Raw genomic sequence first — 41,521 nt, forward strand, 5'->3', positions numbered from 1 at the left:
CACTGGGGCCACCGACACAAGCGCACCCCTGCGATGGTGTTGGGATTCATCCAGCGGCCAGTTGAAATTGCTGAGATATTGGTGGTCAGAAGTTTTAGATGCGTCACTTCTTAGCTGGACAGTGCCCGGAAAACGATGGATGACGACGAGTCAACACTCGCATAAGCATAGGAGAACATACATCCCCTTATCGATAGAATATCCTTACCCGTTTAGGACTACCAATATCTGAATAACTTCGAAGGACCATCACTCAGACATTACTGGACGTTGGTCTGCGGTCAGCCTCGTTATGTATCGAACGCGAGAGTGAGCGCAGAAAGCTATGTCAAGGGTTAAAAAAGATAGCTACGGTGGTGGTTATCTAGGGGTGTAGATGAAATTTCAAGAATCGCAAGAGAAATCAGTAGAAGCATTGCAGGCAGAAGTATCAGCCATCAAAAGATATAGGTGCAGGTGCTTCCAGTGAAATAAAAGGTCAAAGCAGGAGTTGTCTCTGTACCTCGCGCAACTATGCACTTTCCAGGGCTTCATGAATGGCATGTGTTCCAATCAGGTCATCGAGCAAATCAGAAAGCTCCAGAGACTCAATATCACCCGCTAAGAAACGCTGATAGAGGCGAGAAATATTACGGTTGAGCTGACTTTGAAGAGAGGAAGCTGCGTTTGCGTTGATGTTTGCCATGGTCGAGAGATTCCTTTGAGAAACAAACTGAGAATTAAGCGTTAAAACGGTGAGGTCAATCAGGGACTTAGACTGTGCAAAGCTGAGACTCTTCTACACTGTCGATTAAAGAGTGAATACCAATCAGATCATCAACTAGCTCAGAGAACTCAAGCGTTCCGATATCGCCCGCTAGAAAATGCTGATAGAGGCAAGCGATTTCGTGGCTGAGCTGATCTTGAGCTGTCGTTTTTGTGTTTGCCATGATTGAGCGGTTCCTTTATTTGAAGTGTTGGGGCTGAAAGCCAGCGACGTTGTTTTTGTCGATACACTTACAATATCGAGATGCTCAAAGTAAGGGATCCGGAGAAGTACGGATTCTTACCAACTAGAAATCAAGACGAAGAGGGTGAAATTACTGATCCCCGCAAAAGTACTGAGAGAGACACGCAGATAGATGCCCAAGAGCCTCAGTAGATTTACGCAAAAATTCCGTGACTTTACGGTCTCTTGTCACTCAAAACCGTAGATGTTGCTCTTTGTCTACCGCTCTGTGACCTTGAACTATTCTCATTAAGAAAAGTTAAGGGCCGTCATTGCGGCCATTTATTTGATTAAAAACGGTAGCAGGGGTCTAAGCAGCTTCCGTATTCGGAGCAGGCTAAGCAGCGTTTGGAGGCGGGGGGCGACGCGTCCTGGAACATCTTCTGCGGCAATTCGGAGCTGGGCCTGCAGCTCAGCATATTCTGCTGCTGTTAACTGACGGCCATCAATGGGAGACCGTGCTTCTGTAATAATTTCAGTCTGTAACACCTCTTCTGGAATATCTTCCGACGGCGGTAGAGACTGGGCAAGCAGAGGCTCTTTGGGTAGGCCAGTGGTGATGGCAAACAACAGGACGAATATCTTGACCGGCCTCAACCCATCAAAAACACGACTATCGGAATGTTCACAACATCGATCCATTGTTTTGCCCAAGGGTGTTCTTGCCGTCATATTATCTAATGCTTTTGTCTGCGATGCGCTCAAGGTACTCTGGCTCTCTAGTGAGTCACATTTCTACTAGAGGATGGAATGCTTGACGGTGGGCCTTTCTCAGGACCGCTCGCCAATTTGAGCAAACTCGCGATCTCCAAAGATGGCAGACGAATGACGATACGACTTAAATTCCATCAGATTATGAAACGGATCTTCAAGGAAGAAAGTCTGATGTTCTAGCTTCTGACCTGAAAAACGAACCTTCGGCGGTAGATATATCTCTATTTGGTGCTGTTCAACTCGATGTAGAAAGGCTTCCCAATCTGTCTCAGCCTCGAATACGAGTCCAAAATGTCGTGGGTAGATCCCTTTTTGGGGCGGCAAAGGCTCATGGGTCATGTGGGCCACCAGCTGATTCCCATAAAGATTGAGAATGACAGCCTGATCACTTTCCCGACCAATGGTGCAGCCCAAACCGTCTCCGTAATAGGCTTTGGTTTGGGCAATGTCGGTGACAGGGAATGCCAAGTGAAATAGGATTGAACCTGTAGGCTGAGACATGGGGTGGCCCTTCTGATATGTCGTTTTTCTATGATATTGCGGGTTGGAATCCTTGGCTGGTGGCGGTGCTACTCAACCTCAGTTTAGGACTGGTGGGCTGGAAGCTGGTGAGTAAACTGCTAACGTCTGCGGGGCTAGTCCATGCGTTTATTTTGGGCGTTCTCGTCTGGGGAACGCTGGGTTGGGCTGGCTACACAGTTGTGCTGTTTTACTTTTTGGTGGGGTCTGGGGTGACTCGGATCGGCAAGGCAAAGAAAGAGGCAGAAGGCATTGCTGAAAAGCGTGGCGGCGCTAGGGGGCCTGAGAATGTCTGGGGGTCGGCTGCTGCTGGCACTGTCTGTGCGATCGCAACTCTCTTCACCTCTTCTGTTTATCACCCGCTGCTGCTGTTGGGATACGTCGCTAGTTTCAGCACCAAGCTCTCAGATACCACCGCCAGCGAAGTGGGCAAAGCCTACGGTCAACGGACATTTTTGATTACCACTTTTAGGTCCGTACCCCGAGGAACTGAAGGGGCGGTGAGCTTAGAAGGTACCCTAGCGGGAATTGTTGCTTCTATTGCCCTAGCGCTGCTGGGCTGGGCGGTGGGACTTGTGTCGCCATTGGGGATGGTGTGGTGTGCGATTGCTGCCTTCATTGCGACCAACATCGAAAGCCTGATTGGTGCCACCCTGCAATCACGTTTTGCGTGGCTGACCAACGAAGTTGTTAACGGCATCAATACAGCGATCGGAGCCGCTGCCGCCATTGGCATTGCGGTCCTCATTCAGGCACTTTTGTAGCGTTTAGAGCGTTTCATGAGTTTTACTGGCCGTCTGATAAATGTGAGACGGTAGCATTTCAGCGAACCGACGATACTCAGCCAGATACTGCTCTAGAACAACAAATTGAGGCAGATTGAGACTGTAATAAATCCAGCGGCCCTCGTGGCGATTGTGGACTAGCTCCGCATCTTTGAGGACTTTAAGATGGAAAGAGAGCTTCGATTGGCTTGTATTTAACGACTCACAGAGTTCGCCGACACATAGCTCCTGTTGGCGGAGCAGTTCGAGAACATGCACTCGTAAGGGGTCGGCAAGGGCACGAAAACCGTTAGAGATCAAAGTGGACGGCGGAGCGTAGGCTTGTGGCATCAGGGCGTTTCGAGTGGAGTGCTATGAATAAACTGCTTTAGATCAATGGTGGCCCGACTAGCCGTTTAACTGGTTCCGCCGGATCTTGATGCTGGGTAGCACTACCTCGCAAAATGTTTGATCAGGGTGACTAGTGATAATTACTCACCAAAGGTACCCACTCTGTTATACACCTTTATCCATCTGATCTAGCAACTGATTGATTAAAGATTTATCTTTTGATAATGGATATAGATCTAAATAGTCTGTAAAGTCCTGCCGTGCAGCGGCCCAATGGCCTAGCTGATAGTAGAGAAGACCGCGATCTCGCAGCTCTTCACTTTGAGGATTGATTAAGATAATTCGCTCAGAGACGGCCAAGCTTTTTTCCAGTTGTTTCAGATGGAGATAAATCTGCTTGAGATTCATAAGCATCCGGGTCAAAAACTGCTGTGGGGTAACTGTTTGGATAAACCTTGCCTCTAGCTCTAGTGGCTGACCATAAAGTTGCATGAGCCGGTTTTCACAATCTTGGGCAAAGAGGACATCACCGCGATTAAACGGATCGACATGGAAGTCAATATCATCCCGCTCAGGCCGAATCAAAAAATGTCCAGGGAAGTTAACTCCCACCATCGGGAAATCAATACGGCGGGCAATTTCAAGATAAACCAGCGATAGCGTTAGCGGGATGCCCATGCGCCGATTAATCACGTCATTTAAGAAGCTGTTGCGAGGGTCATAGTAATTTTTCTGATTGCCGACGTAGCCCAATTCGTCGAACAGATAGCTATTAATCGCCTGAATGACCCGCAGCGGATAGGCGACATCAGGTAAGCGCGTTCGAATCTCTGCCGCCATGCTATCGAGAGTCGTGAGGTAAGTCTCGATCTCTAGATCAGGATATTCCTCTTGAGCAATGCAGAGAGCCGCCTCTGCTAGATCAAAAGTAGAGCTTTGTATGAGTTGATGGAGCCGCTGACGAGCTTGAGGAAATTCCATAAGGGCAATATAGTGCCGATGATGTAATGATCTCAAGTGCTGGGATCGTTGAGAATTTATCGATGTCAGAAATAGATTCGACTCTGACCCCACTAATTGTAGGGGTGTCAACTGAATTGGACCTCAAGGTTTACCTTGAAAGAGAGATGATATTGCCACTTGAAGAACTTGATTAATAAAGGAGATTTCTCAAAAGAGATTGTTGTGTTTCGATAACCCCCACAGCAACTCATGCATCTTCTATATGAACGGACTTTTTGTGTGTCGATGTAACAATCCTGCATCAGTTTTGTAGGGTAAGAATATTTTATGCTTTTTTGATAAATATGATCTAAATAGTGCCTGAATCTATGTCGTCCTATTGGAAGTCCGGATTGAATATCTGTTCATTTATCATGATTTTATTCTCGTGATTTCTGCCAAGAGATTTGGTGGTAACTGCTAGCTTGATCAGCAGGTGGCAATTGGAAATAATGAGGAAAAACAGAATCTAACTATTGGTGATAATGTCTTTGTCAGAGCGGGTACTAAGGTGATCTGAGCTATGACGGTGGGCGATAGGTGACGGTCGGTGCAAATGCAGTTTTTGTAAAGAGGGTGCCTTTTAGCTGTGTTGTTCTAAGACGGCCAGCACATATCATCAAAAGGGATGGTGTTAGAGTCTCTGAAAAACTATAGGTGGTGTGTGAGACCTAATCGCTTCGATGCTTCTAAGCCTGGATGGACTCTCGATTTACGAGACCCCAAGACGATTCAAGCTCAATTGCCGGTATGGGAATGGTTTTACCGCTACTATTTCCGAGTTCAAACCAGCGGCTGGCAGCATGTTCCCAAGCAAGGTCCAACCTTGGTCGTTGGTTCCCATAACGGCGGGATGGCGGCTCCTGATCTGCATATGTTTCTGTATAGCTGGTTCCAGCATTTCGGCACTGAACGGTTGGCCTATGGTTTGCTGCATCCTGGCATGTGGAAAGGGTTCGCAGCTCTGAACCCAGAGATGAATCAACTGTTTGCGCGGATGGGAGCTGTGGTGGCTCATCCTAAAATGGCGATTGCGGCGCTGCGGGCTGAGGCGAGCGTCCTTGTGTTCCCTGGCGGCGCTCAGGATGTGTTTCGGCCCCATTGCGATCGCAACAAAATTCACTTTGCGGGACGGATGGGCTTCATCAAACTAGCGCTGCGAGAGCAGGTTCCCATCGTGCCGGTTATTTCCCACGGTGCCCACGATACTCTGTTTGTGCTGACTGATATCTATGACAGGGTTCGGCAACTCCATGATTGGGGGATGCCGTGGTTTTTGGGGATTGATCCTACCGTGTTCCCGATTTATCTGGGGCTACCGTGGGGGGTTGGCCTGGGACCGCTGATGAATATTCCACTCCCCGCTCAGATTCATATTCGGGTCTGTCCGCCTATTTATTTCGATCGGTATGGACCTGAAGCTGCTCGCGATCGCACCTATGTTGCAGCCTGTTATCAAACTGTACAGACAAAAATGCAGCAAGCCCTGGATGAATTGGTTGCTGAGTGTGAATGAATTTACGCTATTGAGAGCGGAAACGCAAACGGTCGTCGTTACCCCCTTCAGAAAATACTGTCAGCATCGTCGGCCCCCTATCTTCCGCCTTCCCTGTAGCGCTGTTTTAGCCCCCACCCCCCTAGCGCAACGAAAGCCAAGGCTGCCACTAAAGTCTGTGACTGAGAAGAATACTTATTGGGGCTGCGAGAGATTTTTATGCACGACTAGCCAATATTCCGCTGATTCTGTACGGCAGCCTTGCCCTTTCTGGTAAGTTGCTTAAATATCTGACGCTCTGTAGTAGTGAGTTTGACGGTGTATTTCTTGCGGATCATTGAGAAAAATAGTACTGCCTCCTTCTTTAGTTATCCCAAGTTTTAGCCATGATTGACTACTAAATTGCCCACAACCTCCAGCGCCGCGCTCTGCCTGCTCAGCTTCTTCCGCTGTGAGATCGCACCTCCCACAACCCCAGCACAACAGCACCGGCATTAAAAACCATCTAACCGCTCCTCGAACGCAAAGCTAGACATCTCCCACTCCATCAACTGACAGAACCAAAAGCTTCTCTAGCATGGCCTGCGGCTTCTGAATACGCGGGTCTACCTCCGGTTTAGCTTCAGCCACCTCAACCACTGCCTGCTCAGGTACTTCCCGCTGCTCATCACCCACCAGCTCCCCCGCACAAAGTTAAGTTACTTCCGGCTCAGCCGGAGGTAACTTAACTTATTTAAACTTTCATTGGAAGTATATTGCTTGGCCGAATTATGCAATAGTATGGTTGCTGTGGGTGAACGAAATATTTTTTAAAATATTCTTCCTTCTAGGGAATATTGTTGATTCTCTAGGTCTGGACCGTGGGGGCAATGGGATGTATGAAGTGGCGGTGTTGCCGGGGGTAAGGAGACCGTCTGGAATTAGATTTCAAGCTAATGAGAGTCGCCGCGCTTTGCATGAAGTGTAGGGCTGGACATTTGCAGGTTAATAATTTTTAGGGGAGTTACTTATGGCTGATACTGAGTTGAACCTGGCTACTCTCAATGGGGCTAATGGCTTCACGATCAATGGCATTGAACAAAGTGATGCCTCAGGTTATTCAGTGAGTAGTGCCGGGGATTTCAATGGTGACGGACTCGACGACATCATTATTGGCACACCCTATGCAGATGCCAATGGAAGTGTTAGTAACCCAAATGCAGGTGAAAGTTATGTGATCTTTGGTAAAAGTAACTTCGGGAGCATACTCAATCTCAGTGATCTCAATGGGAGCAATGGATTCACTATCAACGGAATTTCCCCTTTTGATGAATCCGGCTTTTCAGTAAGTAGTGCTGGAGATGTCAATGGAGATGGGCTCGACGACATCATTATTGGTGCACCGAGAAGAAGGCCCTTAAGACCCATCCCTAAGGAAGCAGAGAGCTATGTAGTCTTTGGTCACAGTAGCTTCGGGAGCATACTCAATCTCAGTGATCTCAATGGGAGCAATGGATTCACTATCAACGGAATAAGTGTATATGACAATTTCGGTAATTCAGTGAGTAGTGCTGGAGATGTTAACGGAGATGGACTCGACGATATCATTATCGGCGCACCCAATGCAGATCCAAATGAAATCCGTCTTGCAGGAGAGAGTTATGTAGTCTTTGGTCGCAGTAGCTTCGAGAGTAACCTCAATCTCAGTGACCTCAATGGGAGCAATGGGTTCACTATCAACGGAATTTCCCCTTTTGATGAATCCGGCTTTTCAGTGAGTAGTGCTGGAGATGTCAATGGAGATGGAATCGACGACATCATTGTTGGCGCACCCCATCCCACAAATGTCGGTGAGTATTCAGGCGAAAGCTATGTGATCTTTGGCAGTACCAGTTTCGAAAGCACAGTTAATCTCAGTGATCTCAATGGGAGCAATGGATTCACTATCAACGGAATTTCCCCTTTTGATGAATCCGGCTTTTCAGTGAGCAGTGCTGGAGATGTCAATGGAGATGGACTCGATGACATTATTATTGGCGCACCGAGTAGCAACTTAAGTTCAACTAACTCTGGTCCTGGGGAAAGCTATGTGGTCTTTGGAAGCAGTAGCTTCGCCAGTGAACTCGATCTAAGTGCCCTAGATGGGAAAAATGGATTCGCCATCAATGGTCTTGAGGCATTTGACAGATCCGGCTTTTCAGTGAGCAGTGCTGGAGATGTCAATGGAGATGGATTTGATGACCTCATTATTGGCGCACCTGGAGCAGATCCAAATGGCACCTCTAGCGCTGGAGAGAGTTATGTGATTCTCGGAGCTAGTAGTGGTTTTGCTTCAACTTTAAGCGTTAGAGATCTTGATGGTACTAACGGCTTTGCTCTTTATGGTATTGAACAAATTGATGGGGCGGGAAATTCCGTTAGCAGTGCAGGTGATGTTAATAATGACGGTTTTGATGACCTCATTATCGGTGCGCCTGGAGCAGATCCAAATGGTGGCGCCCCATTTGATCCAGCTCCAGGTCAGAGCTACGTGGTCTTTGGTTTCTCAAATGAGAACCTCAATGTGATCCAAGGGAACGACAATAATAATGTCCTGACAGGTACCGCTGATGATGATTTACTCCAAGGATTTAGCGGTGAAGACGTTCTCCTCGCCTTCTACGGGAATGACATCCTAAATGGCGGCAATGACAATGATGTTCTCAGCGGTGGAGATGATGATGATCTTCTCAACGGCGGAGATGGTGACGATACTTTAGTTGGAGATCGAGGAAGCGATATTAATGTGGGAGGAGCAGGTAGTGATCGCATCATTTGGAATCTTGGAGATGGTTCAGACCAAATCGATGGTGGCTCAGGTCTCGATACTGTTGAGGTGAATGGGTCTTCAAATGGTCGAGATATTTACCAGGTTCTAAAAGCAGAGGATAACGTTCTGTTCGAGCGTACCAATATCGACTTATTCCAACTTGATATCAATTATGTTGAGGTGCTTGAGGTCAATAGTGGTGGCAATAATGACACCCTAACGGTAGGCGATCTCTCGGGCACAGCTTTTGAGTCAATCACCTTTAACGCTGGGAATGGAAACGATGTTCTTGATGGTTCCTCAGCAACAACTGCATTCGTTGGATTGGGTGGAAATGGAGCTGACACGCTTGAAGGTGGAAGCAATAATGACCTTTTGATTGGTAGTAATGGCAACGACCTTCTGCGAGGCTTTGCCGGAGATGACACCCTCAACGGTGGAGCTGGTAATGACGATATGATCGGTCAAGAAGGCAATGATCTTCTGAATGGTGGGAGTGGCAATGACTTTCTACAAGGCTCCGAAGGGGATGATACTCTCATTGGTGGTGCCGGTAGGGATACTCTCTTTGGACAGGCAGGTAACAATCGCCTTATAGGTGGAAATGGCAATGATGTATTGAGTGGCGGTGATGGTAATGATGTCATTGTTGGAGGGGCAGGAGATGATTTTGTTGGAGGATTTGGCTTAGGGGATGATGTTCTGATAGGGGGAGCAGGGAATGATCAGATATCAGCTAGTGCTGGCAATAATATCCTTATAGGAAACGGCGGTATTGATACATTTTTGTTTGACAGCGATGAGGATTTTGTCGCCAATGATTTTGGCAATAATAATATTATCGACTTTGAAGTCGGCATTGATAAAATTACCTTGAGCACATTCACATTTAGTGCTTTGAATTCTACAGGAGGCTCTATACTTATTGATGAATTTGAAGTTGTAGATACTGATGCAGATGCCTCTACTAGCGAGGCTTTTATTGCCTATAGTAAAAGCACAGGTAATCTCTTCTATAATGAGAATGGGATTGCTGCTGGTTTGGGTTCAGGAGATCAGTTCGCAACTCTGCAAGGTGCTCCAGATATTAGTACTTCTGATTTCATTGTGACAGACTTTAGTATTTAGGCTGCCTGTAATATATGGAGGGCTTAGTTTGCAGCTTGAAGTAAATCCCTTCATGTATTTCGTTCGCATAGAAAACTGAAGAAATATGGTAGCTAATCTAAAAATGAGTCAAACTGAGAACATTTCTACTTCCTTAAAAATCAACTGCTTGTAAATGATTATATAAACAGCGTGAACTATAGTTTTGTGTTGGAAGGTAGATGCAGGAACAGGAATTTATGTGTATTTTTCACAAGAGGAAATTGGTAGTGAGAACAAAATGATATTGTCTTATATTAAAGAACTAAATAGTATATTTTTTGCTCATGAGTAATTAGCCTGAATCTCTTGGTGTAAAAAAGCTATTAGGTCTGTTTCTCTCTGCTGTCCTAAGATTTTTGTACATGGGAAAACAGTTTTGTCCCTCGATGCGGGTATTTGAAATATTAGTTTCTTTCGCCGTGACGTCAGTAGTACTTTTGGCTGAACCTCAGCCAGCCTGGGGACAACTGAAAGGGCGACAGGAGCTGCAGATAAGAACAGAGCAACTAATCGAACAAGCTGTTTTGTCTCGGGACAAGCAAGAGTATCGTGATGCACTCGCTCTTTTCGAAAGAGTATTGACTTCAACTCAGAGGCTAAATGATAAACCCTTCAACCTGATCGCGTTCTCTAACATTGGTTATATCTACGCTGCTCTAGGTGAAAATCAAAAAGCTTTAAAGTATTTCAAGCGATCGTTGCGTCTTTCTCAAGCCGCCGAGGGGCAACAACAAGAAGCAACTACTCTCAATAATATTGGTTATGTCTACGCAGCTATAGGTGAAAATCAAAATGCTCTGGAGCACTTTAACCAAGCGCTCCCATTATCTAGGGCTATAGGTGACCGTCGTGGAGAAGCGACCACCCTAAGTAATTTTGGATTGGTCTATGGTGCTTTAGGTGAGAACCAGAAGGCTCTGGAGCACTATAACCAAGCGCTACCGTTGTTCAGAAGTGTAGGGGATCGTCATGGAGAAGCAACAACCCTCAACAATATTGGTTTAGTCTATGCTGCTCTCGGCGAAAATCAGAAAGCCCTATGGCACTATAACCAATCGCTTCTTCTATTTAGAGCTGTGGGCAATCGCGGAGGAGAAGCAACAACCCTTAATAATATTGGTTTGGGCTACGCTGCTCTCGGCGAAAATCAGAAAGCCCTATGGTACTACGGCCAATCGCTGCCGTTATCGAATGTTGTGGGCAACCAACGCGGGGAAGCTGGAGCCTTAAACAATATTGGTTATTCCTATGCTGCTCTTGGTGATAATCAGAAGGCCCTGAAGTACTTTTACCAAGCATTACCTTTATCGAGAGCTGTGGGTGATCGCAGCGGCGAGGCAACCGCCCTTAATAATATCGGCCTGAGCTACGCTACGTTGGCTAAATACAAGAAGGCTCTGAAGTACTATCGCCAGTCACTCCCATTGTCTAGAGCCGTAGGTGACCGACGTCTTGAGGCGGCTACTCTGAATAATCTAGGGGTTCTCCTTGCTAGTCAAAAGCAGCCCTTACTTGCGATTATCTTCTATAAACAGTCGATCAACATCACTGAGTCACTTCGCGCAGATATCAGTAATCTTGCTCAAGATGTTCAGCAATCGTTCACTAACTCTATTTCTTCTCGGTATCGCCGTCTTGCTAATCTTCTTCTTCAACAGGACCGGATCATAGAAGCTCAACAAGTGCTTGACCTACTTAAGCTCCAAGAACTTGACGAGTATTTTGGAGATGTTAGAGGCAATCTTGAAACGCAGAAAGGTGTCACGGTTCAGCGCTCTGAAAAAGCTATCCTTGACAAATTTAATGAGTTTCAAAGTGCGATCGAATTAGGTGCTGAGCTAGCAGAATTGCGTAATGTTCCTCTCGCAGAACGGACTGAAGCTCAGATGCGCCGCCTCACAGAGTTGATCGCATTTGAAGAAGCTATCAATGCAGACTTTAATGAGTTTACACAAAGTAAAACTGTCAAAAAAGCTCTCAAGCAACTTAACAGAACAGCTCAGCATCGAACTGTTGCTCTGGATGAACTTGATGCTCTTAGAGCAAACCTAGGAAAGCTAAATGCTGTTTTGCTTTATCCATTTATTCTTGAAGATCGCTTAGAGCTGATTATCACAACGTCAAATAGCGCACCTCTACGACGTGTTGTACCCGTGTCCCGAGAACAACTAAATCAAGCTATCGTTGACTTTCGCTTAGCTCTCGAAGATCGTAAAAGTTCAAATGTTCAACGCCTTGCCAACAAGCTTTATGAGTGGTTAATACAGCCTATTGAAGCTGATCTGCAACAGGCCAATGCAGAAGTGATTATCTATGCTCCTGATCGACAGTTGCGCTATATTCCTCTTTCCGCGCTTCATGATGGCGAGCAATGGTTAGTCCAGCGATTGCAAGTCAATAACATTACGGCCAAGTCCTTGAGTAATCTGGAGTCACAGTTAGATTCAAACCTCAACGTCCTTGCTGGCGCATTTGTGCAAGGGCAGTATCGGTTTAATATTGGCTCACAGAGTTACAGTTACTCGGGTCTCCGCTATGCCGGTGAGGAAGTAACTCAATTGGCTGCGATGATTCCCGATACGACCCAATACCGGGACAAGGCTTTTAGCAAAGTTACGTTCCAATCACTGATGAACGAATATCAGATTGTCCATTTTGCAACTCATTCAACATTCTTGCCAGGTCAACCTGAAGATTCATTCATTTTGTTTGGCAATGGTGATCGTGCAACTCTTCGTGAGATTGGTAATTGGTCATTATTCAACGTTGATTTAGTTGTCCTCAGTGCCTGCGGAACGGCCCTTGGCGGTCAATTAGGGAATGGTGATGAGATCTTAGGGCTTGGCTATCAATTTCAAAATCGGGGTGCAAAGGCAACGATTGCTTCTCTTTGGTCGGTCGACGATCGCGGAACACTGCAGCTAATGAGTGCTTTGTATGACAACCTCAAGAATGGTGGAATATCTAAAACAGAAGCATTACAACAAGCCAAGATTGATCTAATTACAGGAAAGAATATACTGAATGCTGTGGTGAATGAAAATCAGTCCATTACTGATTCTGGTGACTTACCAAAGCCGTATAACTATCTCAAGCATCCTTATTATTGGGCACCATTTATCTTGATTGGGAATGGTTTATGAGCTGAATCCGTCAGCACTGAGTAGCCAAATTTAACTGATGGGCATGATACCCCCATCTCTTTCCTCTCTTTGGTTCATATCACTTGAAATAACACCTCCAGTTCCTCAACGCCCTGCATGAGCTTCTCTCTTCGATCAGAAAGACACACCGATTCTGTCATTTGAGTGCGTGGCCTCAAAAAGTTCGCCACTCCTCGATAGCTCAGCTTGTATCTCTCTCAAAGCAGAAAGACCTGAAATACTATGTCAGTGGGGACTTCAATGAAGTTGAAGTGTGTGCCAGTCCGTTCGTTATAGGTTCGGCGGCATTGCTTGCACCGGAACATGGTGTATCCCAAGTTGGTCTGACGCTGGAGGTCAGGCAGTGAGGACAATCCATGAAAGGTAGGTAGGGAAGGGCATAGGCTTAGATTGTATCAGAGGGGTGTCACTCACTGTTGGCTACTCACTCTTGACAGTTTCGACCCATGGACTTGAATAGGATTCAGTACAGTTGAGTGGTTGAATGAAATCTTGGCCCTACTTTTTGAGTCACCATGCTGCAACTGCTCAGTCTTGGCCTCTTGCCCCTGTGGCTCGAAACCGCGAATATCTTACAGCCTCCTGAAATTGCGATTCAACAGCCGCTCGATCTGCTGATGATTAATCATCCTGATCGAGGCGTCGAAACTGTTATTGACGACTATCTTGCCAATCTAGAGCAGCAGGGCTTCTCTTCGCAGAATCAGGGCATTTGGCTTCAGACCTCCGATCAGCTTTTGGCCTACCACGGAGCCGATCAGCCTTTGTCAGGGGCCTCGCTGACCAAGGTTGCTACGACTCTTGCGGCCCTCAAAACCTGGACGTTAGATCATCAGTTTGTCACCGACGTTAGCGTCACTGGTCCCATCCAGCAGGGCGTGCTGCAGGGGGATTTAATAATTCACGGTGGCAACGATCCCCTTTTTGTGGGAGGAGAAGCTATTGGCCTAGGTGCTGTCCTCAATCAGCTTGGGATTCAGCAAATTGCCGGGAACCTCGTGATCTCTGGTCCGTTCGTCATGGAATTTCAGAGCAACCCGCAACAGTCAGGACAGCTCTTGCTGAATGGATTCAATGGTCAAGTACTGCCGGGTGATCCAAAATATCCTAAATATAATCTTTCTACTGCTGCGGTTCCCCTCCCTAAAATTAGCCTTAAGGGCCGCATTGTAGCGGGCAGCAGCCAACGAAAGGGGCAGGTCATTGTGCAGCACCGATCTTTGCCGATGCTCGAAATTTTGAAGCAGCTCAACGTCCACAGTAACAATCACGTTGCCGACCAGCTGGCACAACTGATGGGTGGGTCATCTGTGGTGGTGCAGAAAGTCGCGGCTGAAGGTATTCCTGCCCAAGAGGTGCTCTTAATCAATGGCTCCGGCCTTGGGCAAGACAATCGAGTGTCGCCCCGAGCAGTGGCAGGACTTTTTCAAGCGATTGAGCGCCATCTGCAGCCCCAAAATCTGACGGTTGCCGATCTATTCCCGGTGGCGGGGCGTGATTTTGGCACGATTAAAGAGCGCAACCTCCCGGCCGCAGCGGTGGTCAAGACCGGAACGCTATGGAACGTCAGTGCCCTAGCGGGGGTTTTGCCCACGCGTAAATATGGTCCCGTCTGGTTCACGGTTATTAACGGCGGTCCCAGCAATACTGAAGGCTTTCGCCAAGCGCAGGATCGCTTTTTGCAGACCCTCAGCCAGCGCTGGGGGCGTACAGATCGATCGGTATGGACAGCCCCAACCCGCACTCATCAGTTTGGAGAGCCAGAGCGCAATCAAGTGTTGAAGCCCTGAGTATTGCGGCACTCCCAGAAATGCCACTCACAACAGACGTTGAGTTAGGACAGCCTTTTCATAACGGATATTGTGTTCATTCAACTGAATGTCCTCATTAATTTCTTATCGGTCTATCGATTGATGGAGTTTGCTCTCCCCTGGAATCCATCGTTGAGACGATGTCTGATGGTGGTTGGATTTGATGCAATGAAAATGGAGACGACACAAGGACTATCAAAAAATATGCGTTCCATTAATATTGGCCTTACTGAAGAGCAGCGTCACGGCGTCATGCAGCTTCTCAATCAGGATCTAGCGGATATGTATCTGCTGGTGATCAAAACCAAGAAATATCATTGGGATGTCGTCGGGCCACAGTTTAGAACTTTGCACCAGCTTTGGGAAGAACACTACAGCGCCCTGGGCTTGAACATTGACGCCTGCGCAGAGCGTATTCGTGCTTTAGGCGGCTATCCTGTCGGTACCGCGAAGGACTTCATTGAGCTGGCCACCATTAAAGAACACTCAGGCGATTTGCCGTCTGCAACTGAAATGGTCTCTCGCTTGGTCGAAGATCATGAAATGATTATCCGTAACTTAAGAGGTCATATTGACCAGTGCGGTCAGTCCTTCCATGACGAAGGGACAGCAGATTTTCTCACCGGTCTAATGGAAGCCCATGAGGAAATGGCTTGGATGCTGCGTTCCTTTATCGAAGGACAATCGCTGGAATCAAGTGGCGCGCGGCCTCGATCAGAAATTCAGGTTCCTGCTGGTGTGAGCTAACCCGCAAGCCTAATGGCTAAAAATTCATGTCATCCCATAAGATTTGAGGGTGCGATCGATGTCCTAGAAAGGATGCGATCGCATCCTTTTTGGCGGTCATTTACGTTAGGGTGGCCGTAGTCTGCCTGTTAGGTTTAGGCAATACGATTCAATCTATAAAGGAAAATAAGAAAGCGCTGTGATATCGGGTTTAACGCAAACGACCTCTCGTCAACGAGATATTGTCGAAGTTGTTTTCCGCAACGGCTGGGACTACATGCGGCAGTTGCTGACCGGTGGCAAAGCCGGAACACCAGATCTGCCCACACCGGCTGTCCTTCGCAACATCTTGGTCGACCTCGGCCCTGTGTACGTCAAGCTCGGGCAGTTGCTGAGCACCCGCCCAGATATCTTACCCGCGAGCTATATTGAGGTTCTCTCAACGCTGCAGAGCGAGGTGCCGCCGGTCTCTTGGGTTGAGATCGAGACTCTGATCCGTCAAGAGCTTCCTGGATCTTTGAATCAAACCTTTACTCAAATTAATCCGCAGCCCATTGCAGCCGGATCTATTGGACAGATTCATCGCGCTAAGTTGACCAATGGTCAAGAGGTTGTGCTGAAGGTGCAGCGACCTGGAATTGATGCCGTTGTCGACCAAGATATCGCCTTGATTCGGAGTTTAGCTGAGCTGGCCAGCCGCACGGACTTGGGTAAAGACTACGACCTACAGGCAACTGCGGAGGAATTTACTGAAGCACTGCTCAACGAGCTTGATTTCAGGTTAGAGGCCCGCCACACCGATCAGCTGCGTGCCAATATGTCTGAGAGCCGCTGGTTTGACTCGAAGCAACTGGTGCTCCCCAAGATTTATTGGGAGTGCAGCACAAAAAAGCTACTGGTAATGGAGTGGCTCGATGGTGAATCGCTGCTGACCGTGAAGTCGGCCCAGATCAAAGCTGGGGGCATTACGGATGAAAAGCGCCGTGAGGTAACGACGCTGCTGTTTCGGGCTTTTCTGCAGCAGTTTTACATCGATGGTTTTTTCCACGCTGATCCTCATCCAGGGAACTTGTTCTATTTGCGGGACGGTCGGGTGGCGCTGCTGGACTGCGGGATGGTGGGTCGAATTGATCCAAATACGCAGCAAATTTTAACGGAGCTGCTGCTGGCCATTGTGGATATTGATGCCCAGCGGTGTGCCCAGCTAACGCTCCAGCTCGCTGAGTCTAAGCGAACGGCAAATCTAGCGAGTTTAGAGGTCGATTTTGAGCGGCTTTTGAGAAAGTACTATAACCGCAGTCTCGCTGAGATCAACTTGGGTGAGGTTTTATTTGAGACGCTGCAGGTGGCGCGCGAGAACAAGCTGAAGCTACCCGGAAATATTGGCCTGTATGTTAAAGCTCTTGCTAATCTAGAGGGCGCAGCACGTACTTTTGATCCTAAGTTCAATGTTTTAGATGAAGTGAAGCCGCTGATGGGCGACCTGTTCCGTCGTCAGCTCATTGGAGAAGAACCCATTCCAACGCTGTTGCGGACGGCGCTTGATTTGAAGGGACTGACGTTGCGATCGCCCCGTCTCGCAGAACTGCTACTCGATCGGGTCACCTCCGAGACGCTGCAGTGGAATATCAACTTGGGAGGCGGCTTAGAAAGCCTGCCTGCGACTCAGGCCGATGCCGCTAACCGTCTATCTTTCAGTATTTTAGTGGGGTCTCTAATTGTGGGAGCGGCCCTGATCTCTTCAACTGAGATGACGGCGATTTATTGGTTGAGCAATACGTTGTTTGCGGTCGCTAGTTTCCTGGGTTTGTGGTTAATTATTAGTATTTTGCGCTCCGGCCAGTTGAGATAAATGTGAGTTATTTCGACACCCTTCTCTAAGAAGTTCAGCCATCATATTGGAACCATTTGGGTGTTTATTCATCACTACAGTGAGATGATGAGACAAAAGCAACAGCGTTACCATGCACAACGGCCTATCTTTCTACCTCAACGTTATTCCTTCTCAAGACCTATCTTTTTCAAAATGCCCAGTGAGTGCTGAACTAGATCTAGCCGAATGGGCAGGTCAAATGTTCAAGGTTAATTAGGCCAGCCCTTGCGAGAATTAGTGATTGGGCTAGACAAAACATTTGAATTAGCCTAGATTTGAAGCGACTCATCCATCTCAAAGGTACTTTTTTACCATGGCAAAAAAGAAAGCAGTTTCCAAGAAGAAGTCTGATGCAGAGCAGCAAGATACTAAGCCCCTAACGGGTAAAGAATTACTGACCAAGCTACAGAGCCTCTCCCACCTTTCTAAGCGTGAAAAAGCAAAGGAATGTGGCTATGCAACGGTGAACGGTAAGGGAACACGAGTCAACCTTAGTCAGTTCATGACGGCAATTTTAGAGGCAAGGGGTCTGTCTCTGGAGCCAGCATCAAGTGACGGTCGGGGTCGAGAGGCAACCTATCGCGTTAAAGTTCATAAGAACGGTCAAATCGTGATCGGGTCTGCCTACACTGAAAAGATGGGATTGCAAGTGGGTGATGAGTTTGAAATCAAATTGGGATACAAGCATATTCATCTCAATCAAATTTCTGAGTCAACATAAATATCGGTAATCGCTTTTGAACCGGTTGATCAACTGGCTGCAGAGGTCTATCTTTCCGAGTCGTCGAGTAAGCGTTGCAGCAGATGTTCTGATGGACACTGCTAGACATCGCTTGGAGCAGTGCTTTGCTAATGACATTGTTCTGACTGGTTTGCTCCAGAGTCAACGCCGGTACTGGGGCAGCTTAGACGGTCAGACTCTGACACTTCATGGGCCAAATGCCAATAAACAGTTTCGCTTTTTAACCAGAGGCCACTTAACTGAGCTACAGTCCCGAACCATTCTAGATATTCATATTTTATTGAGCAGAAATGATATTTTCTCGCTGCTGTTCGTGGCCGTCTTGCTGCTATTCGCGGTACCGCTGATGTTCCAAACACTCAGCATTTTTCTCTTGCCAGCGCTGCTGCTTTTTATCTATGGAATGCTTCAATGGCATTTTCAATGCTATGAAAAAGAGATTTCTCAGCTCTTGCTTGACATTATTACAGGTGTACAAACAGCTAAAGAGTCTTGAGTCAGCACTAAGGCCGTAAGCATCCTATCGCTTCTACTTCAATTGCTGAGAGAGGACTGCCCATCGGTAACTATGACTCGATCCTATCTTCGGCAGGTAGTGTAGGTCTCGGATAATGAAGCGGTGCAAGCTTCATGGAGCTTTCCCAAATGTCAGAGCTTCAGGTCGAAACGTTGGACCCTTTGGGCCTAGTTGCTGGTGTCATTGACGAGCTGGGTTTGGTGGAACTAACCGATGGGGTGCTCGAGTTTTCAGATGTTCCCAATGTACTCCTCTAATAAGGGGCTGCTGGTTGGATGCTGTTATGTGTAAAGGAACTGAAGTAGTGCGATCGCAAACTCCTCAGGCGCATCTTGCTGCACCCAATGGGACGCATTCTCAATCAGTTCAAACCTAGCGCCAGGAATCTCTGTTGCCAGCCGCTGACCATCTTCAGCCTTTTGCCAAGGATCATCCATGCCCCAAAGAATGAGAGTCTGCGCTGAAATAGTTCCATGCCGATCTACTAAAGCCATTGTTTGATTTGCATTCAAAGCTGATGCATTCCGCAACAGACTCAGCTTGCCTTCTTCACTGGCCCAAGGTGCAATAATACCCGATCGAAAATCTTCCGTCAGACGATCAGGACGGGAAAGCCCCATCGCTAGGCTCTCTTCTAGAGCGACTCCCAAGTCTGAGATTGGACGCGGCTTCCATCGTAATGGATGGCCGAAGTCGAGCATGTCATCGTCAAAGCGGTCGTAGCAAACTGAGTTAGAAATGACGAGATGATCTACAAGCTGAGGATGCTCGATAGCTAAAATCAATGCCACTGCGCCGCCGGTATCGTGGCCCACGACGTGAACTTGCGAAAGTCCCAGCGCGGGCAACAGTGTACAAATCATCCGGGCCTGATCTTGAAAGGATCGATCAAAGCGATCTCGCCGATCTGACCAGCCATGTCCCAGAAAATCAGGCGCAATCACTCTGTACCCTGCCTCAACCAAAAGCGGAATTACTGCATGATAGAGATATCCCCAAGTCGGAATCCCATGCATGAGTAGGAGCGTTCCTTTCTGAGCTTCGCCAACATCTACATACCGAATGCTGACAGGGATGTGAGCAACCGTATGGGCAGGTAGCTCAATCTCTTGCTGAGCCTTTTTATATTCCAGCCAGGTTTTCCAGAGAACCATAATGAACTGTAGTGTTGATTATCTAGATTGTCGGCGCAGGCGCAGGGCATCAGCTTCCGCTTTGAAGAAAGCCGTCAGACGGCTGGCCGAATGGAGCAACTCCTTCGTGGTGGCTAATTCTTGCTGCAGTCTCTCAGCGTTTAGTTGCCTTTCTGTGCTTTCCATCTTCAAGTGTTTGACCTGCTGTTCTAGGGTTGTATTATTCCGCTTGAGCTGCTGAACCTGTTGTTGCAGGGTCGTCTTTTCATCCTCGTGCTGCTGAACCTGTTGCTGCAGGGTTGTCTTGTCATCACCAAGCTGCTGAACCTGCTGTTGCAGGCTAGTTTTCTCCTCATTGAGTTGTTGAACTTGTTGCTGCAGATCGGTCCTGCTGACGTTAACTTGCTCAACTTTCTGTTGAAACAAGCTGTTGTTTTGACGAAGCTGCTCTGCCTCCTCTGTGAGGGCCGCAATCTGATCTTTGTCCTGGTGAGCAAGATCTTGCAGCTTCGCAACGATGGTTCCTAGTTCCTGCTTCGCTTTCTGTAGATCACCGACGTAATGTTCCAGGTAAGCTGCTCGATCCAGTTGTTCTGCATCGGCTAGCTCCCCCAAGTTCTGCCAGTATTGGTCCGTCAATCGGAGAAGCCGCATCCGTTTAGGGCTGCCCTCAGTTCGACTAAATAGCTGCAGATTTTGCATGAGTTCTCTCACTATTCTGAGACGGCTGCTGGAAATGAAATCTGGATACTGCCTACAGTATAGGTGTGTCTTATCTGGAGAATAGGGTAAATTCTGCGATGAGATCATATTGCTGAAGCGGATGGGGAGTTGTTGCATCTGCAACTTGATCAATCGTTCGATGATATGGACCGTCTTAATTTACTGGTTTTTGAGGTTGATGTCGGTTTTATACGTCGAAAATCCCATGATGTCTCTGTCGAGAGGATCCGTGGTGAAATTTGCGATCGCAACACCAATCCCCAAAAACCTACCTCTTTCTTGAGAGATGGCTGAGCTAGCTAGGTCGAGCTAAGCTGGCAGTGCCACAGTCAATGACACGATATGCCTCAATCACACATTGGTCTAGCCAGGAGCAGGGGAACAATGGCTTGCATTGCCGGGAACCTAGTCGCGGCTTTCGCCGTAGTGCTTCTGAATCCATGTATCAATCTAGCCAATCCTTCCGTTCTCTCTACCCAGCAGGTTGTGGCTTCAACACCCGAAATGAAGCAGTATCAGGCGGGACTTGATCTCTACAAAGAAGGCAAGTACCCAGAAGCATTAGCGGTTTTTCGTGAAATTCAAGCCTTTTATGTACAAAACAACAATCTGAAAGGCCAGCGAGAGATTTTAATCAATATTGGCCGAGTCCATGAAAAACTGGGTCGTGCCTCTAAAGCCCTGCAAGCCTTCAATGCGGCCTTAGACATCACCCAAAAGCTTGAAGCCCCTGTTCAAGCGGGCAGCATTCTGATCAAAATGGCCGGTGTGTATGAGCTTCTGGGAGAATATGATCGCTCCTTTGCAACCTATGATCGGGCATTGCAGATTTACCGAAAGCACAATAGCCGTCGCGGTGAAGCGGCAGCCCTCACGGGGAAGGGGCTGATCTCTTTGCGGCAGGGAAAGTATACGAAGGCACTCGATTTATACCAGCAGGCCTTGCAGGTGCGCCGATTGGAAGGTGATCGCTATGGAGAAGCCATCACCTTAAGCGGTATCGGGGTTTCCTATCTGCAGCTTGGTCAGCCTCAAAAGGCTCTGGACGTTCACCAGCAGGCCTTGCGCTTGCGGAAACAGTCCAAAGATATCAGAGGCCAAGCCATCAGCCGCAGGTATATTGGGCAAACCTATGCTGCCTTCTCGCGCAACCGCAAAGCTCTTAAGCAGTACCAGAAAGCCTTAGATATCTTTCGTAATGCCAATGATTTCAACGGTCAAGAAAGAACGCTCATTCGGATGGCGGGTCTCTACAACAAGACGGGCCAACACCAAGAAGCACTGGATCTTTTATACGAAGCACGCTCTATTGCAAAAAAGATTAGCGATCGCAAAGGTGAGGGGCTAGCCCACAGCGAGATTGGTAAAACTCAGGATCGACTGCAGCAATACTCAGAAGCCTTAAAATCCCATCGCTATGCCCTCGCGCTCCGTCAGCAGATCGGAGACCGAGCGGGCGAAGTCGAAACCCTCAGCGACATTGCTTCCTTACTTGAGCAACAGCAGCAGCCAGAAACCGCTGTCGTTTTTTACAAAGAAGCCGTTAATCAAATCGAAGATATTCGCAAAGAGCTGACCACACTGTCCATCTCAGAGCAAGAAGCCTACGCCGATACCGTTGCCCATGTCTATCGATCTCTGGCCGATCTGCTACTTTCACAGGACAGAATTCTCGAAGCACAGCAGGTCCTAGAACTGCTCAAGGTCCAGGAACTTCGCAACTTCACGCGTGAAAGCCGCACCAATATTGAGAGCCAGGGAATTGCCACCTATGAATCAGAGGCAATGGTGGTTGAAACCCATGACAGCCTCATCCGGTTTGGTACTGATGTCAAACAGTGCGAAGAAGCCCAGTGTCCCCTTTTAAGTCAGAAGCTCGATCAGCTCGAACAAATCAACGCAGACTTTGAGAAGACAGTCCAAGAACTAGAAGCCGAAATCCGCAGCAGGCGCGCCCAAGACTTTAAGTTTTTTGACCCCAATAAACTCGTTCGCAAAGCAGAATCCATTTTTGCAGCTCAACCGAACACCGTCATTGTCTATCCGCTGGTTCTTGAAGACAAGCTGTGGATCCTGTGGGCGTCTGCGGGCGGTATTACCCGCAGCATTGAAGTGCCTGGGGTTGGCCGATCAGAACTAGGGCAGGCCGTTCTAGAATTTCGGCAGCTTTTACAGGATCCGAACTCTGATATTGTCCGCCTGCAGGCAACCAGCAAAACGCTCTATGACTGGCTGCTGCCCGTCGAGTTAGCAAAGGAGCTGAAGGCCAATCAAATTGAAAATCTCATTTTCTCCCTCGATAACGTCACGCGCTACATCCCCACGGATGCCCTTTTCAGTGGTGAGCGCTACCTGATTGAAGACTATAATCTTTCGACCATCATTTCTGCTGAACTGACAGATACGACCTCCCAGTTACCCGCCACCGTTGATCAGACCCGCATTCTAGCTTTAGGGCTATCAAACCCTGTCTCGGGATTTAATTCACTGCCCAACGTCCCAGATGAGCTAGATGCGATCGTTCGAGATGCCTCTAAACCCAACGATGCAATTGGCATATATCCGGGTCGGGAGATGCTCAATGAGCAATTTACTCGCAAATCAATGCGGGATAATCTGGGCGGGCATCAGGTCTTACACATTGCGACCCACGGTGAATTTATCCCAGGAAATAGGGCACAGTCTTCTTACGTATTGCTGGGGGATGGGGATAAGCTACCGATTTCTGAGGTCGAAAAACTTCGAGGGCTAGGACAGATACATTTAGTGGTTCTATCTGCCTGTCAGACAGCACTAGGAGACAGTGGTCAAGATGGCACAGAGATTAATGGGCTGAGCTATTACTTTCTAAACGGCGGCGCAAAAGCCGTCATTGCTTCCCTGTGGAACGTGAACGATCGCAGTACCAGATTGCTGATGGAGCGTTTCTATTCTCAGTTAGCTCAAAGTACGCCTCAAGAACGGATAACGAAAGCTCAGGCCATGCGGCTCACGAAGCTTGATTTAATCTACGACCGTACAGGCCAATCGCAGCCCCGCAACGACCGTGGCCGCATCGATATTCAAGGCAAGCCAGATTCAGGTCAGTCAAATGACTTTTCCCATCCCTACTATTGGGCACCGTTCACCATTATTGGGAACGCTTTATAGCTGAGCGGTCGGTGAGGCGTTGCCTGTTGCAACGATTGGAAATCGGAGCATGGGACTTGAGCTGTGCTGCACCCTCAATTTCCTGAAATTTGGATGAATTGAAGTGATACGGCGATCAGTTAGGGGGCGCTGATGATTGATGCTGAGTTGCCTCTGCAGTCGTCTGCCTTCCTCATGCTTTTGAGACATAGAGCTGTCTCGTCATTTTTCTATTGAACTCTCGATAGCTCAATCACGGCAAGCCTCTGGCCCTGCCCGGGTGACTTGGGCCAGGGAGGCATCGTTTTGCGCATTTTCTTGGCAGAAATAAGAGTATTTCCCTCTGCGTGAGAACTTTCTCATCTAAGATTCATCTGCATCAATGCCTCTTTCCTTTAGACATAAATGATAATCATTAAATTTGCGTTAAATAACTATGGGTTGATGGAATATTTTTCGATAAAAATTATTGAAAACCTAATCTAAGTAAATATCTATATTCAATCAATTAAAAAGTCTGCAAGAAGAGCTTTGCATATTTTCTTCTCTTCTGTGATTCCACTGAAAACTAAATAAATAAAATACAAAAGCCTTCTTTTTCCTCTGTCTGTCTGTGTTTTTGCGCCATAGCTGAGTGCTTCAAATGAGTTTGGATTTTGATTGTATATAGCTGGCATCTTACTGAGGTTGGATAAAGTTGTCTCTATTTACAAGGAGTGTTTGGGTCTAGGTATGCACGAAAAGATTTGTTCTATTAATATTAAGTGCAGGTTAAAAGTAAGTCGATTAACCATTGTTTAGTTATTGGGACTTTGTTCCAGGTAACAACTATCTGGAGATATAGATGTGAATATACTGCACCTAAAACGCTATCGAAAGTCAGCCTCAAGACGAGTAAAGTCTTGGCTGAGGATGGGACGACATCTGCAGGATCCCGTCCGAACATCGTCCTCTGCGTTTCAGATAGATCTGGCGCTCGTCCATAGCTTGCTAGAAGGGCAGCACCCCGATCTTGCCCACTTGCAGATTTGTCACCTTGGTACAGGCTGGCATAACACGATGTTTCGTTTAGGAGATCAGTTGCTCCTCAGGCTTCCCCGCCGCACAACGGCAGGTCCTCTGATTGAAAACGAGCAAATCTGGCTGCCACAGCTTGCGGATCGGCTACCTATTAATGTTCCCACTGCTGTTCGGGTTGGTGAACCGACACAACGCTATCCTTGGCGCTGGAGCATACTTCCGTGGCTAACGGGGACAACGGCGGAACAAGTAAACCTGCGTACGAGCCAGGTGCAGCACTTCACCTCGTTCCTGAAAGCACTCCATGTTCCGGCACCTGCCAATGCCCCCCAGAATCCGGTGCGTGGCGTTCCTTTAAAGCAGCGATCTGCTGTATTTGAAAAACGATTCCTGCGGGTAGAGGAGCAAACAAACCTGATTACCCGGCAGATCAAAAATATTTGGCATAGAGCTATCGAGGCACCGATGGACGGGGAACCACGATGGCTCCATGGTGATCTTCATCCTCTCAATGTCGTCGTTAATGATGGTGCGATCTCAGGCATCATTGATTGGGGGCACATTACCTCAGGGGATATTGCGACTGACTTGGCTTCTATCTGGATGCTCTTTGCTCAGCAAAATCATCGCCAGCAGGTGATCGAAAGCTATGGCAATCTTTCGGATGCAACCCTGCAGCGTGCTCAAGGATGGGCCATTCTATTTGGTGTGGGGCTTGTGGAATCAGGACTAGTTGCTAATTCAAGCCACGCTAGTATTGGAGCTGCTACTCTGCAGCGTGTTGCTGAGGATAGCTTAGCTCTACGGTAGACAGTGATCTCTTCTGCCCTTTGCGATCGCACTTAGCTGCTACAGACGCACTGTCTGGTAGCCTGATTCTTCAACGGACGCTGACGAACCGATCCTTTGCGATCGCACGTAGCTGCTGCAGATGCTCTCGCCGCGAAACCGACAGCGGAATCGTACTATCAATTTCTTGAATCATCAGCTCTGTATTTAACGGCTGGCGAAGGTAGAGCGCCCGATATAGGGCCGCAATTACCACCTGTTCAATCTCAGCGCCACTAAAGCCTTCTGTTTCCTTGAGTAGTGCCGCCATATCAAACTGACTCGGATCCTGCTTACGCAGCAATAGATGAATATTAATGATATTGGTGCGCTCTTTTACATCGGGCAAATCAACGTAGAAAATCTCATCAAAGCGCCCCTTGCGCAGCATCTCTGGTGGAATGCGAGAAATATCGTTGGCCGTTGCGACGACAAAGACCTGCTGCGATTTCTCCTGCATCCAAGTTAAAAACGAGCCAAACATCCGGCGACTGAGACCCCCGTCCTGATCACCATTGTCGGCCCCTAGGCTTTTCTCAATTTCATCAATCCACAGGACCGACGGTGCCATCGACTCCGCCAGCTTAATCGCCTGTCGAAAATTCTTTTCTGACTCCCCGACGTACTTGTCATAGAGCCGTCCGGCATCGAGCTTTAGCAGCGGCATCTTCCACTGCTGGGCAATGGCCTTTGCCGCCAGAGATTTACCACAGCCTTGAATGCCTACGATCAAAATGCCCTTGGGTGGCTGCAGGTTGAGAGCCTTAGCCTCTGCAGTGAATCCCACTTCGGCTCTCGCCAGCCACTGCTTGAGTCCCGAAAATCCTCCTAGCTCCGCTCGATTTTCTTGGAGCGGAAAATACTCCAGCACTCCCCCTTCACGGATAATCTGGGCCTTACGATGGACAATCCGATCCACGTCGCAGGCCGTGAGCTTGCCGTCATCTAAGGCGGCATAGGCTAATACCTGACGCGCCTGCTTGATGGTCATGCCGCTCAGGGCCTGCACCAATCGCTCACCATCTTCCTGCTGTAGATCGATCTGCGTTCGGTGCTTTTGGCGCAGAACGCGCACCATATCCTTGACGGTGTAGGCAAACTCATCTCGCCCCGGCAGCTTCAGATCAAAATACACCGCGTCGTGGGCGACTTCCTTGGGGAGTTGAACATCGTTCCCGGTCAAAATGAGCGCCGAGCGATTTTGAGAAAAAAGCTGCGCCACTTCTCGCAGATGGCGAACGACTACTGGATCATCAAGATGTTTTGTAAAATCCTTAAGCCAGAAAAGGGCCTTAATGGTCATATCTTGCAGATGCTGCAGGACTGCTAACGCTTCGGCTGTATTGCCAATGGTGGTGGGTTTGATGGTTCCCGGTGGCGCATATTCGTTGACCCAAGGGGCATCCATTGTTCCTGGAGAGCGAATTAAACCCTGGGCGGCGCTCCATTCAAACAAAGGCATTGACATATCTTGAGTTACCTTCTTCAGCAGCCCCTGCACGCGCTCCTCTTCTACCGTCTCAATCACAATGATGGGGTGAAAGGACAGGATCAGCGTTTGTAGATTGCGAATGGTGACCGATATCGGCATAGCAGCATTTTGAAGACATCTCTTTCCTCCAAGATGCCCGATTATCTCAGAGATAGATCGAAAAAGTTGGGGAGGGGGGTTTCATTTTCCCGGGCTTTGGGGGCAAAATTAAAACAGAAAATATGGAGACAGCAGGTATGGCCGCATCACTCGAAGGTCTAACGGAGTCCCTAGAAGCGTTGTATCCTCACCTGGCCCGTTGGATTCTGGAGCAGGAGGGGACAATCGAGCTGGGTTGCGACGAAGACAACCCCAGTGATTCTATGGTGCGGGTGTTTGACAACAGCGGTCTCCTTTGGGAGAGCCAGGACGCCTATGAGTCATTAGATGACTTGTTCGATGATCTGGAGTCTGTACTCGAAGACGAATTTGAAGATGTTGAATAGTCTTCAGAAAAGATCTCTGACAATCCAGGATCGTTCTGTTTTTGATCTTCCTAGCAGAGGTGGCTGGGAAGACCATGCATTTCGTTTATATAAACGGCAGCAGCTGTATCGTTTTGTGACTGGTTGCTGCAAAGAGGGTTAGGGCCATCCTATATTGTTCTTTTCTCGGCGTTCAGCAACGACTCGTTCTGGAAAATTGGTAAATAGACCCTCAACGCCTAACGCTTTCATCCGATGGATCTGCTGGGGGTGATTAACGGTATAGGCAAAAATTTTTAGCCCTTGTGCGTAGGCTTCATCGACCCACTGCCGATCGATTTTCTTTGCTGCAGGATGGATCGCATAGGCTCCTAGATGGGTTGCGAATCTGCTTCCTTCCTGCAGCGGTTCTCTGGTGAGGACGCCAATCTGTAGGTCAGGGTCCAGCCGTTTAACCTTGACGAGTGCCTGGTGGTCGAAGGATGAAACTAAAAAGAGCTTTTTACTCCATCCCTGTTTGACTTGGGCGGTAATGAATTCGACAACGGGGACTGCGGTTCCCGGCCCCTTGAGTTCAACGTTGAGTCCAGCGCGGTTCTGGATTGTTTGGCAGGCTTCGGTCAGCGTGGGAATCTGTTCGCCATTGCCTGCATCCAATGTTCGTAAATAGTCAAAGGTGTGGTCCCAAATAAAGCCAGAACCGTTAGTCGTCCGCTCTAAGCGCTGATCATGGAACACCATCAGGTGGCCCTCAACGATGTATACGTCAACCTCAATGCAGTCGGCTCCTAGTTCTAAGGCTTTTTGGATGGATGCGATCGTGTTCTCCGGGGCGTGTCCCATCGCCCCTCGATGTCCTATGCAGAGCATATTCGCTCTCCCTGCTGTCTCCCCCCTCGCCTAAGGTTGGGAGAGGGGCTGGGGGTGAGGGCCATATGAGTCATTCGCCACTGCGTGATCTTTAGTTCAACTACGCCTATCTACTTAGAAGCGTTCGAAATAACGCTCTTATCTTCATCTTCCTGTTTTTCCTCAGGATTTAGCAAATTACCGGCCCAGTCATAGAACTCCCCTGCGGTCCAGCCGTGGATGCTGCTGCTGTAGACGTTGTACCAGGTGAAGCCACCTGACTTGAAACCATTTCTTTTGTTTTCGATCACGACCATACATTGGCCTTTCTGAATCCGTCCTAAGACTTTCCGTTTTTCTGGAGGATTGGCTTGCAAGGTCTTGAGCGGATCGGTATTGGGTTCAATCTTGACGCCTGCTCGGATTTCAACGGCACTGTTGCGGGGGCAAATGTAATCCCCTGTCTTGAAGGGTAGCGCAAAGGCTGGGGAGGGCAAAAGAGCGACTAGAAGTGAGAGGAGAACCGTTCTGCTGTTCATCATCAAGAACCTTTGAAAGTTGGAATGCTAAGGGGAAAATTAGCAACGCATTTTCCTTATAATTGGCCTTTCTTAGAAGAAATACAACATGCTACTGTTCTCATCTCGCATCTGGCGGCTATGACGTTGAATATACCTTTACCGGTCTGGGAGGCAGCCGTGTTCTTGGCCCTAGCCGTTGCCGTTTGGCAGGTGCCTAAATGGCAAACAAAAACCTTTACTGAAGAACTAGAGCCTAAGGACCGCGCCAATCTTGAAGATGCTAATCGCCGGACGTTTATTCAGTTTCTGGGGGGCCTGTTTTTCTTTGTCACGGCCTATCTCTCTTGGCGCAACCTACAAACAGCAGAAGATAAAGAGGTTAACGATCGCTTCAGTAAAGCCGTTGAACTGCTGGGGGATGATCGTTTAGAAGTCCGGCTTGGAGGGATTTATCTGCTAGAGCGGATTGCCAAAGATTCCGCCCGAGATCACTGGACCGTGATGGAGGTTTTAACTTCCTATATTCGCGAGAAGTCGCCAGTGACTGCGCGATCAGAAATACTGAAAACCGATATCCAGGCTGCCCTGACGGTGATTGGTCGCCGGAATGTGAACAATGACTCACGGACTAAGCGGCTCGATTTGCGGGACGTGAATTTGATCGGGGCTGATTTGTCTGAAGCTAATTTTGATAGTGCAAACTTGAGTGGCTCCGAGCTTAGCGATGCCACCTTGGAGCGCGTCACGTTGAGAGGAGCTAACCTGAACCAAGTTCGGCTGGCAGATTCTAACTTTGTAGGCTCAATACTTAATGAGGCCGATTTAAATGGGGCTATTTTGAGGGGGGCTAACTTTGCCCAAGCGAGTCTGATTGGGGCCGTGTTGCTGCAGGCAAACTTGAGGGAAGCCTCTTTTGATAAGGCCAGCCTAGGCAAGGCTAATCTAATCGAAGCTCAGCTTCAGCAGGCTTCTTTTGTTGGGGCGAATCTGGGAGCTGCGAATTTGATCGGGGCTGATTTTACCGATACGTCTCTGATTAAAGCTAATTTGGCCCGTTCAGACCTGCGATCTGCCACGAATCTATTACCGGAACAGATTCAGATGGCGAGTCAATGGGAGGCGGCTGTCTATGATGTGGAGCTTCAAGAGCAGCTGGGGCTAAATGTGATGTCTGATCCTTAGCTGTTATGTTTGCAAAGCAATGAAGAAGCCTCTCGCTGGGGGGCAACGGGAGGCTGTCTAGGGGGGTGTTTTTGCAATGACTTCACTGTAGGTGATTGATTTCGCCTCTACAGTGATCTGTATCTATACCCCCTGTGAGATCTTTCTGCGCAAGCGGTGATACTTGTCACGTCGCGAATTGCGACACAGCCTTATTTTGACCCACCGCCAAATGCTTCTATTGCTATTGGAAGGTCTAAACAGCCAAGCAGAAACTGGAATCACCTTTGCGTTGACGCTATTGATTAATGCTAAAAACTCCAGTCCCACGCCGGAACAGCAACAGCGAGATGGCAGAAACCCAGCCAATCATGATCAGAGATAAAAACGTTCGTAAGCACTGGCTGGGACGGGTCTTACAGCAAGCATCAGGAAGACTGCAGCGTAAAAATTGTCGCTTCCGGGGGACAGAATATCCGCAGCGGAACGATACTCATACCGATACCGACGTTGACGTATAGGTTGTTGCCGGGTTTGCCATACCCTTTGGCCCAACCGTCCGCAAACACTTTGTCTCCTTGGGTAAACTTTAGCCACGACCACTGAGGCGAACCGGGAAGACGCATCTGGCCACCGTGGGTGTGGCCTGCCACTGCCAGAGGCGCTGCGTTGGCCGGAAACAGCTCAAACGTATCTGGGTTATGCATCAGAGCTACGGTAGGGCGATTGGCGGGTATTCCCTTCAGGGCCGTGTTGACATCATCCTGGTTCGCCCACAGCGAATCAACGGCTGCTAGGTACACCGTTTCATTGCTGTTGGGCAGCCGCATCTCGATGGACTCGTTTTCGAGGACCACAATACCGGCTGCTTCTAGCTCTGTTTCTAAGCTGCCCGCTAGCTTTTCTCCAGGTTTAGCTTTCTTGCTGCTCATCCCGTAGTCGTGATTCCCTAGCACTGCGTAGGTGGGAATGCCTGCTTCAACAAGGGGTCGCACAATGCTAACGGCTTCTTCGATCTCGGTGGCGGGGTTGGGGTCCGCGTGGTAAATGAAGTCCCCGCTAATTAGGACTGCTGCTGGCTGAGCATCTATCATTTCCTGAACGCTGCGATGGGCAGTGCCGGGATTACCGGCCCACATCCCGATCTGGAAGTCTGAAAGCTGTCCGATCTTTTGCCCATTCCACGCTTCTGGCAGGTCAGGGATAATGGCTACTTCTTCTTCAACAAAGAGCAGGCGGGGTTCGATAAGGCCCCACACTAGCAGTAGGCCCAGGAGTCCTAGTCCCCCGAGCAGAAACCATTTTAAGTTCTTCATTGAGCTTTGGGGTAGAGGGAATCAGCGACAAAAACGGGCTTGTCAGAATATTCAGCCTCTAGTTTCTTTTTGACATCTAAATCCCAAGTGAGATCATAGTCCCGCTCAAAGTCAGCGAGGACAAACTTACGAAGCTGTCCAGTGACCGTAACGGTTTCACCATCAAGGGCTTCGGTAATCGGCGTATTGATCACCAGCAGATCTGTGGCGCCAAAGAGCTGCTCTTCATCTAACGTGAATGAAGTGGGATCGAGTACATCTTCGACTTCGCCCTCAACTGCGATCGCAAGATCGTAAAACTTCTCTGGATTTTGCGTAATCTCGCCGGGGTCAGGAGCCAGTGCCAGGGAGTTCGCTAACAGAGCAGGCTTTGTCTCATACTCAGCGTAGACTTCTGGATCGAGACCTAGATTATAGTCCCGCTCAAGATCAACCAGCACAAAGTTTTGAACCTCTCCAGTGGCCTGGATTGCATAGTCGTCCTCTTCAGGTAGTAGAAAGGGCTTACCTGAGGTGTTAATCACTAGGATTTCTTCACCGTCATTGTCCAGCGTGAACGAATTCTCACCCACCTGCTTTTCGATTTCACTTCTAACGGTGACAGCTTGCCCCTCCACCTTTTCTGTCTGCTCAGCTACCTCTTCGGTCGTGACGTTACTGTCGGCATTGGGGGCTTCATCTGCCGTCTCACAGGCCGTTATCAACGTTGTAAACAGCAGCAGCACTATTGCAAGGCCGCTTTTGCCAACCGATGGGTAGCGATGAGTCTTGCCTAGGCGATCGCGCTTCTCAATAGTCATAGAAGATAATCCTCTTTTTACTGATTCAATATCCTGCGTGCTTGAGATGCCCGGCATCATACCCACAGGCTAAATGTGAAAGTGCCCAGCCGGTTTTGCAAAAGGGCATAAACCGCATCCTAGCCAATGCAAGATCTCTTTCACCTCTATCCCAAGAGTCCAATGTGGCTACTAAAAGTAACAGGTTCTCTATCTATATGCTGGCAAGCAAGTCTGTCTAAAGATAGGAGCTTTTTTGCTAAGGCGTTCGTCTGTTGCAAGCGACCGTATCGCAAGAACTGAGTGCGATCAGCAGTGGTTGTATTCTAGGAAGCCTGCTTCATCTCCCTATACTCAAGTCATGAACCCTAATCGGTGGGTTCACCCCTATGGCCCTGAATTTGATGAGCGCACTCGCCCACACATCAAGCCCACCAACGATGAGAAAGGAGATGTCAGGGGACAGATCTCTTGCATCAACAAAATCTTTGGAGTGGCAGCATAGACTCCAAAAGGGACAGGAGATTCTTGTACCCAGGCTGATTATTTGCGACACAACCCGAATTGTCTCTATCGGCGCTATAGAACCCTTAGGACGCTTGGGATGCTATCGACAGCTTCCAAACTTTTGATTTCGTTTAGAGCTTGTCTAAAGTCACCTTCACGGACGAGGTGAGTGACGACGGCAATTTCTGCAAGGTTATCGTTCACGTCAGTTTGTACTAAGGATTCTAGACTTACTTCGTGGTCGCCAAAACAGGTGCCGAGCCTACCAATCACGCCGGGATGGTCTTGGGTGCGAATGCGAGCGTAAAAACGTGTCACCAGATCCGCCATTGGGGCAACGTCAAAGTAGCTGTTGTGCGAGCAGGCCAGAAGAGGATGAATGGTCTCAGAGTCAGGATTGGCGGCTGTTAGACCTGTTTTCAGCAAGGCCACGATATTGATGGTGTCGGAGACAACGGCGCTGGCGGTGGGACCGGCTCCGGCTCCGGGACCGAAGAACATCACCTGCCCTAGAGGATCGGCTTCGATCAAGATTGCGTTAAAAGCGTCGTTGACGCTGGCTAGGGGGTGTTCTTCTGGCACTAAAGTAGGGTGAACTCTGACTTCTACTTGGTTGTTGTTGTTGTTGGGGGGGAGCTTTGCGATCGCAAGTAATTTAATCACAAACCCCAGCTTTTGAGCATAGGCAATATCCGCCGCACTCACCTGCCGGATGCCCTCTCGATGGACCTGATCTAACTTCACACGACCGCCAAAGGCTAGGGACGTGAGAATCGCAATTTTATCCCCCGCATCGAAGCCATCCACGTCTGCAGTGGGATCGGCTTCGGCATAGCCCAGGGCCTGGGCTTCAGCCAAAATATCGTCAAAGTCGCCCCCGGACTGCATTTTAGTGAGGATATAGTTCGTGGTGCCGTTGAGAATCCCCATCATGGCATGGATGCGGTTAGCCCCTAAGGACTCCTTCAGCGGCTGAATCACAGGGATGCCGCCCGCAACAGCAGCTTCAAGCATCACGTAGACCCCAGCCTGATTCGCCGCGGTGAAAATTTCGTCCCCAAAGCGAGCGATTACGGCCTTGTTGGCAGTTACCACATGCTTGCCGTGGGCAATGGCGTCCAGAATTAAGGTGCGGGCTGGTTCTAGGCCCCCAATCACCTCAATCACGATATCCACATCAGGATCGGAAACAATTGCGGCCAGATCTGTCGTCAATGTATGGGAAGGTAGCTCAAGGTCACGGGGTTTATCGAGCGATCGCACCCCCACGCGAGCCAGTTCAACTGCCTGCAGCAGCGGATGGCGACCTTCCGGCGACTGAAGAATTTTCCCCACGCCCGTGCCCACTGTTCCTAAACCGAGTAAGCCGACTTTGAAACCCACAATATTAGTCCTGAACGATATGCCTCCTCATTGTGACATTCTCTTTCGTCAATGGAGCAGGCCATTTCAACCCGGTTAGGGTTTCAGACGGTGACTTTCATGGGTATGATCTCTAAAGAATTTGGCGTTGTCCATCGAACTTCTCGTTTGTGGGCGCATTAAGGAGTATTTAAGTGCTAATTAGACGCTGCCCCCAAGCGATTGCTGCAGTTTTTCTAACCAGTTTGGTGACGGGGTGTCCCGTGCTGCAGCAGGCCAACCCTTCTAAAGCACAGCAGCCGGTCGCTAACCCATCGAAGCCACCTGCAGCGCAGCCGGTAGCCCCCCAGCCTGCTTCCCAGAAGCCGACTGCTCGACCCTATGGGCCGGTGCCGATTGAACTGCCGTTGCTGACTCAGCCTCCATTGCCGGGGCCACCGCCGACACCGGCTCAAATCCCTCCTTATTCCGTTATTAATGAACAGTACCAACCTTCCTTTAATGTCAAAGGCCAGCAGCTATTCGCCAATGGCGAACTTCCCGACACAGCCGTAGATTTCAACGAGCGAGATCTCTATTCGGTTATTTACAACGTGCGGCGCTACTTTGCTACCTCTGCTCAGGCGGACCCCGACATTCTACGAGAGGGGATTCTAGGAACCCAGGGCGTGACCGTGGCGGACACCCTGAAGACCCTGGATTTCATGCTGGTGGTGCTCTACGAAGATCTGATGAACCAGCGTCCAACGCGGCTTAAGGATCCCAGCTTCATCAATGCCAACTTCAAGGTGATTAAATGGAAGCCCTACAATCCTAAAAGCCCGCAGCAAAATCAGCTCAGGATTACCAAGTATGCGGTGTTCAGCCACCAAGGGTCTCGAACGCCGACGGCGCAGTTTAATACGCCACTCTATCGCCTAGAAGATCAGTTCACGGCGGATAAGTTTTATAAAAAGTATACGAAGCAGCAGGTTTTATCAGGTGTATACAATGCCGGTCAGCCGGAGGCGGGTAAAGCAAAGCCCATTGCCTACCTCTCCCGCGAGGGGCTAGAGGATGCGCTGCTGCAGGGGACGGTTTTAATCAAGTTTCCTGATGGTGGCTCGGCGTTCTTTAATGTGGATCGCAACAACGGGATTCCCTATGCTAAGGGCATCAAGCAGAGATCGCAAAAGCGTTACTGGTACTTCAAAGAGGTCGATGCGATTAAGGGCTACGGCGGCGAAAATGCGGCGAAAATTCCGGTGAAGCCGGGAGTAACCTTTGCGGGCGATATTCTCAATATCGGCCTGGGCAAGATCATTGTGATTGAGGAAGGGCAGGGGGAGAAAAAGCAGTTGAGGTTAGGTGCGATCGCAGACACTGGCGGGGCCTTCCTACCGAACCTACATCAGCTTGATTTCTTAGCGGGCATTTTTCAGACCAAGGCTGACTTTAACGGTTACATCAGTCAACAGCAAGACTATGCCGGTGCCTATATTCTAGTGAAGCGCTAGTTATCCGCTCTTCAATCCGGCACTATAATGGATTTCTTACTGGTCCTGTTGGCCTCTGTGTTCTTCTGTTTTCAGAACGTCATCGTCAGAGTTTTATTCAACGAATACACCGTTGCTGGAGTGGTGCAAACCGGTGGTTTTGTGACGGCGACTCTCCCCAACTCTTTCCTGCTGATGGCGATGCGGATGTTGTTGGTGGTGCCGCTGATGTCAGCCTTAGCGCCAGCCCTTCATCCTACCGTTTGGGCTGATCTCGGTGGACTCTGTCGTCCTCAGCAGCGTCGGTATTTGATGCGATCGCTCCTCGGCGGCGCATCTATGTATATCTATTTGGCATTGTTGTATATTGCGATCGGCTTAATCCCCACCGGAATCGCGCTGACCCTATTTTTTGTTTTTCCAGTGTTTACCGCCCTGCTCTCTTGGCGGTTTTTCGGTGATGTCCCGACCTCTTTTCGCTGGGGAATGATGGGTTTAGCGCTGCTGGGCAGTGGGTTGACCATTCCTCAGAACGGTCTGGCTACCAGTGGTCTTGGCGTTGGCCTTGCGATCGCATCAGGGCTAGCCTATGGCCTTTACACCGTGATTGCCCAAAAAAGCTTCGATCACATCCATCCGGTTACCTTTACCTGGATTAGCTTTGCCGTGACGCTTATTTTGTCCGGTATCAGCCTGTTATTCTGGTCGGCACCAGAAACTGCGATTGAGTGGGGGCCGCTGTGGATTGGGGGACTTTTGTCTGCGATCGCAACCTCTGGCGGTCACCTGCTGTATAACTCCGGCATTCGCCAGGTGGGTGCCACCTCTGCCTCAATTATTGGCTCCACAAATCCAGCGCTTACCGTCGTGCTGGCATGGCTGATGATTCAAGAGACCCTCAGCTTTGTTCAGCTCGCAGGTGTTGCCCTCGTGACCCTCAGCGTTGCTCTCCTCAGTCAGGAAAGGCGTTCATCGCCGCGAGTAAAATAGGCCAATTTAGCGAGCAATCTGCTGCTTGGCATACTTCCGTTTTAAGAATGCTCCTATTCCTAAAAGAGCGAGAGAGCCTAGCATCGTTGCAGGTTCTGGCACCTCAAAGGGTTCCCCAAGGCTGTAGGCTTGATCAAAGCTAACGGTCAGGCTATCTCCACTTGCAATCAGCTCACGCACACCGAGAGACACACCGATATCACCAATAGTGCCATTAGGATCGAAGGGATCGTTCGCAAAGAATTGATTGAGGTCCTCGCCACTGAATATCCCCAAGTCATTGCTGTTGTAGCTGCTGGGTAAGCCACTAAACTCAACGGTGAAACCGTTGGGGCCAATTGATCTTGCCGTCCCGTTATCAATGTCGTTGCGAGTGCCAAAGAAAAAGAGCGGCTCTCCTGCAGCTTGATCGGGATCAAATGTGTCTGCTAAGGCAATAGTCAAATCCTGGCCAAAATTAGTCAATGTTGTTGTTGTTCTCAAGGTGTCAGCGCCACTGATTAGGGAGTAGTTGCGCTCCACACGAACCTTAGACCCTCCCGCAACATAATCTGCAAGGACGGAAACACCGTTTCCATCGGCAGTGACTGACCGAACCCCAATGGGATTCCCGCCCGAAGTCGTATTTGAGCTGAAGGTGGACGTATCGGTATCAACCTGTAAAATCCAGTCAGACACAGGTGTGCCTGGGTTATAGAAATCACGTCCTCCGAACAACAGTGTGCCGATTGCGCCATTGTCTTCTCTAATATCAACAGAGAGATCGCCATCCGTCAGGGTGATGGCGGTGGCTGATGTGGTTGAAGATGCGATTGCAGCAGCGAGAATAACGGAACTGAGGCCAACCTGTTTAAGCATAGATATTTAAGTTCCTGAAAATAGTGATACTGGAAAATCGAATTGCAGTGAGCGAAAATGCTATACCTCTGGAAGACTTTATCCGCGTCAGTGAACAAACTTCAAAAATCACTGAGAAAGTTTAGAGTTGCCAGCCTAAACTACAGAACTCAATCCTTGCCACCCCGCTGTTTTGAGGATCCAGAGCATGGAATGCAGCACGTATTGAATAAGGTTGAAATCCATCTAAACGATGAGCATCTCTATTACTTAGTCTTTAAGCCTCGGGTTGCTCTCCTGTTACCTTGCCTCCAAATACAACGTACTGATAAACGTTGTAAGCCAGCATAATTGGGATCAGGACACCGATGAATACCAACATAAAGACCAGTGAACTAAGAGCTGCCGACGCCTCATAAATTGTAATTTCTGTCGGAATAATATAGGGAAACACCACCAGCGCCAAGGCAACAAACGTCAACAAAAAGATCAAAATCGTCCATATAAACGGTGCGCGCTCTTTTCGCTGCTTAAGGCTGCGGAGCAGGAGACCAATCAACAATACACCTAGTGGCGGAATGACCGAAAAAATATAAACCTGAGGTGGGTTAAACAAGCGAATCCGAGCATACTCAAAGAAGATTGGTGTCGTGATCGTGAGCGCTATGGCTCCCAACAAAGTTGTCCAGGCTGCAAGATTTGCCGTCCGGTAGTGGTTGGTTTGCAGCTCGCCCTCTGTTTTCGTAATTAGATAGGTAGACCCGATCAGCACATAGCCCTGAATTACCGTCAGTGCCATAACCACCGAAGGCAAACTGAGCCAGTCCCAAGTCGAACCAATAAAGTGACCTGCAGCATCGACTTTAATACCCGCTAAGACCCCTCCCAAAGCAAAACCTTGTCCCAGAGCAGCTAAAAAGCTCCCGCCTGCAAAAGCTAGATTCCAGAGGCGCTTATTGTCGGAGTGCTCCCTAAATTCAAAGGAGACAGCCCGAAAAATAAGGCCAAAAATCATCATCAAAATTGGAATATAAAGCGCACTGAGAATAGTGGCATAGGCCAATGGAAAGGCCCCAAACAGTGCGCCACCCATCAGCACTAGCCAAGTCTCATTCGCATCCCAGACATTGCCAAGGCTAGTCATCAACATACCCCGACGTTCCTCCGTCGAAGCCGTCAGGGAGAGAATCCCTACTCCCAGATCAAACCCGTCCAGCATTACGTAGAGGAACAAGAACAGCGCCAAGATGCCAAACCACACCTGTGGCAAAAAATAAGTCAACGTATCCATGACAATTCCTGCGGTTGGTTCTTATTGTTGAGCTTCGACGGGGCGCTGATCGGGCACAAACTCTGCTGGAGTGCTATCCCCATCAGGATCGACTGTCACACCAGGAATGGGCAGGGATAGATTCGGACCTTCTCGCAGAATGCGGCTGCCAAAGAACAAAGCTGAAATCAGCAGTAGCGTATAAACGCCTGTAAAAATTGAGAGCGATGCCAAAACATCACCCGGCGGCAAATTGGAAGCTGCTTCCGCCGTTCGAATTTGGCCATAGACAATCCACGGCTGACGCCCGACTTCCCGGACCGTCCAGCCGGTTTCCACCGCGATGTAGCCTAAAGGAGCCGCAAACATCCAGCTACGGAGGAGCCAGCGTTGCTGAGAGATCGCTTCGTCTGAGAGCTTTCCCCTCAGCCACTGCAGTACGCTCAAGGCCATCAGCGCAGCTAGGAATACACCAATCCCGGCCATGATTCGAAAGGAGTAGAAAATCAGACCTAACAGAGGGGGGCGATCGCTCGGCACCCATTCTTTCAAACCCAAGATAGGGGTGGGTAGCGTTGGCTTCAGTGCCAGGATGTAGCCTAAGCCTCCGGGCACATTCATCTCCCACTCATTGGTCTCGGCTTTGCCATTGGGCCATGCCATCATGCTCCAGGGCGCAGGTTCTCCAGCTGGAATCGTCTCCCACCGTGCTTCAATGGCTGCTAACTTAGAAGGCTGATTTTCGTAAACCTGTTCCCCGCTGAGGTGCCCCACATAGATTTGTAAGGGCGCAACGGCAATGGTTGCCGCCAGCACGATTTTAAGAGACGTGGCAAAAAAAGCGGAGTGACGTTTGCTCAGAATGTACCAAGCGCTGATGCCCCCAATCACAAATAGCGAGGTTTCCAGTGTGGCCAGAAACATATGAGACACGCTAACCAAGGCCGCCGGATTGAGAATGGCCTGAAAATAGTCTTGAACAATAAACTTACCGTCCACGAAATCGCCGCCATTGGGTGTCTGCATCCAGGAATTCGCCACCAGAATCCAGACAGTAGAAAGGTTGGCACCCAGGGCCACCATAATCGTTGCAATGTAGTGCATTACGGGCGGTACTCGGGTCCAGCCAAACAGCATAATGCCCAAAAATCCAGCCTCTAGCATGAAGGCCATTGATGCTTCAAAACCCAGAATACTGCCAAAGAAATCACCGACAGATTCAGAAAAAGGCGCCCAGTTTGTCCCGAACTGAAACTCCATCGGCAGCCCTGTGGCGACGCCAATCCCAAAGTTTAGTAAGTAGATTTTTGCCCAGAAACGGGCGTGGTAGTAATAATCAGGATTTCGGGTTTTAAGCCATAGCCCCTCGACAATTACTAGATAAATACCCATGCCGGTGGTCAGAATTGGCCACAGCATATGAAAGATACTCGTCAGCGCAAACTGCATGCGCGACAGAACTACAGTATCGGAAAAATGCTCAAACATGGCGCTTCAGACCCTGCAGACTTCATTTGTCAGGATAACGAGTCTGATACGGACTGTGGGGATAAATTTGCTATCTTCTCAGGTCGTACTCAGTAAACTTAACGATATTGGTAGCAGGGAGTCGAGAGCTGAATGATGGATATTACTAAAGTTCCCTTTGTGAAATATACGGGAATTCAATACGGTACCTCTGGTGTGTTGGAGCTAGAAGCTCGTGAACATCTTGAGAATCATATGGGAGCAGTGCACGCTAGCGCTCAATTCGCCTTGGCGGAAACAGCAAGTGGTGCCCACTTACAAACCCTCTTCCCTGAGTTAGTGGGCAAGGTTATTCCCTTACTGCGCGATGCCGCTATCAAGTTCAAGGCACCAGCAACGACATCCATCTCTGCCCATGTTTCTGCCGCCGAGGACTCAGTAGCAAGCTTCCAAAAGCAATTTCAAAGAAAGGGGCGAAGTTCAATAGAGGTCACCGTTGACCTAATTGACTCAAATAATTCAGTCACTTGTTCTTGCTTATTCAAATGGTTTATTCAGCGTATAGAGTCAGAATAACGATTTTCACTAATCTAATTCTAATTAAGGGGCCGTACTACCTCTGAACAGCAAGAATACTTGAGCATATTCGATACAATATTGGCGAGCAGTGATATGAAGGTCAAGCATGTTGACTGCCGAAGGAATCCTAGTTGGTTTTGCTCTAGGCTTTGTGTCTGGAGTCACTGTATCTGCCGGATGTCGAGATTTCCGTAGTTGGCGAGCGACAAGAGCAAGGCGTAAGCAAAGAAACAACAGATTTTGAAGGTCTTGCTTCATCTTTTTGGATTGTGCTCAAGCAACCACATATACCAGCCGTTTTACTGTTTCATTCTCAACAGCTTCACAATTGGATCGGCCTCGCCCCGTCTCAGAGCATAATCTAGGGCCGTTCGATTCCATTGGTCGATCACGGTTTTGTCGGCTCCATGGTGGAGCAAAAGCTGGGCTATTTTTGTATGACCCTTCAGTGAGGCCAATATGAGCGGCGTGACGCCTTCTCGATCAATCCAGTTTACTTCTGCACCTGCGTCAATAAGTAGCTGCGCAATCTCTGTATAGCCATCACGTGCGGCATAGGTGAGAGCGGTGTTTGTGTTGTGTGTAGTATTCGGATCTGCATTGGATTGAAGATGCGATCTCACCTCTCCCACGTCACCCGCTAGCGTCGCCTCTATAAGTGCTGGCTTTGTAGAGGCAGATTTTGAAGCAAAAGATTCTGGAGACCTAATTGCGATATCGCAACCCGCAGCACCTAAAAAGAGAAGAGGAACGGCGAACGCAGCGAAGCAACGAAAAAGCATGTGACCTGAAAATCTCTCCCTGTCTCGTTTCTGGAGCTTTAAACAGAACGAGAAAAAATATTTTCTAAAAAAAGCTTGACTTGCTCAAAAGAAGGGGTTACATTGGCAAAGCGCTCGAGAGAGACACGTTTTTCGGAAGCGCTCTGAACCTAGATAAGTTAATAGTTTGAAAGCCATAATAGCACATATAAACCTCGTTCAAATGAACTAAGGAGTTGCTGTTTTACAGTAATT

38 protein-coding genes and 3 pseudogenes are annotated in these 41,521 nt (G+C 48.8%); 21 read left to right on the top strand and 20 right to left on the bottom strand.

Features of this window, described 5'->3' with window-relative positions; genetic code table 11:
• Positions 1–114, top strand: a pseudogene (locus C1752_RS29515) (IS1 family transposase); the annotation flags it as partial.
• A gap of 397 nt (positions 115–511) precedes the next feature.
• Here C1752_RS29515 and C1752_RS28650 read toward each other — a convergent pair.
• From C1752_RS28650 to C1752_RS24915, 4 genes are all read right to left on the bottom strand, one after another.
• Positions 512–685, bottom strand: coding sequence for a hypothetical protein (locus C1752_RS28650; RefSeq protein ID WP_158535197.1), 174 nt, complete (start codon positions 683–685; stop codon positions 512–514).
• A 67-nt stretch (positions 686–752) separates the two neighbouring features.
• On the bottom strand, positions 753–929 hold the full coding sequence (locus C1752_RS28655; RefSeq protein ID WP_158535198.1) for a hypothetical protein: 177 nt from the start codon (positions 927–929) through the stop codon (positions 753–755).
• Positions 930–1,270: 341 nt separating this feature from the next.
• Positions 1,271–1,660, bottom strand: coding sequence for a hypothetical protein (locus C1752_RS24910; RefSeq protein WP_233501879.1), 390 nt, complete (start codon positions 1,658–1,660; stop codon positions 1,271–1,273).
• Positions 1,661–1,759: 99 nt separating this feature from the next.
• Entirely contained in the window at positions 1,760–2,203 is a 444-nt protein-coding gene (locus C1752_RS24915; protein ID WP_110988760.1) for a VOC family protein, read from the bottom strand.
• Between the two features lie 17 nt (positions 2,204–2,220).
• Here C1752_RS24915 and C1752_RS24920 point away from each other — a divergent pair, with 17 nt between their 5' ends.
• Positions 2,221–2,985 carry a TIGR00297 family protein gene (locus C1752_RS24920; protein WP_110988761.1) on the top strand — a complete coding sequence of 255 codons (765 nt, stop codon included), beginning with the start codon at positions 2,221–2,223 and terminating at the stop codon, positions 2,983–2,985.
• A 3-nt stretch (positions 2,986–2,988) separates the two neighbouring features.
• Here C1752_RS24920 and C1752_RS24925 read toward each other — a convergent pair whose 3' ends face one another.
• Together C1752_RS24925 and C1752_RS24930 are read right to left on the bottom strand one after the other, a co-directional pair.
• A complete protein-coding gene (locus tag C1752_RS24925) occupies positions 2,989–3,336 on the bottom strand; it encodes an ArsR/SmtB family transcription factor (protein ID WP_110988762.1) in 348 nt (115 codons plus the stop codon).
• A gap of 165 nt (positions 3,337–3,501) precedes the next feature.
• Complete coding sequence (locus C1752_RS24930; RefSeq protein WP_110988763.1) at positions 3,502–4,317, bottom strand: SirB1 family protein; 816 nt, start codon at positions 4,315–4,317, stop codon at positions 3,502–3,504.
• Between the two features lie 685 nt (positions 4,318–5,002).
• Here C1752_RS24930 and C1752_RS24940 point away from each other — a divergent pair.
• Entirely contained in the window at positions 5,003–5,854 is an 852-nt protein-coding gene (locus tag C1752_RS24940; protein WP_233501880.1) for a lysophospholipid acyltransferase family protein, read from the top strand.
• Positions 5,855–6,361: 507 nt separating this feature from the next.
• Here the strand turns inward: C1752_RS24940 and C1752_RS28660 are convergent.
• Positions 6,362–6,508, bottom strand: a complete 147-nt coding sequence (locus C1752_RS28660; RefSeq protein ID WP_158535199.1) for a hypothetical protein — start codon at positions 6,506–6,508, stop codon at positions 6,362–6,364.
• A gap of 334 nt (positions 6,509–6,842) precedes the next feature.
• Between C1752_RS28660 and C1752_RS24945 the strand changes: the two are divergent.
• Positions 6,843–9,749, top strand: a pseudogene (locus tag C1752_RS24945) (FG-GAP repeat protein); the annotation flags it as partial.
• Between the two features lie 440 nt (positions 9,750–10,189).
• Positions 10,190–12,913: a CHAT domain-containing protein gene (locus C1752_RS24950; RefSeq protein ID WP_158535200.1), complete on the top strand. Its 2,724-nt coding sequence runs from the start codon at positions 10,190–10,192 to the stop codon at positions 12,911–12,913.
• 221 nt (positions 12,914–13,134) lie between these two features.
• Here C1752_RS24950 and C1752_RS30395 read toward each other — a convergent pair.
• Positions 13,135–13,292 (bottom strand): annotated as a pseudogene (locus tag C1752_RS30395) (IS6 family transposase); the annotation flags it as partial.
• Between the two features lie 157 nt (positions 13,293–13,449).
• Here C1752_RS30395 and C1752_RS24960 point away from each other — a divergent pair.
• The 6 genes from C1752_RS24960 to C1752_RS29530 all read left to right on the top strand — a co-directional run bounded on the left by C1752_RS24960 (position 13,450) and on the right by C1752_RS29530 (position 18,860).
• Positions 13,450–14,724 (top strand): D-alanyl-D-alanine carboxypeptidase, encoded by a 1,275-nt coding sequence (locus C1752_RS24960; protein ID WP_110988767.1) that lies wholly within the window; start codon positions 13,450–13,452, stop codon positions 14,722–14,724.
• Positions 14,725–14,949: 225 nt separating this feature from the next.
• Positions 14,950–15,492: a Dps family protein gene (locus tag C1752_RS24965; protein ID WP_110988789.1), complete on the top strand. Its 543-nt coding sequence runs from the start codon at positions 14,950–14,952 to the stop codon at positions 15,490–15,492.
• A gap of 178 nt (positions 15,493–15,670) precedes the next feature.
• Complete coding sequence (locus tag C1752_RS24970; RefSeq protein ID WP_199464517.1) at positions 15,671–17,323, top strand: ABC1 kinase family protein; 1,653 nt, start codon at positions 15,671–15,673, stop codon at positions 17,321–17,323.
• Positions 17,324–17,657: 334 nt separating this feature from the next.
• Complete coding sequence (locus C1752_RS24975) at positions 17,658–18,065, top strand: AbrB/MazE/SpoVT family DNA-binding domain-containing protein (RefSeq protein WP_110988768.1); 408 nt, start codon at positions 17,658–17,660, stop codon at positions 18,063–18,065.
• A gap of 91 nt (positions 18,066–18,156) precedes the next feature.
• Positions 18,157–18,582: a hypothetical protein gene (locus C1752_RS24980; RefSeq protein ID WP_110988769.1), complete on the top strand. Its 426-nt coding sequence runs from the start codon at positions 18,157–18,159 to the stop codon at positions 18,580–18,582.
• 134 nt (positions 18,583–18,716) lie between these two features.
• Entirely contained in the window at positions 18,717–18,860 is a 144-nt protein-coding gene (locus C1752_RS29530; RefSeq protein WP_274704539.1) for a hypothetical protein, read from the top strand.
• Between the two features lie 24 nt (positions 18,861–18,884).
• On the opposite strand, the gene C1752_RS24985 is transcribed toward C1752_RS29530, so the two are convergent.
• Positions 18,885–19,757 (bottom strand): alpha/beta fold hydrolase, encoded by an 873-nt coding sequence (locus C1752_RS24985; RefSeq protein WP_110988770.1) that lies wholly within the window; start codon positions 19,755–19,757, stop codon positions 18,885–18,887.
• Between the two features lie 18 nt (positions 19,758–19,775).
• Positions 19,776–20,438: a hypothetical protein gene (locus tag C1752_RS24990; protein ID WP_110988771.1), complete on the bottom strand. Its 663-nt coding sequence runs from the start codon at positions 20,436–20,438 to the stop codon at positions 19,776–19,778.
• Positions 20,439–20,603: 165 nt separating this feature from the next.
• Here C1752_RS24990 and C1752_RS28150 point away from each other — a divergent pair, with 165 nt between their 5' ends.
• The 3 genes from C1752_RS28150 (at position 20,604) to C1752_RS25000 (ending at position 25,418) form a co-directional block, all read left to right on the top strand.
• On the top strand, positions 20,604–20,753 hold the full coding sequence (locus C1752_RS28150; protein WP_158535201.1) for a hypothetical protein: 150 nt from the start codon (positions 20,604–20,606) through the stop codon (positions 20,751–20,753).
• Between the two features lie 90 nt (positions 20,754–20,843).
• Positions 20,844–23,609, top strand: coding sequence for a CHAT domain-containing protein (locus tag C1752_RS24995; protein ID WP_158535202.1), 2,766 nt, complete (start codon positions 20,844–20,846; stop codon positions 23,607–23,609).
• An 825-nt stretch (positions 23,610–24,434) separates the two neighbouring features.
• Positions 24,435–25,418 carry an aminoglycoside phosphotransferase family protein gene (locus C1752_RS25000; protein WP_199464518.1) on the top strand — a complete coding sequence of 328 codons (984 nt, stop codon included), beginning with the start codon at positions 24,435–24,437 and terminating at the stop codon, positions 25,416–25,418.
• Between the two features lie 70 nt (positions 25,419–25,488).
• Here C1752_RS25000 and C1752_RS25005 read toward each other — a convergent pair whose 3' ends face one another.
• A complete protein-coding gene (locus C1752_RS25005; RefSeq protein WP_110988774.1) occupies positions 25,489–27,027 on the bottom strand; it encodes an AAA family ATPase in 1,539 nt (512 codons plus the stop codon).
• Positions 27,028–27,164: 137 nt separating this feature from the next.
• On the opposite strand from C1752_RS25005, the gene C1752_RS25010 reads away from it, so the two are divergent.
• Positions 27,165–27,413 (top strand): hypothetical protein, encoded by a 249-nt coding sequence (locus C1752_RS25010; protein WP_110988791.1) that lies wholly within the window; start codon positions 27,165–27,167, stop codon positions 27,411–27,413.
• A 138-nt stretch (positions 27,414–27,551) separates the two neighbouring features.
• Here the strand turns inward: C1752_RS25010 and C1752_RS25015 are convergent, their stop codons facing one another.
• The gene (locus C1752_RS25015; RefSeq protein ID WP_110988775.1) at positions 27,552–28,262 is read right to left on the bottom strand and encodes a glycerophosphodiester phosphodiesterase; all 711 of its coding nucleotides are present in this window, start codon (positions 28,260–28,262) and stop codon (positions 27,552–27,554) included.
• 110 nt (positions 28,263–28,372) lie between these two features.
• On the bottom strand, positions 28,373–28,780 hold the full coding sequence (locus C1752_RS25020; RefSeq protein ID WP_158535203.1) for a hypothetical protein: 408 nt from the start codon (positions 28,778–28,780) through the stop codon (positions 28,373–28,375).
• Positions 28,781–28,900: 120 nt separating this feature from the next.
• Between C1752_RS25020 and C1752_RS25025 the strand changes: the two genes are divergently transcribed.
• Positions 28,901–29,944 carry a pentapeptide repeat-containing protein gene (locus C1752_RS25025; RefSeq protein ID WP_158535204.1) on the top strand — a complete coding sequence of 348 codons (1,044 nt, stop codon included), beginning with the start codon at positions 28,901–28,903 and terminating at the stop codon, positions 29,942–29,944.
• A gap of 163 nt (positions 29,945–30,107) precedes the next feature.
• Entirely contained in the window at positions 30,108–30,308 is a 201-nt protein-coding gene (locus C1752_RS28665; RefSeq protein ID WP_158535205.1) for a hypothetical protein, read from the top strand.
• Positions 30,309–30,351: 43 nt separating this feature from the next.
• Here C1752_RS28665 and C1752_RS25030 read toward each other — a convergent pair whose 3' ends face one another.
• Together C1752_RS25030 and C1752_RS25035 are read right to left on the bottom strand one after the other, a co-directional pair.
• Positions 30,352–31,239: a metallophosphoesterase gene (locus tag C1752_RS25030; RefSeq protein ID WP_110988778.1), complete on the bottom strand. Its 888-nt coding sequence runs from the start codon at positions 31,237–31,239 to the stop codon at positions 30,352–30,354.
• On the bottom strand, positions 31,236–32,039 hold the full coding sequence (locus C1752_RS25035; RefSeq protein WP_110988779.1) for a hypothetical protein: 804 nt from the start codon (positions 32,037–32,039) through the stop codon (positions 31,236–31,238). The genes C1752_RS25030 and C1752_RS25035 overlap by 4 nt, the downstream gene beginning before the upstream one ends.
• Before the next feature lie 340 nt (positions 32,040–32,379).
• Between C1752_RS25035 and C1752_RS28670 the strand changes: the two genes are divergently transcribed.
• Positions 32,380–32,523 (top strand): hypothetical protein, encoded by a 144-nt coding sequence (locus C1752_RS28670; protein ID WP_158535206.1) that lies wholly within the window; start codon positions 32,380–32,382, stop codon positions 32,521–32,523.
• 74 nt (positions 32,524–32,597) lie between these two features.
• On the opposite strand, the gene C1752_RS25040 is transcribed toward C1752_RS28670, so the two are convergent.
• A complete protein-coding gene (locus C1752_RS25040; RefSeq protein WP_110988780.1) occupies positions 32,598–33,908 on the bottom strand; it encodes a homoserine dehydrogenase in 1,311 nt (436 codons plus the stop codon).
• A gap of 173 nt (positions 33,909–34,081) precedes the next feature.
• Here C1752_RS25040 and C1752_RS25045 point away from each other — a divergent pair, with 173 nt between their 5' ends.
• Both C1752_RS25045 and C1752_RS25050 read left to right on the top strand, forming a co-directional pair.
• Positions 34,082–35,383: a hypothetical protein gene (locus C1752_RS25045; protein ID WP_110988781.1), complete on the top strand. Its 1,302-nt coding sequence runs from the start codon at positions 34,082–34,084 to the stop codon at positions 35,381–35,383.
• A gap of 24 nt (positions 35,384–35,407) precedes the next feature.
• Positions 35,408–36,352, top strand: coding sequence for a DMT family transporter (locus tag C1752_RS25050; RefSeq protein WP_315865277.1), 945 nt, complete (start codon positions 35,408–35,410; stop codon positions 36,350–36,352).
• Between the two features lie 6 nt (positions 36,353–36,358).
• Here the strand turns inward: C1752_RS25050 and C1752_RS25055 are convergent, their stop codons facing one another.
• The 3 genes from C1752_RS25055 to C1752_RS25065 all read right to left on the bottom strand — a co-directional run bounded on the left by C1752_RS25055 (position 36,359) and on the right by C1752_RS25065 (position 39,947).
• The gene (locus C1752_RS25055; protein WP_110988783.1) at positions 36,359–37,210 is read right to left on the bottom strand and encodes a PEP-CTERM sorting domain-containing protein; all 852 of its coding nucleotides are present in this window, start codon (positions 37,208–37,210) and stop codon (positions 36,359–36,361) included.
• A gap of 256 nt (positions 37,211–37,466) precedes the next feature.
• Positions 37,467–38,480 (bottom strand): cytochrome d ubiquinol oxidase subunit II, encoded by a 1,014-nt coding sequence (gene cydB / locus C1752_RS25060; protein ID WP_110988784.1) that lies wholly within the window; start codon positions 38,478–38,480, stop codon positions 37,467–37,469.
• A 21-nt stretch (positions 38,481–38,501) separates the two neighbouring features.
• Positions 38,502–39,947, bottom strand: coding sequence for a cytochrome ubiquinol oxidase subunit I (locus tag C1752_RS25065; RefSeq protein ID WP_110988785.1), 1,446 nt, complete (start codon positions 39,945–39,947; stop codon positions 38,502–38,504).
• Positions 39,948–40,082: 135 nt separating this feature from the next.
• Between C1752_RS25065 and C1752_RS25070 the strand changes: the two genes are divergently transcribed.
• Positions 40,083–40,502, top strand: a complete 420-nt coding sequence (locus C1752_RS25070) for a PaaI family thioesterase (RefSeq protein WP_158535207.1) — start codon at positions 40,083–40,085, stop codon at positions 40,500–40,502.
• A gap of 302 nt (positions 40,503–40,804) precedes the next feature.
• Here the strand turns inward: C1752_RS25070 and C1752_RS25075 are convergent, their stop codons facing one another.
• Complete coding sequence (locus C1752_RS25075) at positions 40,805–41,287, bottom strand: ankyrin repeat domain-containing protein (protein WP_110988787.1); 483 nt, start codon at positions 41,285–41,287, stop codon at positions 40,805–40,807.
• Positions 41,288–41,521 lie beyond the last annotated feature (234 nt).

Source organism: Acaryochloris thomasi RCC1774, from assembly GCF_003231495.1.
Taxonomy (GTDB): domain Bacteria; phylum Cyanobacteriota; class Cyanobacteriia; order Thermosynechococcales; family Thermosynechococcaceae; genus RCC1774.

Excerpts from the sequence above, each read along its gene's own strand:
- C1752_RS28650 (WP_158535197.1), bottom strand. The coding sequence starts at position 685 with ATGGCAAACATCAACGCAAACGCAGCTTCCTCTCTTCAAAGTCAGCTC.
- C1752_RS28655 (WP_158535198.1), bottom strand. The coding sequence starts at position 929 with ATGGCAAACACAAAAACGACAGCTCAAGATCAGCTCAGCCACGAAATC.
- C1752_RS24910 (WP_233501879.1), bottom strand. The coding sequence starts at position 1,660 with ATGACGGCAAGAACACCCTTGGGCAAAACAATGGATCGATGTTGTGAA.
- C1752_RS24915 (WP_110988760.1), bottom strand. The coding sequence starts at position 2,203 with ATGTCTCAGCCTACAGGTTCAATCCTATTTCACTTGGCATTCCCTGTC.
- C1752_RS24920 (WP_110988761.1), top strand. The coding sequence starts at position 2,221 with ATGTCGTTTTTCTATGATATTGCGGGTTGGAATCCTTGGCTGGTGGCG.
- C1752_RS24925 (WP_110988762.1), bottom strand. The coding sequence starts at position 3,336 with ATGCCACAAGCCTACGCTCCGCCGTCCACTTTGATCTCTAACGGTTTT.
- C1752_RS24930 (WP_110988763.1), bottom strand. The coding sequence starts at position 4,317 with ATGGAATTTCCTCAAGCTCGTCAGCGGCTCCATCAACTCATACAAAGC.
- C1752_RS24960 (WP_110988767.1), top strand. The coding sequence starts at position 13,450 with ATGCTGCAACTGCTCAGTCTTGGCCTCTTGCCCCTGTGGCTCGAAACC.
- C1752_RS24965 (WP_110988789.1), top strand. The coding sequence starts at position 14,950 with ATGCGTTCCATTAATATTGGCCTTACTGAAGAGCAGCGTCACGGCGTC.
- C1752_RS24975 (WP_110988768.1), top strand. The coding sequence starts at position 17,658 with ATGGCAAAAAAGAAAGCAGTTTCCAAGAAGAAGTCTGATGCAGAGCAG.
- C1752_RS24980 (WP_110988769.1), top strand. The coding sequence starts at position 18,157 with ATGGACACTGCTAGACATCGCTTGGAGCAGTGCTTTGCTAATGACATT.
- C1752_RS29530 (WP_274704539.1), top strand. The coding sequence starts at position 18,717 with ATGGAGCTTTCCCAAATGTCAGAGCTTCAGGTCGAAACGTTGGACCCT.
- C1752_RS24985 (WP_110988770.1), bottom strand. The coding sequence starts at position 19,757 with ATGGTTCTCTGGAAAACCTGGCTGGAATATAAAAAGGCTCAGCAAGAG.
- C1752_RS24990 (WP_110988771.1), bottom strand. The coding sequence starts at position 20,438 with ATGCAAAATCTGCAGCTATTTAGTCGAACTGAGGGCAGCCCTAAACGG.
- C1752_RS28150 (WP_158535201.1), top strand. The coding sequence starts at position 20,604 with ATGGACCGTCTTAATTTACTGGTTTTTGAGGTTGATGTCGGTTTTATA.
- C1752_RS24995 (WP_158535202.1), top strand. The coding sequence starts at position 20,844 with ATGGCTTGCATTGCCGGGAACCTAGTCGCGGCTTTCGCCGTAGTGCTT.
- C1752_RS25005 (WP_110988774.1), bottom strand. The coding sequence starts at position 27,027 with ATGCCGATATCGGTCACCATTCGCAATCTACAAACGCTGATCCTGTCC.
- C1752_RS25010 (WP_110988791.1), top strand. The coding sequence starts at position 27,165 with ATGGCCGCATCACTCGAAGGTCTAACGGAGTCCCTAGAAGCGTTGTAT.
- C1752_RS25015 (WP_110988775.1), bottom strand. The coding sequence starts at position 28,262 with ATGCTCTGCATAGGACATCGAGGGGCGATGGGACACGCCCCGGAGAAC.
- C1752_RS25020 (WP_158535203.1), bottom strand. The coding sequence starts at position 28,780 with ATGAACAGCAGAACGGTTCTCCTCTCACTTCTAGTCGCTCTTTTGCCC.
- C1752_RS25025 (WP_158535204.1), top strand. The coding sequence starts at position 28,901 with ATGACGTTGAATATACCTTTACCGGTCTGGGAGGCAGCCGTGTTCTTG.
- C1752_RS25030 (WP_110988778.1), bottom strand. The coding sequence starts at position 31,239 with ATGAAGAACTTAAAATGGTTTCTGCTCGGGGGACTAGGACTCCTGGGC.
- C1752_RS25035 (WP_110988779.1), bottom strand. The coding sequence starts at position 32,039 with ATGACTATTGAGAAGCGCGATCGCCTAGGCAAGACTCATCGCTACCCA.
- C1752_RS28670 (WP_158535206.1), top strand. The coding sequence starts at position 32,380 with ATGAACCCTAATCGGTGGGTTCACCCCTATGGCCCTGAATTTGATGAG.
- C1752_RS25055 (WP_110988783.1), bottom strand. The coding sequence starts at position 37,210 with ATGCTTAAACAGGTTGGCCTCAGTTCCGTTATTCTCGCTGCTGCAATC.
- cydB (WP_110988784.1), bottom strand. The coding sequence starts at position 38,480 with ATGGATACGTTGACTTATTTTTTGCCACAGGTGTGGTTTGGCATCTTG.
- C1752_RS25065 (WP_110988785.1), bottom strand. The coding sequence starts at position 39,947 with ATGTTTGAGCATTTTTCCGATACTGTAGTTCTGTCGCGCATGCAGTTT.
- C1752_RS25070 (WP_158535207.1), top strand. The coding sequence starts at position 40,083 with ATGGATATTACTAAAGTTCCCTTTGTGAAATATACGGGAATTCAATAC.
- C1752_RS25075 (WP_110988787.1), bottom strand. The coding sequence starts at position 41,287 with ATGCTTTTTCGTTGCTTCGCTGCGTTCGCCGTTCCTCTTCTCTTTTTA.